The following is a 48997-nucleotide window of genomic DNA, read 5'->3' on the forward strand; positions in this document are numbered from 1 at the left end:
ACGAGTTCAACCGCCGCTGGTGCCTGGAGGCGGGCGCGCTGATCGTGCTGATGTCCGACCGCCAGGCCTCGCCCGGCAAGCACAGCTTCGACGCGGGCTGCGCCTGGGGCTACCTGGCGCTGGAGGCCCATGCCATGGGCCTGGCCACGCACGCCATGGGCGGCTTCTCGGCCGAGGCCGCACGCGAGGTGCTGCGCCTGCCCGAGCACCTGGAGCCCGAGGTGGTGATCGCCGTGGGCTGGCGCGGCGATGCAGCCGCCCTGCCCGACGATCTGCGCGAGCGCGAGGTGCCCACGCCGCGCAAGCCGCTGGCTGAAGTGCTGAGCGCCGGCCCCGTGGCCACGGGCGGCTGACGGCGGGTTCCAAGTCCTACGCCGCTTTGCGGGGATGCCCCGGATGGCCGCTCCAGGCCCCGGGGCTACACTGGCCCACAGGCCTGCGGCGCAGCAGGCGTCCATGACCCAAGGAGTTGCCATGACACCATCCTCCAGCCCCAACCTCGACAAGCTGCGCAACATCGTCCAGAAGTTCGGCGCCAGCTCCTTCACCACGGACCAGGTGGCCAGCGAATACGACGACGCCCCGGCCACGGCGGAAAGCATCGAGCAGTTCGACGCCCTGCTGCAGCGCCATGCAGCCGTGCTGGGCATCCATTCCGTCCCCGGCAGCGGCGGCCAGGGCCACGGCGCCACCGTCTGGCAGCCGGCCTGAGCACCGAAACCACGCAGGGCACTGCGCCGCTACACTCGCTGCGGCCGGCACTTTGCCGGCGCGCGGTTTCCTTTTGATGTCCTCACTCTCCCCCCATACCTGGCTGCAGCTGTCCGTGGCAGCCAGTGCCTTGCTGGTGCTCGCCTCCATCGGCTGGGTCTGGCACGGCACGCGCGCCCTGCCCGCGGATTCGCGCGATGGCCGCAGCGCCCGGCGCATGGCGGCCCTGTTCGCCCTGGGCGCCCTGGCCTGGCTGGCCTACGGCCTGTACACGGGCTATGCCGCGCTGTGGAAGGCAGACGCGCTGATGCTGTTCGCCCAGCAAGGCGCGCTGCTGCGCCTGCCGCTGCTGATCGGCGGACTGGCCTGGGTGGCCGCGCTGCTGGTCACGCGCGTGCTGCGCATGCTGGGCCGGGCCGGATCGGCATGAGCCGGCGCAGACCCCCCCGGCGCTGAGCGCTCAGGGCGCCGCCACCTCCTTGGGCAGCACATAGGCACGCACGCTGTCGCCAGCCTTGGTGCCAGTCGAACCATGACCACCCGCCACCACCACCAGGTACTGGCGCTGGTCCGTGCCCAGGTAGGTCATGGGCGTGGCCTGGCCGCCTGCGGGCAGGCGGTCCTGCCAGAGCTGGCGGCCGCTGTCCACGTCGTAGGCGCGTACATAGTTGTCCAGAGCCCCCGAGTAGAAGGCCACGCCGCCAGCGGTCACCACCGGGCCGCCAATGCCGGGCACGCCCATGCGAAAGCCCAGCGGCAGCGGGCTCAGGTCACGCGGCGTGCCGTTGCGGCGCTGCCAGACGATCTGGCCCGTGCGCAGGTCGGCACCCGCCACAAAGCCCCAGGGCGGCGCCTGGCAGGGAATGCCCAGCGGCGAGACAAAGGGCTTGAGCCGCACCGCAAACGGTGCGCCGAAGTTTTCGTTGAGCGCGGGCAGGCCGTCCTTGGGCGGGCCGCCATCCTGCACCAGCAGCGAGGTATCGTCCGCACGCGGCACCAGGGTGGAGACGAAGGCCAGCCGCGTGGGCGTGGCAAACACCACCTGCCGGCGCGGGTCCACGGCCACGCCACCCCAGTTGAAGACGCCGAAGTTGCCCGGATAGATCAGCGAGCCCTGCTCCGAGGGCGGCGTGAAGCGCCCCTCGTAGCGCAGGCGGCGAAAGGCCAGCCGGCACCACAGTTGCTCGAAGGGGCTGGCGCCCCACATGTCGCGCTCGGTGAGGGCCGGGGGGTTGAAGCTCAGCTGCGAATGCGGCTGCGTGGGCGCCGTGCGGTCGCCGCGTGCCGCGCCCTGCGGCGCAGCCACCTCGGTAACGGGCAGCAGCGGCTGGCCCGTGCGCCGGTCCAGCACGAACAGCTCGCCCTGCTTGGTGGGCTGCACCAGGGCGGGCACGCTGTGGCCGCCGATCTCCAGGTCGATCAGGCTGGGCTGCGAGGGTACGTCGTAGTCCCAGAGATCGTGGTGCACGGTCTGGAACACCCAGCGCACGGCGCCCGTGGCGATGTCCAGCGCCACCACGGAGGACGAATACCGCTCGGCCTCGGCACTGCGCCGCCCGCCCCATTGGTCGGGCGGCGCATTGCCCATGGGCACGAAGACGAGGCCCAGCGTCTCGTCCACGCTGGAGATGGACCAGCTGTTGGGCGAGCTGGGCACATAGGTCTGTCCTTCGGGCAGCGGCGTGCTGGTCGCTGGCCGCCCCGGGTCCCAGGCCCACAGCAGCGCGCCCGAGCGGATATCGAAGGCGCGGATCACGCCCGAGGGCTCGCGCGTGGAATGGTTGTCCAGCACCGTGCCGCCCACGATGATGCGGTCGCGCGCCACCACCACCGGCGAGGTCGAGTAGTACGAGCCCGGCTTGCGCTCGGGCATGCCCTGCCAGAGGTCGATCTGGCCCTGGCCGCCCGCCACGTTGCCGCAGGTCTGGCCGTCGGCGGGATTGAGGGCGACCACCTTGCCGTCGGCCGTGGCCATGAACAGCTTGGCGGTACAGCGGCCATCATCGGAGGAAGGAGCCGGGGAGACCGAGGAAGCCGGATCAGCCTGTACCGCCTGTGCCGCCTGTGCGCCGGCCTTCCTTGCAGCCGGCGCCACCGCCGAATGCGTCTGCCCTGCCGCCGCATCGAACTGCGCGGCCGCCTGCGCCGACTGGTAGGACAGGCCCCGGCAGGTCAGGTGCTGCAGCGCCAGCCCCTTGGGCATGGGCAGGTCGCGCCGCCACAGCTGCTTGCCCGTGGTGGCATCGAGCGCAATCACCGACTGGTGGGGCGTGCACAAGAACAGGCGCTCGCCGATCTTCAGCGGCGTGACCTCGAACGTGGTTTCTTCGGGATCGCCGGGCTTGCCGCGCACATCGCCCGTGCGGAACTCCCAGGCCAATTGCAGCAGCCGCACGTTGTGCGGGCCGATCTGGCGCAGCGGCGAATAGCGCTGGCCCGCTCCGGTGCGGCCGTAGGCATGCCATTCGCCATCGGGCACGGCATCGGTGGCATCGCCCTGCAGCACCGGCGGGCTGCGCAGGCCGCCGGCCTCGGAGGCCACCATGGACATGTTCTGCACGGCCGTGACCTGGCCGTCGGCAGGCAGGTCCGACGCAGCGGCGGCCGCCCCCGCAAACTGGCCCTGGGTTTCATGGGCATCGCGCTGGCGCCCGAAGGACAGGCCCGCAAGAATGGCCGTGCCCAGCACCACCAGCGCCAGCGCCGCATGGGCCGGGGCCAGGCCCCGGTTCTGGCCCATGTCGGGCTCATGGCGCAGCGCACGCACCGACCAGGGCAGCACCAGCAGCAGGCCCATCAACCAGGGCAGCCCCAGGCGCACCGCCAGCGGCCACCAGTCCAGCCCTATCTCCCAGACCGCCCACAGCGCGGTGCCCAGCAGCCACAGCGCAAACAGCCACAGCGCCATGGCCGAACGGCGCGCCACGCCCCACCCCACCACCAGCAGCAGCAGGCCGGCGATCACGTAGTAGCCGCTGCCGCCGGCCAGCAGGAGCTGGGCGCCGCCCCAGGACAGCCAGGCCCCGGCTGCCCACAGCAGCAAGGCCATCAACCAACGCCACACCGTCATGCTGCCTCCCTTGATGTCAGCCCGCAGACTCGATGCGCAAAGCCTAGCCCTGCATGCGGGCGCCGCATGCAGGACGAATTCGACTCAGCAAGCGTGCAACGAGAAGGAGGAAGGAAAGGAGGGGCAGGAAGGAGAAAGAACGCGGCGGCGGGCGCGGCGTTGGGCCAGCCTCAGCGGCGTGCGCTCGCAGCCCACAACTGGCGCAGCTGCTGCAGCTCGGCATCGAAGCGCTCCTGGATGCGGCGCTTTTCCTGGTCCTGCTGCTGGACGAAGCGCTGCTGCTCCTCCTGCGAGGCCGTGTTCTCGTCGAGCTGGCGGCGCAGCGATGCCGGCGCCTTGGCGGGGTCTTTCCTGTAGAACTCCATCTCGGCATTCAGGGCCGTGCGCCGCGTCTGCAGTTCCTGCTGGCGCTGGCGCGCCACGGAGATGACCTGATCGACCTGGGAGATGGCCTCGGCACGCTCGGCATCGTGGGCGGCCTGGTTGGGGTAGCGCGTGATCAACGCCTTGTCGCGCGAGCGCTCCTCGCGCATGCGGCGCTGCTCTGCCTGGTCGCGGCGGCGCTGGGCGTCCAGCTCGGCACGTTCGTTGTCGGTCAGCGTGGGGCCCACGCGGCGCAGCTCCACGCCGGAGTTGCCCAGCACGCGCTGGTCGCGGTCCACGCATTCGGCAATCGGGCGGTCGGCCGTCAGGCGGCGGCCACGGGCGTCGGTGCATGAATAGATGCCCGGCCCCAGGGGCATATCCTGGGCGGGCACGGCGCAGCCCAGCGTGGCCAAGCCCATGGCACACAGCAAGGATCGTGCATGCATCGCCCGCTTCATCAACCGCTCACCCCTTGTCGTTGACTCCATAACGCTGGCGGTAGGCCAGCACGCGCTCATGGTGGCCGCTGCCTGCGCTGCCACCTTGAATCTCAAGATAAAGCAATAAGTCTGCCAGTTTTGCAATAGTGCAGACCTGCATGCCCAGCTGGTTGCGCACGTACTGCACGGCGCTGTGGGGCACGTCCTGGCCATTTTCCGTGGCCATTTCCTGGCGGTCCAGCGCGATGGCCACGGCATGCGGCGTGGCACCGGCGGCGCGGATGATGGCGATGGACTCGCGCGCGGCCGTGCCGGCGCTCATCACGTCGTCCACGATCAGCACGCGGCCCTTGAGCGGCGCGCCCACCAGGGTGCCACCCTCGCCGTGGTCCTTGGCTTCCTTGCGGTTGTACGCAAAGGGCTTGTTGATGCCCATGCGGGCCAGCTCCACCGCCACGGTGGCCGCCAGCGGGATGCCCTTGTAGGCCGGGCCGAAGATCATGTCGAACTCGATGCCGCTGGCCGCGATGGCTTTTGCATAGAATTCGGCGAGACGGCCCATCTTGCCGCCGTCATCGAACAGGCCGGCATTGAAGAAGTACGGGCTCATGCGCCCGGCCTTGGTCTTGAACTCGCCGAAACGCAGCACCCCTGCGTCAACGGCGAATTGCACAAATTCCTGCGCCAGACGGCCTGCGTCCTCGGCCTGCAGATTACTCACCACCATGGATTCATCCTTGTTCAAATTGACCAGCCTCAACCTCAACGGCATCCGCTCGGCCTCGACCAAGGGCGTCGAAGCCTGGATCGAGGCCACTGCGCCGGATTGTATTTGCGTGCAGGAAATCAAGGCCCAGGCCGCCGACATGACCGGACGCTTCGAGCTGCTGGCCGGCCTGCGCGGCCACTTCCACTACGCCGAGAAAAAGGGCTACTCGGGCGTGGGCGTCTACAGCCGCCACGAGCCCAGCGACGTCGTGGTCGGCTTCGGCTCGCACGAATTCGACGCCGAGGGCCGCTACGTGGAGGCGCGCTTCGACACGCCATCGCGCAAGCTGTCCATCATCAGCGCCTACTTTCCCAGCGGCAGCTCCGGCGAACTGCGCCAGACGGCCAAGTTCCGCTTCCTGGCCGAAATGCATGCCCACCTGATGCGCATGAAGGGCGAACGCGAGTTCATCCTCTGCGGCGACATCAACATCGCCCACCAGCAGATCGACCTCAAGAACTGGCGCAGCAACCAGAAAAACAGCGGTTTCACGCCCGAGGAACGCGAGTGGATGACAAAATTGTTGAACAAAACTGAGCCGACTGGCGGCCTGGTGGACGTTTATCGCCTGCTCCAGCCCGACACCACCGACACCTGCTACACATGGTGGAGCAACCGCGGCCAGGCCTACGCCAACAACGTGGGATGGCGCCTGGACTACCACCTGGCCACCCCCGCTACCGCCGCGCTGGCCCGCACCGAGAACATCTACAAGGATGTGAAGTTCTCGGACCATGCGCCGGTGACCATCGGCTACGACATGAAGCTGTGAGCGCAAGGAGCGGCTCGCGCCGCCCCTTGTCCCTTGTGCCCCACGCAGCACCTCACTCCAGCGCCTTGCCCATGTCCTCCACCACCTTCTTGGCGTCGCCGAAGACCATCATGGTCTTGTCCATGTAGAACAGCTCGTTGTCCAGGCCCGCATAGCCGGCCGCCATGGAGCGCTTGTTCACGATCACCGTCTTGGCCTTGTAGGCCTCCAGGATGGGCATGCCGTAGATGGGGCTGCCCTTGACGTGCGCGGCGGGGTTCACCACGTCGTTGGCGCCCAGGATGATGGCCACGTCGGCCTGGCCGAACTCGCTGTTGATGTCCTCCATCTCGAAGACCTGGTCGTAGGGGACCTCGGCCTCGGCCAGCAGCACGTTCATGTGGCCGGGCATGCGGCCGGCCACCGGGTGGATGGCGTACTTCACCGTCACGCCCCGTTCGGTGAGCTTGTCGGCCAGCTCCTTGACCGCGTGCTGGGCACGCGCCACGGCCAGGCCGTAGCCGGGCACGATGACCACGGTCTCGGCATTGCCCAGGACGAAGGCCGCATCGTCGGCGCTGCCGCTTTTCACGTTGCGCTGCTGCTGGGAGCCTGCGGCCGCGCTGGTGGCCTCGCCGCCGAAGCCGCCCAGTATCACGCTGAAGAACGAGCGGTTCATGGCCTTGCACATGATGTAGCTCAGGATGGCGCCCGAGCTGCCCACCAGCGAACCCGCAATGATCAGCATGCTGTTGTTCAGCGAGAAGCCGATGCCCGCCGCCGCCCAGCCCGAGTAGCTGTTGAGCATGGACACGACCACCGGCATGTCCGCGCCGCCAATCGGAATGATCAGCAGCACGCCCAGCAGCAGTCCCAGGGCGATGACCAGCACGATGTCCATCCAGCTTTGGCTGTGCCAGAAGCCGAAGACGAAGAAGGCCGCTGCCAGCCCCAGCACGGCGTTGAGCGCATGCTGGCCCTTGAACTGCACGGGCGCACCCTGGAACAGGCGGAACTTGTACTTGCCGCTGAGCTTGCCGAAGGCGATCACCGAGCCCGTGAAGGTCACGGCGCCGATGAAGGCGCCCAGCGCCAGTTCCACGCGGTTGCCGCCCGGAATGGCGCCACCCTTGGCCGTGATGGCAAAGGCCCAGGGCTCGGCCACGGCGGCCACGGCGATGAACACCGCCGCCAGGCCGATCATGCTGTGCATGAAGGCCACCAGCTCGGGCATCTTGGTCATCTCCACGCGCTGGGCCATGACCGCACCGGCCGTGCCGCCGACCAGCAGGCCCAGCAGCACCCAGCCCAGGCCCAATGCATTGCCGCCGGCCAGCTGCACGATGAGCGCTGCCGTGGTCAGCACGGCGATCACCATGCCGGCCATGCCGAACAGGTTGCCCCGTATGGACGTGGTGGGATGCGACAGCCCCTTGAGCGCCTGGATGAAGCAGACGCTGGCCACCAGGTAGAGCAATGTGACGAGGTTCATGCTCATGACTGGCCCTCCGCCTTGGCATCCTTGCCGTCCTTGGCCGGAGCGCTCTTGCGCTCTTTCTTGCGGAACATCTCCAGCATGCGCCGCGTGACCAGGAAGCCGCCGAACACGTTGACCGCGGCCAGCGCCACGGCCAGCACGCCCATGGTCTTGCCCAGGCCCGTTTCCGTGAGCGCCGCCGCCAGCATGGCGCCGACGATGACGATGGCCGAGATGGCATTGGTCACCGCCATCAGCGGCGTGTGCAGCGCGGGCGTGACGGTCCACACCACGTGGTAGCCCACGTAGATGGCCAGCACGAAGATGATGAGATGGATGATGGTGGGGGATACGGCTTCCATGTCATTTCCTCCGCTGTGCTGCAAGCTGGCCTTCATGGGCCATCAGGCACGCGGCCACGATGTCGTCCTCCATGTCCACATGCAGGGCGCCATCCTTGTTGATGATGAGCTTGAGAAAATCGAGCACATTGCGTGCATACAGGGCCGAGGCATCGGCCGCCACCATGGCGGGCAGGTTGGTCAGGCCCACGATGGTCACGCCATGCGTGACCACGGTCATGCCGGCCTGGGTCAGCGGGCAGTTGCCGCCACGCTCGGCCGCCAGGTCCACGATGACGGCGCCTGGCTTCATGGCCTGCACCATCTCGGCCGTGACCAGCACGGGCGCGGGCCGGCCCGGGATCAGCGCCGTGGTGATGACCACGTCGGCCTGGGCCACGCGCTTGGCGACCTCGGCCTTTTGCCGGTCCAGCCAGCTTTGCGGCATGGGGCGGGCGTAGCCGCCCACGCCTTCGGCGGCCTCCTTTTCCTCGGCGGTCTCGTAGGGCACGTCGATGAACTTGCCGCCCAGGGATTCGACCTGCTCACGCACGCTGGGCCGCACATCGCTGGCCTCGATCACGGCGCCCAGGCGCTTGGCCGTGGCAATGGCCTGCAGGCCGGCCACGCCCACGCCCAGCACCACGACGCGCGCGGCCTTCACCGTGCCGGCCGCCGTCATCAGCATGGGAAAGAAGCGCTGGTACTGGTTGGCCGCAATCATCACGGCCTTGTAGCCGGCGATATTGGCCTGGCTGGACAGCACGTCCATGCTCTGCGCACGCGTGGTGCGCGGAGCCGCCTCCAGCGCATAGGCCGTGATGCCCGCATCGGCCAGGCGCTGCAGGCCTGCGGGCTGGAAGGGGTCCAGCATGCCGACCAGCGTTGCGCCCTTGCGGACCAGGGGCAGCTCATCCTCCGAAGGAATGCGCACCTTGAGCACAAGATCGGCGCCCAGGGCGCCTGCCGCATCGACGATCTCGGCGCCCGCTGCCTCGTACAAGGCATCGGGCACGCTGGCCGCCACTCCCGCTCCCGACTGCACGCGCAGCACATGGCCTTGCGCACGCAGCTTCTTGACGGTCTCGGGGGTCGCGGCCACCCGGGTTTCTCCTGCCATGGTCTCGGCAGGCACGCCAATCAACATACCGGTTCTCCCTCGCGTGATGCCGGTACCCGCCCTGCGCTGCATTGCGCAGGCGGCGGCCCGGCCCATCCTCGAAAAAATCCTTGCGCGCCTGCATGACGGCAGGCTGGCTTGGCGGCACGGCTAGCTTGTATCACGGCCGCGTGGCGGCAGCCACGGGGTCTGCCCGCGAGGATGTCGCCTGTCCGTCACAAGACGCCGGATTGCCGCGAAATGACAGCCACATTAAATGATCGCCATCCACGTCCTGGCGCACCGCTGCCGTGTCCCAATGCACCTTTGAGCGACTGCAGCGGCGCAGCCGCGCAGTGCGAAGGAAGGCACCATGGGACTCTTGCAAAGACTGTTCGGACAACACACGCGCGGCGGCCATCACGGCGGCAATATCGGCGTCCATATCGGCGGGCATCACGCTGGCGGCGCATACCCGCCTGCGGCCGTGGCGGCGGTCTGCCCCGGCTGCCATGCATCGATTGCCTCCAGCTCGCGCTTTTGCCCGCAGTGCGGCGGCGCGGTGCTGCCGCAGGCCTGCAGGAGCTGCAACGCCAGCCATCCGGCCGGCGCGCGGTTCTGCGGGCAATGCGGCCAGCCGACCACCTGACGGCGCAAGCGGGGGAGGCCCTGCGCTGCCATCAGGGGAAGGAGCGGGAATAATGGGCGCTTTCGCCAGAAGCACCCACGCCGCCCATGCTCCAGTACCACACCATCCCCGTCACCGCCTTCCAGCAGAACTGCTCGCTGGTCTGGTGCGACCAGACCATGGAAGCCGCCGTCATCGACCCGGGCGGCGACCTGGAGCAGATCGGCTGGGAGATAGATCGCCTGGGCCTGGCGCTCAAGGCCATCTGGCTCACGCACGCCCACATAGACCACGCGGGCGGCACGCGCGAGCTGGCCGATGCACAGCAGCTGCCCATCATCGGCCCCCATCCCGGAGACCAGTTCTGGATCGATGCCCTGCCCCAGCAGGGCGCCATGTTCGGCTTCCCGCATTCGGACCCCTTCACGCCCACGCGCTGGCTGCACGATGGCGACACGGTGAGCATCGGCCAGGAAACGCTGCAGGTGCGCCACTGCCCCGGCCATACGCCCGGCCACGTGGTGTTCCATGCGCCGCAGATCGACCGCGCCTTCGTGGGCGACGTGCTGTTCGCGGGCAGCATCGGCCGCACCGACTTTCCCCAGGGCAACCACCAGCAGCTGATCGACAGCATCGTCCAGCGCCTGTGGCCCATGGGCGACCAGACCGTGTTCATCCCGGGCCACGGCCCCGAAAGCAGCTTCGGCCGCGAGCGCAAGAGCAACCCCTACGTGGGCGGGACCTGAGTCTGCAGCTGCCTCAGCCCAGCACCTCGATCCACCGATAGCCCAGACGCACGCTGCCGCCCGCCTGCAGCTTGCGCAGCTCCTCGTTCACGCGCTGGCGCGAGGCGCCCACCACATGCGACAGATCTCCCTGCGATATGCGCAGCAGGGTGCGGCCGCCGGGCAGGGGCTGGCCGTTCTCTGCCGCCAGCACCTGCAAGGTGGCCCAGACCCGGGCATGCAGCGTGTCCTCCGAACTGATGAAGATGGTGTCCAGCAGCCCGTTCACGCGCAGGCTCAGCAGGCGCGCCACAGCCAGGCATGCGGGCGCATCGCGCTCCAGGAAGTCCAGCAGCGGCTGGCGCGGCAGGACCAGCACCTCGACATCGCCATCGGCCACCAGGTCCACGGGCACGGGCGCATTGCCCAGCACCGAGCTGATGCCGGTGATCTCCCCGGCCTCCAGCCAGCGCGTCATGCGCTCGGTGCCGCCCACGGTGAAGGCCACGACACGAAAGCGCCCTGACAGCAGCACCAGCGCATGGTCGGCCGCATCGCCGCGCTTTTGCACGAACTGTCCATCGCGGTAGCGGCGCCTGGAGCCTATGGCCCGCAGCCCGCGTGCCGATGCGGCCGGCAATTCGGCCAGCAGGTCCACGCGATAGCGCTCGCTGCGCGCCTGCGCCAAAGAGGTGTTGGGGGAACCGAGCTTGGTGTTCACCCGATCATTGTCCCTTTCGCGGCAATTGGCGCATAGCACCGTCCTTGTAATCGGCCCCATACCCACACGTATGGAGCCCGCCCCATGATCCGCACCACGCTCGCCCTGGTATTCGCCTTCGTGTTCGCCCTGCTCTCGACCCAGGCAGCCCTTGCACAGACGCCCACGCTGCGCATCCAGGACTACCCCGGCATCGGCAACTTCCTGGTGCGCGTGGCCAACGCACGGGGACTGTGCGAGAAGCACGGCATACGCTGCGAACTGCGCCCCATCCCGCAGGCGCCGCTGGCGCTGCAGACCTTGCTGGCCGGTGACCTCGAAGTGGCGTTTACGCCGCCCGAGGTGCTGCTTCAGGCGGTCAACAAGGGCGCCGACCTCAAGGTGATCGGCAGCGGCGCCAGCGCACCGACGTTCTTCCTCATGGCCTCGTCGGCCCTGCCCATGGCGCATGCCGCCCAGGGCTATCCCGCCGTGATGCAGGACTTCAAGGGCCGGCGCATCGGCGTGACGGCGCGCGGCAGCGCGGCCGAATTCCAGCTCGTGAGCCTGCTGCAGGGCGCCGGCATGAAGGCGGACGACGTCACCATCGTCGCCGTGGGATCGCCCAACACCGCCTTTCCGGCGATTGCGCAAAGGCAGGTCGATGGCCTGATGCTGTTCTCGCCCATGGACGGCTTTTGCGAGGTCAGCCAGGCCTGCCGCATCGTCGTCGATCCGCGCAGGGGCCAGGGTCCGGCCGATGTGGTGGACACCAACGGCGCCGGCGTGCTGCAGGTGGTGCGCGCCGACTTCCTGCGCAAGAACGCCCAGGCCGTGGAGGGCTTGCGCCGCGCCATGAACGAGGCGGCCGACTATGCCCGCGAACCGGCCCATTTCGATGCATTGCTCAAAGTCGCGCAGGACAGCTTCCGCATCAACACGACCGGCGGCGAACGGATCCTGGAAGTGGCGCTGCGCAACGCCATTCCTTCCATGCAGTTTGCGGTGGACACCAAGGCCCTGCAGCATGCCGCGCGCTACCTGCAGCGCACGGGGCAGATCAGCCGGCTGATCGACACCGCGCCCCTGCTGGCGCAGTGAAGGGGGCGCTCGCCATGACTTCCAATGGATCGCAACTGCCGCCGCAGGCCATTGCCGCCGACGGCCTGCACCTGAGCTTCGACGGCCGCACGCAGGTGCTGGACAACATTGCGCTGCAGGTGGCCGAGGGCGAATTCGTCTCGCTGGTCGGGCCCAGCGGCTGCGGCAAGACCAGCCTGCTCAACCTCTGCGCAGGCCTGGTGGCCCACACCGGCGCCGGCACGCTGCGCGTGCTGGGCGAGGCACCGCGCCTGGGCAGTTCCCGCGTGGGCTACATGCTGGCGCGCGACAGCCTGCTGCCCTGGTGCACGGCGCTGGAGAACGCCGCCTTCGGCGCGCGCGTGCGCGGCGTCGGCACGGCCGACAGCACGGAGCGCGCACTGCGCATGCTGCAGGAGGTGGGCCTGGCCGACCATGCGCAGGCCCTGCCCAAGGCCTTGTCCCACGGCATGCGCCAGCGCACGGCGCTGGCGCGCACCTTTGCGCTGGACGCGCAGCTGCTGCTGATGGACGAGCCCTTCGGCGCCCTGGACGCGCAGACCAAGCTGCAGCTGCAGGACCTGCTGCTGCGCCTGTGCCAGCAGCACCGCCACAGCGTGCTGTTCGTGACCCACGACCTGGCCGAGGCCGTGGCCGTCTCCGACCGCGTGGTGGTGATGTCCTCGCGCCCGGGCCGCATCATCGCCGACCTGCCCATAGACCTGCCGCGCCCGCGCTCCATCCGCGACCTGCAGAAGTCGCCGCGCTTCCATGAACTCTATGCGGCCCTGTGGTCGCAGCTCGAATCGGGATGGGTGCACCATGAAGGCTGACCGTCTGCAATGGCTGGCGCTGCATGCGCTGTTCATCTGTCTCGTGCTGGGACTGGCCGAATGGGCCGCCGCGCGCCGCTGGCTGGACCCCACCTTCTTCGGCCAGCCCAGCGGCGTGGCCGCCTATCTCTGGAACCATGCGGGCACGGCCCGGTTCTGGTCCGACCTGGGCTGGACGCTGGCGGCCGTGGCCTGCTCCTTCGTGCTGGGCAGCGTGGCCGCCTTCGCCACGGGGCTGGCCTTCGTGCGCTGGCCGGCCATCGAGCGCTTTGCCGAGCCCTACTTCAACGCGCTGAACGTGATGCCGCGCATCGCGCTGGCGCCGCTGTTCATCCTGTGGTTCGGGCTGGGGCTGGGCAGCAAGATCGCCGTGGGCTGCTCGCTGACCTTCTTCATCGTGCTGTCGGCCACGGTGGCAGGCATGCGGGGCGTCAGCCAGGACCACGTCACGCTGTGCCGCACCCTGGGCGCCAGCGCCGCCACCACCTTCTTCGAGGTCACGCTGCCCGGCGCCGTCCCGGTGATCTTCTCGGGCCTGCGCCTGGGATTGATCTATGCCCTGCTGGGCGTGGTGGGCACCGAGATCATCGCCAGCGAAAAGGGCCTGGGCCAGACCCTGGCCTACCTGGGCTCCACCTTCGACATCAATGGCGTCATGGCGCTGCTGCTGGTGCTGGCCCTGCTGGGCGTGGGCATGGTGCGCTTCATGTCCTGGGCCGAGAGGCGGCTGCTGCACTGGCAGTGAGCCCGCCAGCCCTCTCTCTCCACCTTCCTTCCTCTTCCTCCCCTTCCATCCGTTCCTCCAAGGAGTACCCCATGGCCAATGCCGCCCCCATGCAGCTGATCGACATCGACGCCCGCTACCACCACATCCGCCCCGTGCCGCGCATGCCCAACTTCGCGGCCTGGATCGAGGGCGTGGACCTGACCCGGCCCCTGTCCCCCGAGGTGCAGGCGGAACTGCGACAGGCCCTGTACGACTTCGAGGTCATCTTCTTCCGGCCACAGGCCATCACGGCCGAGCAGCATGTGGCGCTGGCGCAGGTGTTCGGCCCGCTGTCCAAGGGCTCGTACTTCGAGCGCAAGAGCGGCATGCCCGACGTGGAGATGATCATCTCCGACAAGGACCGCCCGCCCGCCATAGACAACTGGCACACCGACATCAGCTGGAAGCAGCAGCCGCCGCTGGGCACCGTGATCCAGATCGTGACCACGCCGCCGGCCGGCGGCAACACCTGCTGGACCAGCACCAGCAAGGCCTATGACTGGCTCTCGCCCGGCATGCAGCAGTACCTGGAAGGCCTGCAGGCGGTCCATACCTGGGAGGAATCGGGCTTCCGGGAATACCTGGGCCGCAAGGGCGAGGAGGCGCTGTTCGAGGCACTGCGCCAATTCAAGCCCGTGACGCATCCCGTGGTGCGCACCAACCCCGATTCAGGCCGCAAGTGCATCTTCGTCAATGCCGATTTCACGCGCCACATCACGGGCGTGGACCGGCACGAGGCGCGCGGCGTGCTCGCCTTCCTGCTGGACTGGCTGAAGAAGCCGGAGTTCATGGTGCATCATCAATGGGACGCGGGCGGCATCGCCATCTGGGACAACCGCAGCACGCAGCACTATGCTGTGGCCGACTACTGGCCCCACTACCGCGTGAACCAGCGCGTCACCTTCGATACCCCTTCCACCCAATGACAACGAGACACGGAGACAGCTTCATGAGCACGCAAGAGCACCTGCAGTTCTATATCGACGGCCAATGGGTTCCCCCGGCCGTGCCGCGCACGCTGGATGTGATCAATCCGTCCACCGAGGAGGTGGCGGCCCGCATCAGCATGGGCTCGGCCGCCGATGTCGATGCAGCCGTGGCCGCCGCACGCCGCGCGTTCGACGGCTTCTCGCAGACCACGCGCGACGAGCGGCTGGCCCTGCTGGACAAGGTGCTGGCGGTCTACATGCGCCGCATCGACGAGGTGGCGCAGACCATCTCGCTGGAGATGGGCGCGCCGCTGTGGCTGTCGCGCGCGGCCCAGGCCACGGTGGGCGCGGGGCACCTGAAGCAGACCCTGCAGGTGCTCAGGGACTTCGAGTTCGAGAGCGTGCGCGGCACCACCGGCATCGTGCATGAGCCCGTGGGCGTGGTGGGCATGATCACGCCCTGGAACTGGCCCATCAACCAGATCATGTGCAAGGTGGCACCGGCCCTGGCGGCGGGCTGCACCATGGTGCTCAAGCCCTCGGAGATCGCGCCGCTGAACGCCATCCTGGTGGCCGAGATCCTGCACGAAGCGGGCGTGCCGGCCGGCGTGTTCAACCTGGTCAACGGCGACGGCCCCTCGGTGGGCGAGGCCATGTCCGTGCACCCCGGCATCGACATGATGACCTTCACCGGCTCCACCCGCGCGGGCATTGCCGTGGCCAAGGCCTCGGCCGATACCGTCAAGCGCGTGACCCAGGAGCTGGGCGGCAAGTCGGCCAACATCGTGCTGAACGACGCAGACATTGAAAAGGCCGTGACCCAGGGCGTGAACGCCTGCTTCACCAACTCCGGCCAGAGCTGCAACGCGCCCACGCGCATGTTCGTGCCGCGCGCCCTGCATGCGCGCGCAGTGGCCGCGGCCAAGGCCGCTGCCGAAGGCATGAAGGTGGGCGATGCACTGGCCGACACGGGCGCCATGCACATGGGCCCCGTGGTCAGCGAGGCGCAGTTCCGCAAGATCCAGGGCCTGATCGAGGCCGGCATCGCCGAAGGCGCCACCCTGGTGGCCGGCGGCACGGGCCGCCCCGAGGGCCTTGCGCGCGGCTACTTCGTGCGGCCCACGGTGTTTGCCGACGTGCGCAACGACATGACCATTGCACGCGAGGAGATCTTCGGCCCCGTGCTGGTCATCCTGCCCTACGACACGGAGGAGGAGGCCATCGCCCAGGCCAACGACACGCCCTACGGCCTGTCGGGCTATGTGCAGTCCGGCAGCCTGGAGCGCGCGCGCCGCGTGGCCTCGCGCCTGCGCACCGGCATGGTCCACCTCAATGGGGCGGGACCGGACTTCGGCGCGCCGTTCGGCGGCTACAAGCAGTCAGGCACGGGCCGGGAATGGGGCGAGCATGGCTTCAAGGAGTACCTTGAAGTCAAGGCCGTCATGGGCTACCAACCAAAGCAAAAAGCCGCCGCCTGAAGGCGGCTGCCTACCCGCGCCGTGCGGCCTCGTAGAGGCCTTCCACGCGCGGGATGTTGCGCTCCAGCTCGCGGATGCGCTCGGGGCCTGCGGGGTGGGTGGACAGGAATTCCAGGCCGCCACGGTCGCCCGTGGCCTGGCCCATCTTGCGCCACAGCGAGACCGAGGCCTGGGGGTTGTAGCCGGCGCGCGCGGCCAGTTCCAGGCCCACGAGGTCGGCCTCGCTCTCGTCGCCCCGGCTGAATTTCAGCGACAGCAGCTGGCCGCCCAGGCGGGCCGCCGCATTGCCCAGGTCGCCCAGGCCCAGCAATTGGGCGCCCAGCGAAATGCCGATGCTGGTGGCCTGGTTCTTGGCCAGTTGCTCGCGCGAGTGCTCGCGCAGCGCATGGGCCATTTCGTGGCCCATGATCATGGCGATCTCGTCGTCGGTCAGCTGCAGCTGGTCGATGATGCCGGTGTAGAAGGCGATCTTGCCGCCCGGCATGCAAAAGGCATTGATCTCCTTGCTGCCGATCAGATTCACCTCCCAGCGCCAGGCATTGGCACGCGGGTTCCATTGGGCGGTGTAGGGGATCAGCCGCCGGGCAATGGCGCGCAGCCGCTGCAGCTGCGGGTTGCTGTCGCCAGCCAGTGCGCCCTGGGCGCGGGCCTTGGCCAGCAGTTGCTGGTACTGGTCGGTGGCGGCGCCTTCCAGCGTCTCGGCCGGCACCAGCTTGCGCAGGCCCGAGGCACCGCCCACCTGCACCTGTGCCGCCACCGGCGCCGTGGCCAGGCCCATGGCCGCCGCGCTGCCGGCCAGCAAGAAACCGCGACGCGCGCGCCAGGGCGCGCAGGCACAGCCCCAGGCGGACGGGGCACAGGATTCGGAAGAGAGATGGGATGGCTGCTGCATGCCGCCAAGTCTAGCGGCCATGCATGCCTGCAACATGCGGAGAACAGCGCATCGTGAAGAGCGGCGCCGGCCTACAAAGAGTCACGCCATCTGCGCGGCCATCACGGCCCGCTGCGAGCGCATCTCGGCGCCGATCACCAGCATCAGCCCCGCCAGCACGGCCAGCAGCCCCAGCCACGATTGCAGCGGCTGCCGCTCGCCCACGACCCACACCGCCAGCACGAAGGCCGCCACGGGCTCGATCAGGCTCAGCGTCACGCCCGTGGGGCCGGAGATGCTGCGCAGCCCGATGGAAAACAGCATGTGCGCCAGGCCCGACACCACCACGCCCAGGTAGACCACCACCAGCACGGCCGCCAGGCTCCACTGCGGCAGGCCGCTTTGCACCAGCGCAATCGGCACCGCCATGCAGGCCGCCCCGGTGAACACATAGAAATTCACCACGCGCGGCGACAGGTGGGTGACCAGGCGCTTGTTGATCAGCGCATAGCCCGCGTACGACAGCCCCGCCAGCAGGCACAGGGCCAGGCCGCTCCAGGACAGCGTGGCGCCGCCCCGGGCCATCACCATGGCCGCGCCTCCCGCCACGCTCACCAGCGTGCCGGCCCACCACAGGGCCGACAGGGGCGCGCGCAGCACCAGCGCCTGCATCAGCCCGGCCCAGATGGGGCCGCTGCCAATGGCCACGGCCGTGCCCACGGCCACGCCCGTGAGCGTCACGCCCTCGTAGAAGAAGATGCTGTAGCCGCCGATTCCCATGGAAGCCAGCAGAAACCAGGCCGGGCGCAGTCCCAGGTGCACCGGGTTGGGCAGCAGCGGCTGGACGGGTGCCCCGCCCTGCACGGCCCGCCCGCGCAGCCTCCAATGGGAAACCGCCAGCAGCACGCCCAGAAACAGGCTGGAAACCGCCAGCTGCGCGGCGCCCACCCAGAACGGCGACAGCCCGCCTGCGCCCAGGCTTTGCGCCGTACCCGTCGTGCCCCAGAGCACGGCGGCCACCGAAACGAAGGCGATGCCGACGGCAGAGGAAGAAGCGGAAGAATTGCGAACCATGGCGCCATGTTGCGCCGGGCGCGGCCGGGCATTTGTCGAGAAACGCTCGTAGTCCGGAGACTGTGGACGGGCTAGCCGCGCAGCTGCCGCGCCGTCACGCCCCGGTCGCGCCGCAGCGCATAGGCCAGCGCGCTGGCCGAGGCATAGCCGCATCGCAGCGCCGTGGCCTCCAGCGGCAGGCCCCGCGCCAGCCCGCGCTCGGCCGCATCCAGGCGCAGGCCGCGCAGCCAGGCCTGGGGCGGCTGGCCCGCCAGCTCCACGAAGCGTGCGTGAAAGCGCTGGGCGCTCATATGGCACAGGGCGGCCAGTCGGGCCGTGGGCCAGTCCTCGTGCAATGCGGCCTGTACGCTCGTGGTCAGTTGCTGCAGGTCCAGCCCCCGGCGCGCCAGCAGGCCGGGCGCCTGCAGCACCTGGGCCAGCTGCTCTGTGGCCGGGCCTTCCGACTCCCGGCCGCGCAGGGCGGGCGGCACGGAAAAGCGCCGCATCCGGTCCAGCCCCGGGCCGCTGGGCGCATCGATGACGAACACGCGCGAGCGCGGCGCCGCCAGGTAGCCGTGGTCCACGCCGGCGGGGATGAGCATGCCGCTGACGGCGTCCACAAAGGCGCTGCGCCCGCCCACCTCCAGCTCCATGCGGCCCTGCAGCGCATAGAGGATTTGCGCATGGCCGTGGGCATGGGCCTGGTGCTCGCCGCTGTAGCTGCGCACCGAGCTGTGCGGCGCGAAGGCGGTATCGGTGGCATCGGCCGCGCCGTCTTGCGCGGCGGCATCGCTGTGGAGGGAAGAGAGGGTGTAGGCCATGGCGGCATCCTGTGCCCGCGATGGTAGCGCGCGCCAGTCCGCGCCACCATGGGCCCGATAATGGCCGCAGCCTGCCGCAGCCCAACATGACCGAGCCGTCCACCACCACCTCCTCCGCCCCTTCCACCCCCACTGAAGCGCCCCGCCGCAGTTGGGCCCAGACCCTGCGCGTCTATGCCGAGCCGGCCAGCCTGCGCATGCTGGCCCTGGGTTTTTCGGCAGGCCTTCCGCTGCTGCTGGTGCTGGGCACGTTGTCGTTCTGGCTGCGCGAGGCCGGCGTGGACCGCACCACCATCGGCTACCTGAGTTGGGTGGGCCTGGCCTATGCCTTCAAGTGGGTCTGGTCGCCGCTGGTGGACCGCATGCCGCTGCCGCTGCTCACGCGCTGGCTGGGGCGGCGGCGCGGCTGGCTGCTGTTCGCGCAGATGCTCATCGTCGCCGGGCTGTGCGGCATGGCGTTCAATGATCCGCGCGTCTCGCTCACGCCGCTGGTGTGGTGCGCGCTGGCCGTGGCCTTCGGCTCGGCCACGCAGGACATTGCGCTGGATGCCTACCGCATCGAATCGGCCGATACCGAGCGCCAGGCCGCGCTGGCCGCCACCTACCAGACCGGCTACCGGCTGGCCATGATCTGGGCCGGCGCCGGCGTGCTGTGGCTGGCCGCCCGCGCCGAGGTGGCGGGTACGGCGGGCTACCAGAGCGGCGCCTGGCAGGTGGCCTACCTGGCCATGGCCGCCTCCATGGCCGTGGGCATGCTGACCGTGCTGCTCTCGCCGGAACCGGTGCCGCGCCCGCTGGCGCCTGCCCGCAACGCGGCCGAGTGGCTGCGCGGCGCGCTGGTCGAGCCCTTCGCCGACTTCCTGGGCCGCTACCGCTGGCAGGCGCTGCTGGTGCTGGGCCTGATCGCCATCTACCGCATCAGCGACGTGGTCATGGGCATCATGGCCAACCCCTTCTACGTGGACATGGGTTTCACCAAGGACGAGGTGGCCGCCGTGACCAAGGTGTACGGCGTGATCATGACGCTGGCGGGCGCCTTCCTGGGCGGGGCGCTGGCCATGCGCTGGGGCGTGATGCGCGTGCTGATGCTGGGCGCCGCGCTGTCGGCCGCCACCAACCTGCTGTTCGCCTGGCTGGCCACGCGCGGCCATGACGTGAATGCGCTGGTCTGGGTGGTGAGCGCGGACAACCTGGCCGGCGGCATCGCCTCGGCGGCCTTCATCGCCTACCTGTCAGGGCTGACCAATGTGCAGTACTCGGCCACGCAGTACGCGCTGTTCAGCTCCATGATGCTGCTGGCGCCCAAGTGGCTGGCCGGCTTCTCGGGCGCCTTTGTCGATGCGCATGGCTACGTGAGCTTCTTCCAGGCCACGGCCCTGCTGGGCCTGCCCGTGCTGGTGCTGATCGCGCTGGCCTCGCGCATACATGCGGTGCGGCCCGCGCAACGCGGCAGTTGAGCGGCTGGCCGCAGGCTGCGCTGTTTTACCGAACTTTACGCAAGCGACAAGCGCGGCTGACGGGGGGCTGCGAGCATCGTCGCAACACGACGCCAGGCCCCAGCATGAATACACTGCCCTCCATGAGTACGCACCATCTTCTGATGATCGAAGACGACACCCGCCTCGCGCAGATGGTGGGTGACTACCTGGGCAACAACGGCCTGCAGGTCACGCACATGGGCGACGCCCGCAGCGGCCTGGAGCAGCTGCAGCCCGCCGACGGCGTGCCGGGCGCCGACCTGCCCGACCTCGTCATCCTCGACCTCATGCTGCCCGACATGGACGGCCTGGAGGTCTGCCGGCGCATCCGCGCCCTGCCCGGCGCCGCAGCGCAGGTGCCGGTGCTGATGCTCACGGCCAAGGGAGACCCCATGGACCGCATCATCGGCCTGGAGATCGGCGCCGACGACTACCTGCCCAAGCCCTTCGAGCCGCGCGAGCTGCTGGCGCGCATTCGCGCCATCCTGCGCCGGCGCGGCGGCGGCGGCGAGGGCTCGGCCGCAGGCCAGCCGACCACGGCACTGCGCTTCGGCAGCCTGGAGATCGACCGCGACGCGCGCAGCGTCACCGTGGCGGGCCAGCCCTGCGAGCTGACCTCCTACCAGTTCGACCTGCTGGTCACGCTGGCCGAGCGCGCGGGCCGCGTGCTCACGCGCGACCAGATCATGGAGGCCGTGCGAGGCCGCGAGCTGGAGGCCTTCGACCGCTCCATCGACGTGCACATGGGCCGCATCCGCGCCGCCATCGAGGCCGACCCCAAGGCGCCCAAGCGCATCCTGACCGTGCGCGGCGTGGGCTACGTCTTCGCCAAGCAACAAGACTGACCGCTGCATGAAGCTGCTGTCCCTCTTCTCCCAGCGCCTGTACCTGCGCATCTGGCTGGCCGTGGTCGGTGGCGTGGCCGTGCTCACGCTGACGGTGGCCTGGGCATGGCAGATCGCGGCCGAGCAGAACGCGCAGAACGTGCAAAGCGCCAGCTCGCCGCCCTCGCGCGACGTGGCCATGCGCGATGCGGACGGCAAGGTCATCGCCCAGGGCCGCGCGCGGCGCCTGCCCGGCCCGCCCGAGGAGGGCCTGCGCTTCGAGATCGAAGGCACGGACGGCCAGACCTACATGCTGCACATGGCGCCGCGCCCGCCGCGCGGCGACCGCCCGCCGCACGACGGCGCAGCCGCCTTCTGGCTGCGCCCGCCCTTCGGCTTCCTTTGGCTGCTGGGCCTGGTGGGCGTGGCCGTGGCCGTGGGCGTGTTCCCCATCATCCGCCGCCTGCTCAAGCGGCTGGAGAACCTGCAGCGCGGCGTCAAGCGCTTTGGCGAGGGCGACCTGTCGGTGCGCGTGCCCGAGCACGGCAGCGACGAGGTGGCCGACCTGGCCCACCAGTTCAACGCCGCCGCCGCGCGCATCGAGACCCTGGTGACCTCGCACAAATCGCTGCTGGCCAATGCCTCGCACGAGCTGCGCTCGCCGCTGACGCGCATCCGCATGGGCCTGGAATTCATGGGCGACGACCCAGCCAGCGCCCGCGCGCGCGCCGAGATCCAGCGCAACATCAGCGAGCTGGACCAGTTGGTGGACGAGATCCTGCTGGCCAGCCGGCTGGAGACCTATGAGGGCGACGTGGGCACGATCGAGCCCGTGGACCTGATCGGCCTGGCCGCCGAGGAATGCGCACGCGTGGATGCCGACCTGGACCTGCAGTCCACCGACGCGTTGGAAGTGCCCGGCATCTCCAAGCTGCTGCGCCGTGCCGTGCGCAACCTGCTGGAGAACGCGCGCCGCTACAGCCAGGGCGCCATCACGCTGGAGCTGGCGCGCCAGGACGCCATGGCCGAGATCCGCGTCTGCGACCACGGCCCCGGCGTGGCGCCGGCCCACCGCGAGCGCATCTTCGAGAAGTTCTTCCGCCTGCCCGGCGCCAGCGAGCGCTCGGGCGGCGTGGGCCTGGGCCTGGCCCTGGTGCGCTCCATCGCCCAGCGCCACGGCGGCAGCGTGCACTGCGAAGGCCGCGCCGACGGCCAGCCGGGCGCCTGCTTCGTGCTGCGGCTGCCGCTGGCCTGAGCTGCCGCCTGCGGCTCAGCCGCGCCGGTGCTGCCACTCCACACGTTCCACCAGATCCCTGAGCAGGTCGAAATGCCAGCGGGTGCGCTTGAGCAGGCGGCCGTAGCGCGAGCGGGGGAAGCGGTAGGCGCCATCGGCCAGTTCGATGGCGCAGGACGCCAGGTGCCACTGCTGCTCGAACGCCTGGTGGCTCTCCGGCGGGTGGGCGCGCATGCGGCGTATGTGCGCCAGCGCCAGCTCCACCGCGCATTCCACGTCGAACTGGCGGGCCTTGCGGTCGGGCTTTTTGCCACAGACCTCGGCCAGGGTGACCAGCCTCCCCTCGATGACGACCAGACAGACATGCATGGCCTGCCATGCGCTGGGCCAGTCCGAAGGCTTTGCGGCTTGCGACCGCTTGGGCAACGGCTGCGCCTGCACTGCCGCGCCGGCAGTGTTTTTGCGGGATGTCATGGGGTCAGCCCTCCTGATAGAGAAGAGGGCTGGAAGGGGCAAGCGCAGCGCTGGGGCTGGCAAGGATGGGGAGGGTCATGGTCTGTTTTCCTACGAGATCACAGAAAACCACCGGTTGAGTTTCTACGCACAACAGGTGGGCGTGGTGGTTAGAAACACGTCCGTAGCCGTGCGAGCGTCCTTGCGGATAGCCCCCACCACGCCCGAAACCATGCGGACAGGCGCAAGCAAATGCGCCAATCCGACGAGATAAGGCATGACAAAGCCCCGCTTTAAGGTGGGGGCTGCAACCTCACGGAAGGTGTTTCTACGCACCGGGCCTTTCGGCTTGCGGGCAGTTTAACGGGGCCAGGGCGGGCCGGCCAGCCGAGCCCTCAATCCCGGCCCAGGTGCTCGCACAGGAAGTCGATGAACACGCGGGTCTTGCGCGGCAGGTGGCTGCTGTCGGGAAAGACCACGCTGATGGGCTGGGGCGGCAGGGCGTGGTCCGGCAGCACGCGCTGCAGCACGCCGCCGGCCAGGTCGTCCTCCACGAACCACGCAGGCAGCACCGCCACACCCAGCGAGGACCGGGCCAGGGCGCGGATGGCGGTGGAGGAGTTGGATTGGTGGGCCGCCCGGCCCACCACGTCCACGCCCTGGCCGCCGGCCGTGCGCAGCGTCCAGGCCGTGGGATGGGCGAGGTTGCTGTTGGCAATCCAGGGCAGGTCTGCCAGGTCCTCGGGCCGGCGCACGGGATGGCTGCGCAGGAAGGCGGGCGAGGCCACCAGCACGATGTCGTAGCCGGCCAGCCTGCGGCTTTTGAAGCTGGAGTCCGCCAGGTGGCCCAGGCGCACGACCAGGTCCAGCTTTTCGGCCACCAGGTCGCTCAGTGAAGAGTTGACGTCATAGGCCACCGAGATGCCCGGGTAGCGCTCCAGGAAGGCCGGGATCAGCGGAAGAATGTACTTCTCCCCGTATTCGCTGGTGGTGCTGATGCGCAGCCGGCCCGCGATGCGGTTGCCGCTGTGCATGGCGTTGTCGAAGGCGCTGCCCACGTCGCGGACGATGCCCTTGAACTCGTCGTAGAACTCCCGCCCGGTTTCCGTCAGGGCGATGCTGCGGGTGTTGCGCACCAGCAGGGCCACCGACAGCGCCTCTTCCAGCGATTTCACGTGCAGGCTGGCCATGGCCTTGCTGATGCCCAGGAAGTCCGCCGCCCTGGTGTACGAGCCGAAATCCACCACGGCCAGAAACGTCTGCGCGCGGTGGAGCAGCGTGTGCATGGCCGTGCTTGTGGGGGTCATTGTTCAATCCAGTCAAACAAAGAGTCCAGCATAGCCCCATCGACGTGGCCGCCCGCGCTCTTTAGTCTTGCCCCTCCTGAAAGCGCAAGATGACATACCGATACCGCCTGGCCACCGTTTTCCTGATGGGTTTTTTCGTCGACTGCATCAACATCTTCATGCCCGCCGTCGCGCTGCCCACGATTGCGGCCGAGTTCCATGTGGGCATCTCGGCCGGGGCCTGGGTGGCCAATGCCTACATGCTGGGATTGACGCTGGCCATTCCCCTCGCCCCCTGGCTGGCCGACCGCTGGGGCGCGCGCGGGCTGATGGCGGGCTCCATGCTGGCCTTCGCCCTGGCCGCCTGGGCCTGCGGCGAGGCGGGCAGCTTCGGCCAGCTGGTGGGCTGGCGCTTCATCCAGGGTATGGCGGGCGGGCTGGTGATCCCAGTGGGCCAGGCCCTGGCCTTCAACCGGTTCCAGGGGCCGGAGCGCGCGCGTGTCTCCACGCTGGTCATGGCCGTGGCGCTGATTGCACCGGCCCTCTCGCCCTGGCTGGGCGGGCTGATCGTGGACCACGGCTCCTGGCGCTGGGTGTTCCATTCCAATATTGCGCTGGCCCTGGCCGCCGCAGGCCTGGCCTGGCTGTGGGTGCGCGATGCACCGGCCACGGCCCGGCAGCGGCCCGACCTCAAAGGCCTGGTGCTGGTCAGCGCCGCGCTGGGCGCCTGGCTGCTGGGCATGTCGCTCTATGGCGCAGGCCAAGGCTCGGGCCAGGGCCTGGCGCTGGCCTGGCTGGGCATGGCGGCGGGCCTGGCCTTCACGGTGCTGTATGCCATCCATGCCCGCAAGACGGCCCACCCCATTGTGGAACTGCAACTGCTCAAAAGCCCGCGCCTGCGCATGTCGGTGGCCGTCTACCACGCCATTCCCGGCGTGTTCACGGGCGTGAACCTGCTCAACATCTTCTACCTGCAGGACATGCTGCACCTGAGCGCGCAGGCCACAGGCCGATTCATGATGGTCTACGCCGGCGGCGCCCTGGTGTCCATGCTGGTGGGCGGCCGGCTGTACAACCGCGCGGGCGCACGGCCCCTGTTCATCGCCAGCATGGTGCTGCACAGCCTGGGCATTGCGGCGCTGGCCGCCGTGGCGGCCCCTGCCGACCCCTGGCTGCTGGTGGCCGCCTACGGCCTGATGGGCCTGGGCGGCGGCCTGGGTGCCAATACCGCGCAGACGACGGCCCTGCTGGACTTCGATGGCCGGCAGACGCAGCAGGCCAGCGTGATCTGGAACCTCAACCGGCAGATGGCCTTCAGCGTGGGCGCTGCGTTTTTCCTGATGGTTTTCAACATGCTCGCCACCCGCCTGGACGCAGGCCGGGCCTATCACATGACGTTTCTGATCGCGTCGCTGGCAGGGCTTGTGCCCCTGCTGCACCTGCGATCGCTGCACACCCCCGAGGACCACCATGCAAGACAACAAGCCCATCGACCGTGACATTGACATCGGCATCGCCGAACGCAGTATCCACCAGGTGCACGCGCTGATCCACACCGTCTTCACCCAACCAGCGGGCGCACAGGAGGCGCTGCAGGCGCTGATGCCGCAGTTCAGCCCGGAGTTCAGCATGGTGACCACCACGGGCAGACTCGTCGGCCTGGACGATGTGGAACAGATGTTCCGGCGCGCGGCCGGCCAGCGGCCAGGGCTGGAGATATGCGTCTGCGACATGCAGCCCGTATGGCGGGACGCGGCCGGCCTGGCCATGCGCTATCTGGAAACCCATCGCCTGGACGGCGTGCAGACCTCGCGCCGATCAGTCGTGATCCTCAAACGTGCGGGCCAAGGGGTGCTGTGGCACTACCTGCATGAGACGGCAATGGGCTGATGGCCCAGTCCGCGCTCGCCGCTCAGCCCCGCAGGTAGCGGTCGGCGATGCTGCCGGGCACGTAGAGGCCGCGCTCCAGATAGAAGTCCAGCTTCTTGCGGTCGGGGGCGCGCAGCTTGATCAGCGGCACGGGCGCCTGTTCGGCGCGCGAGAACATCAGGCGGATCTTGAGCGGGGTGCGGCCCCAGTTACCCTGCACGTGCAGGAAGAAGGGTCCGTCCTCGGCCTTGGCCAGCCGCAGCCGGTAGCTGCCGCCGGCGCGCAGCACGCGCTGCATGGCCAGGTGCATGCTCAGGTAGGCGGGCATGTCGATGCCCTGGCGCAGTTGCTCGTATTCGCCGGCCTGCTGGAGCTGGGCGATATAGGCCTCGCCCGTCTGCGGCAGGACCTGCTCCACGTATTCCTTGTGCAGGGCCGCGATGAAGGCGCTGCCCGGGGGCGCGGCCATGAGCCAGTTCTCGACCACGGGCACCTGCGGGTCGCGGGTGTAGCGCTCCAGGTAGTAGGCGACGAGATCGGCGCCGCTGCGTTGCTGCTGCTCCAGCAGCCAGTCCAGCGGCTCGGTGAGGATGGTGCTGGCGTCCAGCCAGATGCCGCCGTGGCGGTGCAGCAATTCCAGGCGCAGCCAGTCCGAGCGCTTGGCCACGGGCAGCTGCTGCAGGTTGCCGGGCAGTTGCGGCACGTATTGCGGCAGTTGCGCGTCGTTGAGGATGCGCAGGCTGTAGCCGGGGTTCAGGCGGGCCCAGTTGTCGAAGCAGCGCTGTATGAGCAGCGGCACCGAGTCGCCATTCCAGTAGGCCCAGATGATGCGGGGAATGGGCGTGGAGACCGGCACGGGCGCCGCAGGCCCGATGTCATGGCTGCGGAAGTCGGGCGCGGGGCCCTGCTCCAGGCGGCGTGCGAAGGTGGCGTAGAAGCGGCGCATGCCGGCCGCCAGCCATAGCTCGCCCCGGGTTTTCAGTTTCAGGCCGCTCATGCAGGGGCTCCCGGTGTTCCCAGCTGCTGCGCGCGGCGCTCCCAGCTGCGCAGCTTCCATGCGCGCAGACACCAGCCGCGCCGCAGATAGGCCTGGCGCAGGGCGTGCAGGGACAGCGGGGAGATGCGGCCGAAGTCCGCCAGGAACTGCTGCGCCAGCGCCTGCCGCTGCGCGGGCGGCATGTCCCGCTGCCGGTCGAGAAAGCGCAGGGCGCCGATGAGGTTGCGCGCGGCCTGGTGCGCCCAGGCGAAGTGCAGGCGCCCGTCGTTGCGCAGCGCATCATCCTGCAGGGCTTGCACGGCCTGCGCCAGGGGCCACAGGGCGGCGGACTGGTCTGCGGCCTTGGCCGGCGTCATGGACGCGAGGATGGAGTTGGCACGCTGCCGGTAGGCCACCCAGGGCTGGGGGTGGTAGTAGAAGCTGCTGCAGCGCAGCGCCATCTGCGGCATGGTCATCATGTCTTCGAAATAGCGGCCTGCAGGAAAGCGCAGGCCCGCATCCCACAGGCTGCGGCGCGAGATCTTGGACCAGGCATGCAGCTGGCCCGTGCGCAGCAGGCCGGCCAGCAGGGCGCCCCGGTCCTGTGAGCATTGCAGCGTGGGGCCCTGGAAGCTGTGCCGGTGCGCCTCGCCGCGCAGGCGGTGCTTGAGGCGCGGGGCCTCGCGCCAGACGGAGAAGTCGCAGAGCACGGCATCGGGCGCATGTTGTTTCACGATGGCCGACAGCCCGGCAATCGCGCCGGGCAGCAGCTTGTCGTCGGAGTCCAGGAACCACAGGTAGTCGCCCGTGGCCGCATCGATCATGGTGTTGCGCGCCGCGCTCAGGCCGGCGTTGCGCTCGTGCTGCATGAGCTGCAGGCGGCCGGGCCAGCGCTGGTCCAGCTGCTGCATCAGGGCCCAGGAGCCATCGGTGGAGCAGTCGTCCAGCACCAGCACCTGCACGCCGGCATCGGCCTGGTCCATGACGGACTGCAGGCATTCCTCCAGGTAGGGCAGCACGTTGTAGACGGGCACCAGGATGCTGAGCCAGGTCACGGACGCTCCCCCTGCAGCAGGCGGGCGAACAGGTCTTCGTACTGGCCGGTCATGCGCTGCAGGCTGTAGTGCGAAAGGGCTTCCTGCCGCGCGGTGGCGGCCATGCGCACGGCGGCCTCGTCATCCTGCAGCGCCTGCTGCAGGGCGTCGGCCAGCGATTCAGGGTCGGCGTGCGCGGCCAGCAGGCCGTTGTCGCCGGGCCGCACCACTTCCTGCACGCCCACCACGCGGCTGCCCACCACCACGCAGCCCGCCGCCATGCCCTCCAGCAGGGACAGGGGCATGCCCTCATAGTGCGTGGACAGCACGCAGACGCGGTGCGCGCGCAGCAGGCCGGGCACGTCGTTGCACATGCCGATGAATTGCACCTGGTCCTGCAGGTCCAGTTCGGCGCTGAGCCGCTGCGCCGCCTTCTGGGCGCGCGCCTTGCCGCCGCCGGCCAGGGTCAGCGTGGGCTTGAGGCCGCGCTGGCGCAGCACGGCCAGCGCGCGCAGCAAGGTGGCATGGTCCTTTTGCCGCGCAAAGCGCGCGGCCATGACGATGTCCGGCCGGCGCTGCAGCAAGGGGGGTGGCTCCTGCAGATAGGGCTCGGGCCGGATGCCGTTGCTGATGGCCATGAGCTTGGCTGCAGGAAATCCACGGTCCTGCAGGCTCTGTCGCACGCCCTCGGAGCAGCCGACGATGGCGGCCGTGCGCTCGGTCAGCCACAGGGCCTGCGACAGCCGCCAGCGCGTGTAGCGCTCGCGCGAGTTGTGTTCCACATGCACCAGGCAGGGCACGCCGGCCCACAGCGCGGCAAAGCGGCCCCAGAGGTGGTCGCTGAACCCATGGGCGACCACGATGTCCGGCCGGAAGTCCAGGCAGATGCGGCGCAGTTGCCAGACGGTGGCGGCATGGGACCAGCCGGCGACCACGTCGACATCGATGCCGCCGTCGCGCAGCTTCTGCACGCGTTCATCGGAGGTATTGCGCTTGCGCCGCAGCACCAGCCGGGCGTCGAAGCGGCCCGACGCGCGGTGCGCGGACACCAGGTCCACCGCCACCTGGGTGGCACCCGAGAAGCCGCCCGTCACGAAGTGCAGCACCCGGGGCCGGGCCGTGGTGGCGCGCTCCGTCACCGCACGGCTCCGCTGGCCCTTTCCAGGCCATGCAGCGATGACCACAGGGCCACCACGAGGAAGACGAAGAAGACGATGCCGCTGTTGTGCACGAAAAATTGCTGTGACATGCCGAACGCCAGGTACATGGCTGGCATCAGGCTGCCCAGGATACGCAGCAGCAGGGCCTCGCGCCAGGGGGTGCTGTCCGCAGGCCACAGCGCCATGCGCCGCCGCGAGGGCCAGAACAGCCACAGCAGCGAGATGAACAGCGCTGCCTGCAGCAGAACGCCCGGCACGCCGAGCTTGACCCAGATGTCCAGGAAGTCGTTGTGGATGAAGTTGTATTCGCGGATGGAGCGTCCATAGTCACCCGCGTCCACGCGCCGGTGCATCTCGTCCACATAGCCCTGCATGCCCCAGCCCAGCAGCGGCTTCTCGCCGATCATCTGCACGGCCAGCCGGTACTGCTCCAGCCGGGTGCCCAGCGAGGTGTCGGAGTTGCCGGCATGAAGGTAGTTGCTCACATCCAGGTAGACCTCGTCGACGCGCTCGCTGACGCGGGGTATGAAGGCCATCACGGTGGCCAGCGCCACCACGATTGCAGCGCAGCCCAGCAACAGGCGCCCGAAGTACTGCGGGCGGTACATGCGCACCAGCACCATCAGCATGAGGAACATCGGCAGCAGCGCCAGCCAGCCCCCCCGCGAGCCCGACAGCAGCGAAGCCAGCGCACCCATTGCAGCGGCCGCCAGCACCAGCAGGCGCCACAGCAGGGAGCGCTGGTGCCAGAAGGACATGGCATAGATGCACGAGAAGCAGCCCAGCAGCAAGGCCATGTTGCCCCACTGGATGGCATTGGTGTAGCCCGTGGCCCGCTCCATGCCCAGCACGCAGACCTGCCACAGGGCCATGAAGCCCGCGCCTGCGCTGCCCAGCGGTATGCCCCACAGGAAGATCCGCGCCGTGGGCGGGTAGCACATGGCGAACAGCAGGCTGACCGCGCCCAGGATGAATTTCACGGGGCGGTCGAACTGCCCGGTGCCCCCGTCCAGCACGGACAGGTGGTACCACATCACCGCCATGCCCATGAACAGTGCCACCAGCAGCCAGGTGCCAGGCGACTGCCTGTACCGGACCCAGCGGGGCAGAAAACACAGGGCGCCCAGGGCCATGAGGCCCGCGCCATAGGAATAGCCCGAACGCAGCCACAAGGCCAGTCCGGGCACCAGAACAGCGGCCAGGGTCGTGAGGAGCCCTGGCAGCTTCGACTTGTCAAATCTCATCAAGACCGCGACTTTCTGCCCCAAAATGCGGGCATTCCGCTTTCCATCCGCTATGAAAAAAATTCCTGCGGTCTTATTCAGGCTGCTCCATCGCTGGGCGGCCCCTTCCAAAATCGGCGCAGATTACACCATGCCCGCGCCCTTGCAGCTGCCCCCATCGCCCCCGGCAGCCGATGGTCTTGCAGCGGACATCCCGAAGACGATCTGGACGTACTGGAACCAGTCCGGCCTGGACCCTTTCGTCCAGCAGTGCGTGGACAGCTGGCGGCGGCAATGCCCGGATCACCAGGTCATCGTCGTGACACCAGAGAGCCTGGGCCAGTACGTGGCATGCGGCGACCTTCCTGCGGCGTTTGCCGAACTCCACCCCACCAAGCAATCGGACTGGCTGCGCCTGTATCTGGTGGCGCACCATGGCGGCTACTGGTTCGATGCCACCACGCTGCTGACCGCGCCGCTGGACTGGATGGGCGCCGGCGCAGGCGCCGCCGAGCTGACCGGCTTCTACCTTGAGGGCTTCACCAGGGACAGGCGCTACCCCGTGATCGAAAGCTGGTCATTCTGCGCTCCGGCCGGCTCGCGCTTTGTATCGGAATGGCAAAAGGAGTTTCACCAGGCGCTGATCGTGGAGGGCCCTGCGGCCTACCTGCAGCGCCTGCAGTCGCGGCCCGACGCCGCCGAGGTGCTGCAGGGCATTCCCGATCCAAATTACCTTCTGATCCATGTGACGGCCCAGCAGGTGATGCGCCGGCTGCCCGATGCCCGGCTCAAGCTGTTCAAGGCCGAGGACACCGCCTTCTTCTACCACCGCGCCCTGCGCTGGAAGTGGTACCTGCTCTACCCCCAGCTGTGCCTGGCGAAGGCGCCGCAGGTGGCGGCGCCCATCGTCAAGCTGCGCGGCGGGGAACGGCGCCATTTCACGGACATGCTGGCCTTGCACGGAGGTGCTGCGCCAGACAGCATCTGGAGCCGCGCGCTGTCGGCGCGCTGAGACACGCAAAGCGGGCCGAGGCCCGCTTTGCTCAATGCCCGCCTGCGAAGACTTCGCCGGCCTTCAGGCGGTACAGCGTGCCGCAGTAGGGGCACTTGGCTTCACCGGTGTGGGCCACGTCCAGGTAGACCTTGGGATGGCTGTTCCACAGCTTCATGTCGGCCTTGGGGCTGGGGCAGAACACGCCGCCCTGGGCGTTGAGGTCCTTGGCCGCCAGTTCGACGGTGGCATTCGTTGTCATGCTTGCTTATCTCTTTCGTGGGTATCTGTCATTTTCATCGCCGGGCCGCCCCAAGATGAAAAGCACCCCCTCGGGGGGCAGTGGACCTTGCAAAGCAAGGGTAGCGTGGGGGTCATTCTTCTCAGACCCGAGTCAGCCAATGGGCGTACTTGGGGTTGCGGCCGTTGACGATGTCAAAGAAGGCCTGCTGGATCTTTTCGGTCAGGGGGCCGCGGCTGCCCGCGCCGATCTCGATGCGGTCCACCTCGCGGATGGGCGTGACTTCGGCGGCCGTGCCGGTGAAGAAGACTTCATCGGCGATGTACAGCTCGTCGCGCGTGATGCGCTTTTGCACCACTTCCAGGCCGAGGTCCTTGCAGATGTGCATCACGGTGTTGCGCGTGATGCCGTTGAGCGCGCCGGCCGACAGGTCGGGCGTGTAGACCACGCCGTCCTTGATGACGAAGATGTTCTCGCCCGAGCCCTCGGAGACGAAGCCCGAGGCGTCCAGCAGGATGGCCTCGTCATAGCCGTCGTCGAGCGCCTCGGTGTTGGCCAGGATGGAGTTGGTGTAGTTGCTCACCGCCTTGGCCTGGCTCATGGTGATGTTCACATGGTGGCGCGTGAAGCTGGAGATCTTCACGCGGATGCCGCGCTGCATGCCTTCCTCGCCCAGGTAGGCGCCCCAGGCCCAGGCAGCCACCATCAGGTGGATGGTGTTGCCCTTGGGCGAGACGCCCAGCTTGCGGTCGCCGATCCAGGTCAGCGGGCGCAGGTAGCACGATTCCAGCTTGTTGGCACGCACGACCTCCACCTGGGCCTGGTTCACCGCTTCCTGGGTGAACGGGATCTGCATGCGCAGGATCTTGGCGCTGTTGAACAGTCGCTTGGTGTGGTCTTCCAGGCGGAAGATGGCCGGCCCCTGTTCGGTCTTGTAGGCCCGAACGCCCTCGAATGCGCCGCAGCCGTAGTGCAGCGTGTGGGTCAGCACGTGGATCTTGGCATCGCGCCAGTCCACCAGCTGTCCATCCATCCAGATCTTGCCGTCACGATCGGCCATCGAGGGAACAACGGGGCTCATAGAAACATCCTTGGGGGTATTGAACAGAACACCAACCCGCTATTTTAGGGCGCGGGGGCTGCCTCGGGGGCCGCCACCGTCTCGGGTCGCGGTTCGGGTTCGGGCGTGGGGCGCACCAGGGTCCACTTCACGAGCCGGCCATGCATGAACTCGCAGGTCACATGGGATTGCGTGCCGTCGGTCCAGCGGTAGATCTCGGGATGCTGGCCGTCTTCGGACAGGCGCTCGCCCAGGGAGCGCGTCATGGCCACCACGTGCATCAGCGAGACCTTGGGCTTGAGCTTGACGTTGAGCATCACGGCGCTGCCCACATAGCCCATGGGACGGTCCGAGGCCTTCTTCATGATGGACATCAGCCGCGTGAAATGCAGCAGCAGCCACATCATGATGCCGCCGCCCACGGCAACCACGCCCATCCAGCCATAGGACTGGTGCGCAGCCACCAGCAGTACGAGCAGACCCAGGGGAATCAGGATATTGCGCAAATTCATGGCGCCGATTGTCTTATGGAGGCACCGCAGGACCGCTGCGGACAGTGCGTATGCCCCCGCAATGCGCTCGGCAAGGCAGTGCCTCAGCCCATCCCTCGGACGATGTTCATGGCTTCGTCCACGCGCTCCACGGCATGCACGGTCAGGCCGGGGATGGCTTTCTTGGGCGCATTGGCCTTGGGCACCACGGCCATGGTGAAGCCGAGCTTGGCGGCTTCCTTCAGGCGCTCCTGGCCGCGCGGCGCGGGGCGCACTTCGCCGGCCAGGCCCACTTCGCCAAAGGCCAGGAATCCCTTGGGCAGGGCGCGGCCGCGCAGGCTGGAGGTGATGGACAGCATCACGGCCAGGTCGGCCGCAGGCTCGCTGATGCGCACGCCGCCCACGGCGTTGACGAAGACATCCTGGTCCGCGCAGGCCACGCCCGCATGGCGGCTGAGCACGGCCAGCAGCATGGCCAGCCGGTCCCGGTCCAGGCCCACGGACAGGCGCCGGGGCGCGGGGCCGCCCTGGTCGACCAGGGCCTGTATTTCCACCAGCATGGGCCGCGTGCCCTCCAGCGTGACCAGCACGCAGGAGCCCGGCACCGGCTCGCTGTGCTGGGACAGGAAGATGGCGCTGGGGTTGGTGACGCCCTTGAGGCCCTTCTCCGTCATGGCGAAGACGCCGATCTCGTTGACGGCACCAAAGCGGTTCTTGATGGCGCGCACGAGGCGGAAGTTGCTGTGCGTGTCGCCCTCGAAGTAGAGCACGGTGTCCACCATGTGCTCCAGCACGCGCGGGCCGGCCAGGGCGCCTTCCTTGGTCACATGGCCGACCAGGATCACGGTGATGCCCGTGGTCTTGGCCGCGCGCGTGAGGTGGGCCGCGCATTCGCGCACCTGAGCCACCGAGCCCGGCGCCGAGGACAGCTGGTCCGAGTACACGGTCTGAATGGAGTCGATGACGACCACGGCCGGCTGCGTGGCCTCCATGGTGGCGAGGATCTTCTCCAGCTGGATCTCGGCCAGCACATTGACCTGGCTGGCCTCCAGCCCCAGGCGGCGCGAGCGCAGCGCGACCTGGGCACCGCTTTCCTCGCCCGTGACATACAGCGTGGGCAAGCCCACGCGGTGCAGCGCATCCATGGCCTGCAGCAGCAGGGTGGACTTGCCGATGCCGGGGTCGCCACCAATCAGCACCACGCCGCCTTCGACAATGCCGCCGCCCAGCACGCGGTCCAGCTCCTCGATGCCGCTGGGCGTGCGCGCCACGTCCTGGGCCTCGATGGCCGACAGCGGCATCACGGCCTGGGCATTGGCCAGGCCCGCATAGCCCTGCGGCTGGCTGAGCCGGTTCTTGCCCGCGCCCGCAGGCTCGGCAACGGCCTCGATCAGCGAATTCCAGGCCCCGCAGGCCGGGCACTTGCCCAGCCAGCGCGGGCTGGAGCCGCCGCAGGCATTGCAGATGAACGTGGTTTTGTCTTTGGCCATGGGTTGGGCACTATACCGAGCGGTGGCTGCCGCCCCGCCCGCCTGCCTGTTGTCTAACGCAGTTGCGTGACAAAGAGATATCGGTTATAGTCGCCTTCTTCGCTGCACAAAATGCGGTGAAACGAAATTACTGCGGAATTACCGCGCGATGGAGCAGTCTGGTAGCTCGTTGGGCTCATAACCCAAAGGTCGGAGGTTCAAATCCTTCTCGCGCAACCACCACGAAAAAAGCCCACTTCGGTGGGCTTTTTTTCGTCTGTGCCTTTCTTGCTTTTCTCCACGCAGGTCAGCTGGGATCGTTCAGGTCTTCATGGTGGTCTGCCTGGCCCTGCTTCCAGTACGAGGCCACGCGCATGCGCTTGGGCGCGGCGCCCTTGGCCAGCAGCAGGCGCCGCAGCTCGGCCATGGCGCTGTGCTCGCCCGCCGCCCAGATATATCCGTCGTCGTCCTGGGGAAGCTCCAGCGCCTGCACGGCGTCGGCCAGCGATTCGACCCAGGCACAGTCCAGCTGGGCCGTGCTCTTCCACTGGCGGCGGTCGGCAGGGTTGCGCAGCTGCACGCGCACCACGGCGCGGCTGCCGGCGGGCAGCTCGGCCAGGCGCCGCTCGATGGCGGGCATGGCGGTCTCGTCGCCGAACAGCCAATGCCATGGCAGGTTGGCCGAGATCACCAGGCTGCCGCGCGGCCCGGCCAGGCCCACCCACTGGCCCAGGGGCGCGGTCAGCGCCCATTCAGTGGCGGGGCCTGCATCGTGCAGTGCGAAATCCATGATGAGGTTCTGGCGCGCAGCGTCGTAGCGCAGCGGCGTGTAGTCGCGCAAGGTGGGGCGCTCGTCCTCCACGAAGGTGGGGCGGCCATCGAGCAGCACGGGAAGCGCGGGCAGTTCGCGCCCGGCCTGGGGCAGGATGAGCTTGACGTGGTCGTCAAAGCCCGAGCTGACGAAGTCCTCCAGTTCGGGTCCGCCCAGGGTCAGGCGCACAAAGCCGGGGCTGGGCTGCTCGCGCGAGAGCAATTGCACATGGCGGGCGCGGAAGGGATGGCGGACACGGTGGACGACGGGGGCAGGCGCCACGGCAGAGTTGGCTGGATTGGGCAAGTTCATTGGCGAAACGGCCTGTGACGGCCTAGAATGTTGATTTAGTCCACCAATTCTCTGTCATCCGTTGACTTTGTCAACATATTTCCACAAGACCCTGCCATGAATGCCTCCCTGCCCGCCGATATCTTCGAGGCCATGCACGAGCTGCTGCACCTGTTCCGCTCGCGCATGCGCGAGGACATGGAGTCCATGGAGCCCGGGCTGACGCCCAACGAGGTGCGCGTGCTGATGTACGTGGGCCGGCACCCGGGCCGCACGCAAAGGGATCTGGTCGACCACAGCCACATGGACAAGGCCCAGCTCGCGCGCATGCTGGCGCAGCTGCAGGAGCAGGGATGGCTGGACCGCGAACCGGACGCCCGCGACCGCCGCGTGCGCTGCCTGAGCCTCAGCCTCCAGGGGCAGGCCCTGTTCGACCGGCTGCGCCAGTCGCGCCAGGCGCTGGCGGCGCGGCTGCTCAAGGATTGGGAGCCTGCCGCGCAACAGCAGATGATGGCGCTGCTGGAGCGGGCCAGGGACAGCGTCCAGGCCGCGCCCTGATCAATCGACGGCCTTGTTCACGCGCGGCGCGACGGCGCACATGAGTTCATAGCCCAGCGTGCCTGCGGCCTCGGCCACCTCGTCGATGGGCAGCACGGCGCCGTTGCCGGCGCGGCCCCACAGCGTGACTTCGCTGCCCATGCCGGCATCGGGCACGGGCGTCAGGTCCACGGCCAGCATGTCCATGCTCACGCGGCCCAGGGTGCGGGTGCGCACGCCGTTCACCAGCACGGGCGTGCCCGTGCCGCAGTGGCGTGGATAGCCGTCGGCATAGCCGCAGGCCACGGTGCCCAGGCGCAGGGGGCCGTCGGCCGTGAAGCGCGATCCATAGCCCACGCTCTGCCCCGCAGCCAGCTGCTGCACGCCGATGATGCGCGAGCTCAGCGTCTGCGTGGGCTGCAGGCCCCAGTGGGCCGCCGTGTGCTGCGGATAGTCGGGGGAGCTGCCGTACAGCACGATGCCGGGCCGCACCCAGTCGCAGCGCACCTGGGCATCGTCGCCATGGCGCAGCGTGGCGGCACTGTTGCCCACGCTGCGCTCGCCGGGCAGGTCGCACGTGGCGTCGTGAAAGCGCTGCAGCTGCGCGGAGATGCCCGACTGGCCAGCGCCTGCGTCGGCATCGCTGAAGTGGGTCATGAACGAGATTTCCTCCACCTGGGGCAAGGCATTGAGCCGGGCCCAGGCCGCGCGAAAGCGCTCGGGCGTGAAGCCCAGGCGGTTCATGCCGGAGTTCATCTTGAGGAAGACGCGGTGGCCGTTCTGCGTCTTGTGCGCGGCCAGCCAGTCGATCTGGGCGTCGCAATGCACGGCATGCCAGATGGACAGGCGCGAGCAAAGCTCCAGGTCGCGCGGCTCGAACACGCCCTCCAGCAGCAGGATGGGGCCGCGCCAGCCCAGCTGGCGCACGCGCTCGGCCTCGGCCAGGTCCAGCATGGCGAAGCCGTCGGCGCCGCGCAGGGCCTCGAACACGTTTTCGATACCGTGGCCATAGGCGTTGGCTTTGACCACGGCCCACAATTTGGCATCGGGGACCGCTTGCCGCACCCGCTCCAGATTGTGGCGAAGCGCGGCGGAATGGATGGTGGCAAGAATGGGACGCGGCATGGTTTTCACTCAGTCAGAAGCTTGGGATTCTGGCACTGCCGGCCAAAGGCCGCGTGATATAACCGCCAGTCACTTGCCACGGGGCCCTTATTTAACCGGTCAGCAGCCCTGCGGCTGACCCCATCTGCCTATCCATGAAGCGCGGTTTCTACACCATCATGTCAGCGCAGTTCTTCAGCTCGCTGGCAGACAACGCCCTGTTCGTGACCGCCGTGGAACTGCTGCGCACCAATGGCGCCCCCGAGTGGCAGCGCGCCGCCCTGGTGCCCATGTTCGCGCTGTTCTACGTGATCCTGGCCCCCTTCGTCGGCGCTTTTGCCGACGCCCTGCCCAAGGGGCGGGTGATGTTCATCAGCAATGCGATCAAGATCGTGGGCTGCCTGATGATGCTGTTCGGCAACCATCCGCTGATCGCCTACGCCGTGGTCGGCCTGGGCGCAGCGGCCTACTCGCCCGCCAAGTACGGCATCCTCACCGAGCTGCTGCCCGCCTCCCAGCTGGTCAAGGCCAATGGCTGGATCGAGGGGCTGACCATCACCTCCATCATCCTGGGCGTGCTCGTGGGCGGGCAGTTGCTGAGCCCGGGCATCTCGACCCATCTGCTGGACTTCGACCTGCCGCTGCTGGACACGGGCGTGGACACTGCGGCCGAGGCGGCGATTGCCGTGCTGGTCGGCGTCTATGCGCTGGCCGCCTGGTTCAACCTGCGCATTCCGCTGACCGACACCATCCTGCGCCCGCTGCGCCAGGACCCTAGCAAGAGCCTGCTGGCCAACACCCTGGCCCTGCTGCCCGACTTCTGGACCTGCAGCCAGCGGCTGTGGGGGGACAAGCTGGGCCAGATCTCGCTGTCCACGACCACGCTGTTCTGGGGCGTGTCGGGCAATCTGCGCTACATCGTGCTGGCCTGGGGCGCGGCGGCCCTGGGCTACGGCACCTCCCAGGCATCGGCCCTGGTGGGCGTGGTGGCCATCGGCACGGCGGCAGGCGCCATCCTCGCATCCATGCGCATGCGGCTGGACAATGCCACGCGCGTCATTCCGCTGGGCATCACCATGGGCCTGCTGGTGATCGCCATGATCTTCATCCACAGCGTGTGGGTGGCCATTCCCTTCCTGATCCTGCTGGGCGGCCTGGGCGGCTTCCTGGTCGTGCCCATGAATGCGCTGCTGCAGCACCGCGGCCACAACCTCATGGGCGCGGGCCGCTCGATTGCCGTGCAGAACTTCAACGAGCAGGCCTGCATCCTGGCGCTGGGCGCCTTCTATGCGCTGTCCACCAAGTTCGGGCTGTCGGCCTTTGGTGCCATCACGGTGTTCGGCCTGGTGGTGGCCGGCATCATGTGGCTGATCGGACGCTGGCACAGGAACAACCTGCGCCAGCATCCCGAGGAAGTCGAGCGCCTGCTGGCGATTGCCCGCAAGGATTGCCACTAGCCTGCCCTTGTCCCCACGGCGTCCGGAGCAGGCCTTGCCTGCCCGGGCGTTTTTCATTGCCCCATGCATAGCCCGCTGCCCGTTCTCGCCCTGCTGTTCAACACCCTGGTCTGGGGCCTGGCCTGGTGGCCGTTCCGCGCCATGCACGAGGCTGGCCTGCATCCGCTGTGGGCCACGGCGCTGATGTATGCCCTGGTGCTGGCGGGGCTGGTGGCGCTGCGCCCGGCCAGCCTGCGCCAGGCGCTGCAGTACCCGGCCCTGATCCTGCTGGGCGCCTGCGCGGGCAGCAACAACATCGCCTTCAACTGGGCCGTGACCATTGGCGACGTGGTGCGCGTGGTGCTGCTGTTCTATCTGATGCCCGCATGGTCGGTGCTGCTGGCCTGGAGGCTCCTGGGCGAGCGGCCCACGCCTGCTGCGCTGACGCGGCTGCTGCTGGCCTTCGGCGGGGTGGCGCTGGTGCTCGTGCCCGAGGGCACATTCAGCGGCGGCTCGCCCGGGCTGCTGCGCGGCCTGTCGCTGGCCGACGGCCTGGCACTGTTCGGCGGCTTCACCTTCGCGCTGACCAACGTGCTGCTGCGCCGCCTGCAGGCCGTGCCGGCGCAGGCGCGCATGCTGGCCATGTTCAGCGGCTGCATGGCGATGGGCCTGTTCAGCGCCTTTGCAGGCAGCAGCGTGGGCCTGGTGCCGCCGCTGCCGGCTCCGCAGGCCGGCTGGATGCTGATCGCCGCCGGCCTGGCCGTGCTGCTGATGCTGGGCAACTGGGCGCTGCAGTTCGGCGCCGCGCGCCTGCCGGCCGGCGTGACGGCCGTGGTCATGCTGGCCGAAGTGGTGTTCGCCAGCGTCTCCTCGGTGCTGATTGCAGGCGAGGTGCTGACGCCTCGCACGCTGCTGGGCGGCGCCTGCATCATCGCGGCCGCGCTGCTGTCTGCGCTGGCGCATGCACGACGGCGTGGGGCTTGACGCCCTGCCCGCACCAACGCTGCGCAATCAGCCCGTGAGCTGCCCGGCCAGCAGCAGGTAGCCCGGCAGCCAGCCTGTGAGCACGCCCTGCGCAATGCACAGCGCGCCCGTCATGCGGCCGATGTTGCGGCCCAGGGCCAGCAGCATGAAGAACATGGCCCACAGCACGGCCCAGGCCGCCCAGTTGGCGGCCATCCACCAGTCGATGGCAGTGCGGGCGCCGATCAGCGAATCGATGGCCACCGGCACGGCCGTGATCGCCACGAAGAGGCTGAACCAGCCCAGGCCCCGGCCATCGGCCCCCGTGAAGCGGTTGATGGCCACCCACAGGTAGGTGAAGGCGAACAGCAGGGTGAGCGCGCCGGTCTTGACAGAGGCCGCATCAGGCTCGGGCCCGAAGGCCGAGGCCAGGCCGATGATCAGCGAGACCAGGCCCGCGAACACGTTGATGACCCAGATCTCCCGGTCGGCAATGCGCCCCAGCATCCACAGGCCATTCAGGCACAGCACGGCGCCCACGTAGAACAACGACAAACCCAGCCACATCGCAAGTCTCCTTTGCTTTTTTGCTTTGAAGTGCCTTGCGCGCCCTTGCCAGACCACGGGAACGAGCGCGCACGGCAAGGCGCCGCCGCCCCGTGGCCGGGTGCAGCGGCGTCCGTGAAACAGTTCATCCCCGGGCCCGCCCCTGGTGGGCATCTGCGTGCTGGCGGAAGGGTCCGCTGCAGAGATGCCGCCTGTGATCCAGGGCGGGTTCACCGGCGCGGCCCTTGCCGGGCACGCGGCGGTGGAGTGTGCCGGCAGGCGGTGCTGCCGGTCTTTGGCGTCGGTCCTTGGTGCCGGTCCTTGGTACCTCAGGCCGCCTGCGTCTGCAGGCGACGGCGGGCGCGTTCCAGCTGCTGCGCCACCTGGCGCGGGTTCATGCCGTACATGTCGGCAAAGCCGGCTTCGGTGGTCTGGCCGCTGGCCTCGAAGGCGCGCAGCAGAGCTTCGTCGCGTGCAGAACGCGCATCGGCTTCGGCCAGGGCCTCGGCCACCAGGGCGTTGGTGGCCTCGTCACGGCCCTGCACGCGCGCCGCATAGTCGTCGCGGGACAGGCCCGAGGCCTCGTAGGCGGCGATGATGCGGTTGCGCAGCTTGGGCGCCAGGTCCTCGGGCGAGCGGTGCTGGCGGCGGCGAAAGACCTCGATCAGCGCATGGTGCACATGCTCGGGCGCCATGGGCTCGACCGATTGGCCCTGCAGGTCATGGCGCGCCTGGCCGCTGGCCACCACGGTGAGGTAGCGGCTCGAGCGTGTGTGCTGGGACAGGGCCAGCTTGAGCTGGTCGCGGTCGATGGCTTCGGGATGGGCGGCCAGCAGGTCCTCGAAGATGCCGCGCTTGAGCGGCAGGGGCTGCTCGCCGAACAGGTTCGGATGCCATTGGGCCAGTTGCGCCAGCAGCGGGTGCTGGGTGCGCACAGGCCTGGATGCGGGAGCCTCGGCACTGCCGGCCGCGCCGGTTGCGGCGTCGGCGACGGGCTCGGAGGCCTTGCCCTTGTTGCGGCCACGTCCGCCGCGGCGCGAGCGCTTGCGGCCCTGGCCATCGGCGCTGGCGGCAGCCTGCGGCACGGTGCCGGCAGCGGCGTCCGCCGGCAGCGCGGCGTTCTGTTCTTGCGGTTCAGACACGGATTCAGTCATGGCGGAGCACATGGGCTTGGAGAAAACGAAACCCCGCATCATGCCAGCATTGCAAAGGCTTGCGCGGGCATAGTCCCCACGGCGTCGCGCATGCGGCACAGATGCGCGGGTGTTGCCCGGGTGGCATCAGGCCGGCAGGGCCTCGTCCAGCACCTCGATCCAGTGGCGCACCGGCACGTCCGTTCCGTTTTGCAGGTGGACGATGCAGCCCATGTTGGCCGAGAGGATGGCGGCGGGCCGCTGGGCATCGAAGCCTTCGGTCAGCGCACCGATCTTGCGGTCGCGCAGCTGGTGCGAGAGTTCGGGCTGCAGCACCGAGTAGGTTCCCGCCGAGCCGCAGCACAGGTGCGACTCGGTGCGCGCCACGCGCAGCTCGAAGCCCAGCCTGGCCAGATGGGTTTCCACGCCGCCGCGCAGCTTTTGCCCGTGCTGCAGCGTGCAGGGCGGGTGGTAGGCCATGGGCGCGGCCGGTGCGCGCACCCTGCCCTGCAGGCGCTCGGCCAGCTCGGGCAGGAGCTCAGGCAGCAGCTCGCTCAGGTCGCGCGTGAGGGCGTTGATGCGGGCTGCCTTGTCCGCGTACTGCGCATCGTCCTTGAGCAGGTGGCCGTATTCCTTGACGGTGACGCCGCAGCCCGAGGCATTCATGACAATGGCCTCCACCGCGCCGCTGTCCACCTGGGGCCACCAGGCGTCGATGTTGGCGCGCATCTGCGCCTTGCCGCCTTCCTGGTCGTTGAGGTGGAATTTCACGGCACCGCAGCAGCCGGCGTTGGGAGCGATCACGGTCTGTATGCCGGCCGCATCCAGCACGCGCGCCGTGGCGTAGTTGATGCGCGGCATCATCGCGGGCTGCACGCAGCCGGCCAGCAGCAGCACCTTGCGCGCATGCTCGCGCACGGGCCAGCGGCCCGCGTCCTGCGGCTGGGGCACTTTCTCGGCCAGGACTTCGGGCAGCAGGCCGCGCACGGCCTGGCCCAGCTTCAGGGCCGGGGCGAACAGCGGCGAGTTCAGCCCCTCCTTGAGCGCCCAGCGCCTGGCGCGCTCGCCGAAGGGGCGCGGCACCTGTTCCTCGACGATCTTGCGGCCTATGTCCACCAGGTGGCCGTACTGCACGCCGCTGGGGCAGGTACTTTCGCAGTTGCGGCAGGTCAGGCAGCGGTCCAGGTGCTGCTGGGTGGCGCGCGTGGGGGTCTCGCCCTCCAGCACCTGCTTGATCAGGTAGATGCGGCCACGCGGCCCGTCCAGCTCGTCGCCCAGCAATTGGTAGGTCGGGCAGGTGGCCGTGCAAAAGCCGCAGTGCACGCACTTGCGCAAAATGGCTTCGGCCTCCTGGCACTCGGGCTTGGCGCGGTACTGGGGTGCGAGTTGGGTCTGCATGGTGGGGCTCTTGTTGTACGGGTATCGGGGAACGGTCAGGCACGGCAGCCGGACACGGCGGTCATGCGCGAGGCGCGGCCCGCCGGCCCAGCAGCAGGGGCAACCGCGCACGGTCGGCCCACAGCGGCGGCAGGGACAGCAGGCACAGCACCACGGCCAGCGGCACGACGAAGACGAAGCCCAGGTGCCTGAAACCCAGCGCGCCCGCAATGCCGCCCAGCAGGAACATGGACAGCAGCCCTGCGAACAGCCGCAGCCGCACATGGTTGGCGTGGACCCGGTGCTCGGGCGGGCTGCCATGGCGATTCCAGTAGAGGGCTCGACCCAGCTCCATGCCCAGGTCGGTGATCACGCCCGTCATGTGCGTGGTGCGGATCTGCGAGGACGACATCTTGGTCACCGTGGCGTTCTGCAATCCCATGATGAAGGACAGCAGCAGCACGGCCAGCGGCACGGCGAACGGCGTGGGCCAGGCCAGCATGGCCGCGCCCAGCACGCCGAAGAGCAGCATCAGCGCGGCTTCCAGCAGCAGCGGCAGCGCATAGCTGCTGCGCAGCCGGTGGTGGCGCGCCCAGTTGACCAGCAGCGACGTCGCGGCCGCGCCGCACAGAAAGGCCAGCAGCGCGCCGCAGGCACTGAGCACCAGCGCCGTATTGCCCAGCACCAGGTTGTCGGCCAGCAGCGAGACAAAGCCCGTCATGTGCGAGGTATAGGAGTGCACCAGCAAAAAGCCGCCCGCATTCACCGCACCCGCGTTGAAGGCCAGCAACAGGCCCAGTGTGCGGTTGCTGGCCACCGTGCGGTGCCGGTCCGTGAGCAGGTGCAGGTGGTGGCGCATGCGCATGGGCGGAGCCAGGCGTTGGCCCGGCCTACCAGGCGGCGGCCAGCCGGCCGCGGTTGAAGATGCCCGCAGGATCGAAGGCCTGCTTGAGCCGTGCATGCAGCGCGGCCGTGGCATCGGCCGCCTGGGCGTCGAAATCGGGTTCGGCGCCGGGCTGGTCTGCGGCCTCGGCGCGGAACAAGGTGGCCGATCCGCCCGCTGCTTTTGCCAGCGTGCGCAGCGCATGGCCCAGCGCACGCGGCGCCTGTACCCAGCGCAATGCGCCGTGCCATTCGATCAGGGGCCCCGTGCAGCCGTCAGGCAGCGCAAGCACCGGCGCCGTCTGCGGCACGGACAGGCGCCACAGCGCATGGCCCGGTGCGCGTGCGGTGAACCAGGGCAGCTGGTGCTCCCGGCAGGCCTGCCAGTCGGCCGCAGCGCTGTGCATGCGCTCGCCCCCCAGGCGCCCGCAGGCCGCCTGCACGGCGGCACGCGCACCACGCAGGCGCAGGTACAGCACGCCCTGGGCCGCGCTGTCTTCCTGCAGCCAGCAGCTGGCATTGAGCGGCAGCGGCTGGCCGCCCCAGGCATTGAGCCAGTCCAGCGCCTGCTGCTGCGTGCATTCGAAGCGCAGCGTGGCCTCGGCAGGCGCCACGGGCAGCACCTTGAGGCTGACCTCGGTGATCAGGCCCAGCGTGCCCCAGGAGCCCGCCATCAGCCGCGAGACGTCGTAGCCCGCCACGTTCTTCATGACTTGGCCGCCATAGCGCAGCAGCTCGCCCTGGCCGTTGATCATCTCCAGCCCCAGCATGAAGTCGCGCACGGCACCCACGCTGGCGCGCGAGGGGCCCGACAGGCCGGAGGCCACCATACCGCCCACGGTGGCGCGGCCATCCGCTCCCTCGAAATGCGGAGGCTCGAAGGCCAGGCACTGGCCCTGTGCGGCCAGCAGGGCCTCGACCTCGGCCAGCGGCGTGCCGGCGCGTACGGTCACGACCAGCTCGCTGGGCTCATAGCTGACCACGCCGGCCAGCGCCCGCGTGTCCAGCAGTTCGCCCTGCAGGGCCAGTCCGTGGAAATCCTTGGTGCCGCCGCCACGTATGCGCAGCGGCGTGGCGTCGGCCGCCGCGGCGCGCACGCGCTCGGCGATCTGGATGAGTTGGCTTTGGGCTGAATCCATGGCCTGCATCGTAGCGGCTGGGCCCTTTTTCGCCTCGGTGCGGGCCCGTGAATTTTTTGAACGGCGCGCTTGAAGTTCTGCGGGCGGCGCAAAACAGCAGGGACGAAAAGGCAAAGGCGCAAGTCGAATCAGCCGCCTGCGGCCTTCATCGTGCCGGCTCGAAAGGATGGACCTGGATGTCGGCGTCGGGAAAGGAGGCCACCAGCTTCAGCTCGCCGCCCAGGGCCTTGACGTACTCGCGCAGCGTGCTCACGTACATGTCCTCGCGGCGCTCCAGCTTGGAGACGGCAGCCTGCTCCACGCTCATGGCCCTGGCCACTTCGACCTGGGTCACGTTGCGGGCCTTGCGCAGCTCCTGCAACTGCATTTCCACAAGCATGGCCTCGGCCCGTGCCGCAGCACGGGACTGTGCCTCGGGCGACATGCCGGCGCGCAGTTCGTTGAATTTCCTAGCCATGGATCTGTCCTTCTCTTTTCAGGGTCTCGATGTGCGTGTCGTACAAGCGGTCGGCGATGGGTACATGCACCTCATACCAGCGGCCATCGCCCGTCTTGTCGCCGCCGATCAGCAAGATGGCACAGCGGCGCGGATCGAATGCGTACAGCAGCCGATAGGGCCGGCCTTCGTGCTGCACGCGAAGCTCGCGCATGTGCGGGTGCCTTGAACGCTCGATGCCGGACGTATGGGGATATCCGAGATTCGGCCCTCTTGCCTCCAGCAACCGAACCGATGCATCGATGGACTCCTGCTCGGCCTGCGTCAGATCGGCCCACCAGATGCCAAGCTCGTCGGTGTACTCCACCTCCCAGGGTTGGGTCATTATTCCCTCCAGAATATATTCCGTCAATGGAATATAGGCCAAAGATCCGTCTTATAACGGAGCTCACCATAAGGCGGTTGGCGTGCAGCAGGCCTCCTGATTTCCTCAGCCGCTGAAGAGCGTTTGCGGCGCGGCAATGAAAAAAGGCCCCGGTGCAAGCACCGAGGCCAATCCGCAATGAACTCCCTGGAAACCGATCAGCGGTAGTACGCCACCTCGCCGTGCGTGGTGATGTCCAGGCCCTGGCGCTCGGACTCTTCGCTGACGCGCAGGCCGACGACCAGGTCGCAGATCTTGTAGGAGATGCCAGCCACCACGCCAGACCAGACGATGGTCAGCAGCACGCTCTTGACCTGCACCCACACTTGATGGCCCATGTTGAAGTCTGCGGGCTCGATGCCGCCCAGGCTGGAGGCGCAGAACACGCCGGTCAGGATGGCACCCAGGATGCCGCCCACACCGTGCACGCCGAACACGTCGCAGACGTCATCGACCTTGAGCAGCTTCTTGAGGCCGGACACACCCCACAGGCAGACGGGACCGGCGATCAGGCCCATGACGATGGCGCCCATGGGGCCCACGAGGCCGGCCGCCGGGGTGATGACCACCAGGCCGCCCACGGCGCCCGAGGCAGCACCCAGCATCGAGGCCTTGCCCTTGTGCAGGGCTTCAGCGGCCAGCCAGGAGATGGTGGCGGCGCCCGTGGCGACGATGGTGTTGATGAAGGCCAGGCCGGCGATGCCGTTGGCAGCACCTGCCGAGCCGGCGTTGAAGCCGAACCAGCCCACCCACAGCAGCGAGGCACCGACCATGGTCAGCGTCAGGCTGTGCGGAGGCAGGGCCTCACGGCCGAAGCCGATGCGCTTGCCCAGCATGTAGGAACCCACCAGTCCGGCGATACCGGCGTTGATGTGCACCACGGTGCCGCCTGCGAAGTCCAGCGCGCCGTCCTTGCCCAGCAGGCCGCCGCCCCAGACCATGTGGGCCATGGGGATGTAGCTGAAGGTGAACCACAGCACCGAGAACAGGATCACGGCAGAGAACTTGATGCGCTCGGCGAAGGCGCCGACGATCAGGGCCACGGTGATGGCGGCGAACGTGGACTGGAAGGCCACGAACACGTACTCGGGAATGGTCGGCAGTGCACCGGCCAGCGTGTCGGGCGCAATGCCCTTGAGGAAGATCTTGCCGAAGCCGCCGAAGAAGTTGCCTTCGCCCGCAAAGGTCAGCGAGTAGCCGTAGACGGCCCACAGCAGCGTGATCAGCGAGAAGATCACGAACACCTGGCAGAGCACGGACAGCATGTTCTTGGTGCGCACCAGGCCGCCGTAGAACAGTGCCAGGCCCGGGATCACCATCAGGATCACCAGCATGGTCGAGGTCAGCATCCAGGCCGTGTCACCGGCGCTGAGCGCGGGGGCCGGCGCCTCGGCTGCGGCCGCGGCGGCGGGGGCTGCTGCAGCGGCCGCATCGGCAACGGCTGCAGCGGCGGCGGGCTCCTGTGCCAGGGCAGCGGCGCCTGCGGCCAGCAGGCCCAGCCCCAGGCCCATGGAAAGAAGTCGTTTGGTCATGGCAGTCTTTCGGGAAACGTGGGGTTGAAACTCACAGTGCGCTGTCGCCGGTCTCGCCGGTACGGATGCGGACGGCCTGCTCGATGGGCAGCACGAAGATCTTGCCGTCACCGATCTTGCCGGTGCGCGCAGCGGCCTCGATGGCATCGATCACCTGGTCCACCAGTGCGTCGGGCACGGCGGCCTCCAGGCGCAGCTTGGGCAGGAAATCGACCACGTATTCCGCGCCGCGGTACAGCTCGGTATGGCCCTTTTGGCGGCCGAAGCCCTTGACTTCGGTCACGGTGATGCCCTGCACGCCGATGTCGGAGAGCGCCTCGCGCACCTCGTCCAGCTTGAAGGGCTTGATGATGGCGGTCACCAGTTTCATGATGCTTAGCTCCTCAGGTCCGGTTACAGGGTCTTGGTCAGCGTCACGATCAGGCGGGCCTTGTTGACGTCACCAAAGTAAGACTTCTTGTTCGCACCCGTGACGGCCGCGCCCAGCGACACGCCGTCGCCGAAATCGTAGGCACCGCCCACGCTGTAGTCCATATAGTTGGGCACGCCCAGGCCCTTGATGTCGCTGGCAAAGCGCGTGAAGCCCAGCGAGGCCTTCACGGTCACCTTGGGCATGACTTCCTTGCTGAAGCCCAGCCACAGGTAGCCGGTATTGCGGCCCGACAGGCCCGAGCCGGCTTTCTCGCCCGCCCAGCCGAAGTAGTCCTTGGATACGGTGTGCGAATACTTGGCCGTGAACGGGCCGTACGTGGCCGCGCCATACAGCTCGGTGGTGTTGCCGCTGGAGTTGCCCGAGTACAGGTATTGCAGGGCACCGAAGTCCAGGTCCACCTCGCCGGCCTTGAACTTGTAGCCACCGTAGAAGTCGGTTTCCAGGGAGTTGCCCGGCAGCCAGTCCACGCTGGAGTTCCAGTTGCCGATGTACCAGCCGCTGTCGCCGAAGGTGTAGTCGAAGCCGCCTTGCAGGGCAGGCTTGACGGCCTTGTTGCGTCCCGTGTCCTGGTCCTGTCCGCGGAACTTGTAGTTCGTCGTCAGGGACACATTGGCCGTGAGCTGGGCGTGGGCCCAGAGCGGAGCGATGGCGACACAGGCGATGGCGAGCGACTTGAGGCTGGCACGGGACATGGGATCCTCCGGTTTGAAAAATTTCGTGACAACCGGGTTAAGCACGGACCGTGCCAGTCTTTTCTGCTGGATGGGGCGCCTTCCGGCCCACCAATGCAGCACCGCAGCATCCTCCCGTGCACCGGCTTTGTGCAGAAGTTCTGCACCGTTACGGTGATAGCGGTCGCTCACATGGCATCTCACCAAAAATGCACCAAAAAAGTGCAAATGATCTCATGCCCAGTACAGCACATTCCCAGGTCGCCTGCCACAGCACATGATCAGCCAAGTCTGGATTACCTGATTTTGGAACATGCCTGATTGGATAGCCTGCCATTCAAATACATGCCTGTATCCAAGATGGGAAATTGCTTACATTTACAGGATGTATCTGACCCTGCATTTGATTGCCCTATAGCCATCGGCTTGTCTATGATCCCCGCTCACCAAGAGACGGGAGGCCGCCCCCAGGGCGGTTCATACAATGACACGCCGAGTCACCATCCATACGCCATTGGGCGATGAGCTGCATTTCCGTGAATTGCGCGGCCAGGAAAACATCAGCCAGCTCTTCAGCCTCGATGT

Annotated in this window: 52 protein-coding genes and 1 tRNA gene; 21 read left to right on the forward strand and 32 right to left on the reverse strand. The window is 68.4% G+C overall.

From position 1 onward, the window contains the following. The 3 genes from PO605_RS22205 to PO605_RS22215 form a co-directional block, all read left to right on the forward strand. Nucleotides 1-353, forward strand: a 353-nt coding sequence (locus PO605_RS22205; protein ID WP_272206886.1) for a nitroreductase family protein, incomplete at its 5' end; no start/stop codon positions are given. 121 nt (nucleotides 354-474) lie between these two features. After that, nucleotides 475-711, forward strand: coding sequence for a hypothetical protein (locus tag PO605_RS22210; protein WP_016448557.1), 237 nt, complete (start codon nucleotides 475-477; stop codon nucleotides 709-711). Nucleotides 712-787: 76 nt separating this feature from the next. After that, on the forward strand, nucleotides 788-1141 hold the full coding sequence (locus tag PO605_RS22215) for a hypothetical protein (RefSeq protein ID WP_016448558.1): 354 nt from the start codon (nucleotides 788-790) through the stop codon (nucleotides 1139-1141). 30 nt (nucleotides 1142-1171) lie between these two features. Here the strand turns inward: PO605_RS22215 and PO605_RS22220 are convergent, their stop codons facing one another. The 3 genes from PO605_RS22220 to pyrE form a co-directional block, all read right to left on the reverse strand. Beyond that, on the reverse strand, nucleotides 1172-3781 hold the full coding sequence (locus PO605_RS22220) for a membrane-bound PQQ-dependent dehydrogenase, glucose/quinate/shikimate family (RefSeq protein ID WP_047468550.1): 2610 nt from the start codon (nucleotides 3779-3781) through the stop codon (nucleotides 1172-1174). Between the two features lie 170 nt (nucleotides 3782-3951). Beyond that, nucleotides 3952-4605 (reverse strand): DUF4124 domain-containing protein, encoded by a 654-nt coding sequence (locus PO605_RS22225; RefSeq protein WP_197065093.1) that lies wholly within the window; start codon nucleotides 4603-4605, stop codon nucleotides 3952-3954. A gap of 7 nt (nucleotides 4606-4612) precedes the next feature. After that, the gene (gene pyrE / locus PO605_RS22230; RefSeq protein ID WP_026062245.1) at nucleotides 4613-5314 is read right to left on the reverse strand and encodes an orotate phosphoribosyltransferase; all 702 of its coding nucleotides are present in this window, start codon (nucleotides 5312-5314) and stop codon (nucleotides 4613-4615) included. Nucleotides 5315-5324: 10 nt separating this feature from the next. Between pyrE and PO605_RS22235 the strand changes: the two genes are divergently transcribed. Next, the gene (locus PO605_RS22235) at nucleotides 5325-6128 is read left to right on the forward strand and encodes an exodeoxyribonuclease III (protein WP_016448562.1); all 804 of its coding nucleotides are present in this window, start codon (nucleotides 5325-5327) and stop codon (nucleotides 6126-6128) included. A 52-nt stretch (nucleotides 6129-6180) separates the two neighbouring features. Here the strand turns inward: PO605_RS22235 and PO605_RS22240 are convergent, their stop codons facing one another. Genes PO605_RS22240 through PO605_RS22250 form a run of 3 tightly spaced genes read right to left on the reverse strand, consistent with a single transcriptional unit; the run spans nucleotide 6181 to nucleotide 9072 of the window. Then, nucleotides 6181-7605: an NAD(P)(+) transhydrogenase (Re/Si-specific) subunit beta gene (locus PO605_RS22240; protein WP_012202277.1), complete on the reverse strand. Its 1425-nt coding sequence runs from the start codon at nucleotides 7603-7605 to the stop codon at nucleotides 6181-6183. Then, on the reverse strand, nucleotides 7602-7946 hold the full coding sequence (locus PO605_RS22245; protein WP_012202276.1) for an NAD(P) transhydrogenase subunit alpha: 345 nt from the start codon (nucleotides 7944-7946) through the stop codon (nucleotides 7602-7604). Before PO605_RS22245 ends, PO605_RS22240 begins: the two co-directional genes overlap by 4 nt. Before the next feature lies 1 nt (nucleotide 7947). Continuing rightward, nucleotides 7948-9072 (reverse strand): Re/Si-specific NAD(P)(+) transhydrogenase subunit alpha, encoded by a 1125-nt coding sequence (locus tag PO605_RS22250; protein ID WP_047468543.1) that lies wholly within the window; start codon nucleotides 9070-9072, stop codon nucleotides 7948-7950. 325 nt (nucleotides 9073-9397) lie between these two features. Between PO605_RS22250 and PO605_RS22255 the strand changes: the two genes are divergently transcribed. Both PO605_RS22255 and PO605_RS22260 read left to right on the forward strand, forming a co-directional pair. Then, the gene (locus PO605_RS22255; protein WP_082001461.1) at nucleotides 9398-9673 is read left to right on the forward strand and encodes a zinc ribbon domain-containing protein; all 276 of its coding nucleotides are present in this window, start codon (nucleotides 9398-9400) and stop codon (nucleotides 9671-9673) included. A gap of 86 nt (nucleotides 9674-9759) precedes the next feature. Next, a complete protein-coding gene (locus tag PO605_RS22260) occupies nucleotides 9760-10398 on the forward strand; it encodes an MBL fold metallo-hydrolase (RefSeq protein WP_034365678.1) in 639 nt (212 codons plus the stop codon). Between the two features lie 13 nt (nucleotides 10399-10411). On the opposite strand, the gene PO605_RS22265 is transcribed toward PO605_RS22260, so the two are convergent. Then, nucleotides 10412-11098 (reverse strand): Crp/Fnr family transcriptional regulator, encoded by a 687-nt coding sequence (locus PO605_RS22265; RefSeq protein WP_013800207.1) that lies wholly within the window; start codon nucleotides 11096-11098, stop codon nucleotides 10412-10414. An 84-nt stretch (nucleotides 11099-11182) separates the two neighbouring features. Here PO605_RS22265 and PO605_RS22270 point away from each other — a divergent pair, with 84 nt between their 5' ends. The 5 genes from PO605_RS22270 (at nucleotide 11183) to PO605_RS22290 (ending at nucleotide 16163) form a co-directional block, all read left to right on the forward strand. Next, nucleotides 11183-12178, forward strand: a complete 996-nt coding sequence (locus PO605_RS22270) for an ABC transporter substrate-binding protein (RefSeq protein ID WP_272206887.1) — start codon at nucleotides 11183-11185, stop codon at nucleotides 12176-12178. A 14-nt stretch (nucleotides 12179-12192) separates the two neighbouring features. Next, the gene (locus PO605_RS22275) at nucleotides 12193-12990 is read left to right on the forward strand and encodes an ABC transporter ATP-binding protein (protein WP_016448569.1); all 798 of its coding nucleotides are present in this window, start codon (nucleotides 12193-12195) and stop codon (nucleotides 12988-12990) included. Beyond that, nucleotides 12980-13735, forward strand: coding sequence for an ABC transporter permease (locus tag PO605_RS22280; protein WP_013800204.1), 756 nt, complete (start codon nucleotides 12980-12982; stop codon nucleotides 13733-13735). Before PO605_RS22275 ends, PO605_RS22280 begins: the two co-directional genes overlap by 11 nt. A 71-nt stretch (nucleotides 13736-13806) precedes the next feature. Then, nucleotides 13807-14682: a TauD/TfdA dioxygenase family protein gene (locus PO605_RS22285; RefSeq protein ID WP_016448570.1), complete on the forward strand. Its 876-nt coding sequence runs from the start codon at nucleotides 13807-13809 to the stop codon at nucleotides 14680-14682. 23 nt (nucleotides 14683-14705) lie between these two features. Next, nucleotides 14706-16163, forward strand: coding sequence for an aldehyde dehydrogenase family protein (locus tag PO605_RS22290; RefSeq protein ID WP_047468532.1), 1458 nt, complete (start codon nucleotides 14706-14708; stop codon nucleotides 16161-16163). A 10-nt stretch (nucleotides 16164-16173) separates the two neighbouring features. Here PO605_RS22290 and PO605_RS22295 read toward each other — a convergent pair whose 3' ends face one another. From PO605_RS22295 to PO605_RS22305, 3 genes are all read right to left on the reverse strand, one after another. Then, nucleotides 16174-17076 carry a M48 family metallopeptidase gene (locus PO605_RS22295; protein ID WP_047468565.1) on the reverse strand — a complete coding sequence of 301 codons (903 nt, stop codon included), beginning with the start codon at nucleotides 17074-17076 and terminating at the stop codon, nucleotides 16174-16176. A 60-nt stretch (nucleotides 17077-17136) separates the two neighbouring features. Further along, on the reverse strand, nucleotides 17137-18108 hold the full coding sequence (locus PO605_RS22300) for a DMT family transporter (RefSeq protein WP_047468562.1): 972 nt from the start codon (nucleotides 18106-18108) through the stop codon (nucleotides 17137-17139). A gap of 71 nt (nucleotides 18109-18179) precedes the next feature. Next, nucleotides 18180-18908, reverse strand: a complete 729-nt coding sequence (locus PO605_RS22305) for a helix-turn-helix domain-containing protein (protein WP_047326943.1) — start codon at nucleotides 18906-18908, stop codon at nucleotides 18180-18182. A gap of 86 nt (nucleotides 18909-18994) precedes the next feature. Between PO605_RS22305 and PO605_RS22310 the strand changes: the two genes are divergently transcribed. From PO605_RS22310 to PO605_RS22320, 3 genes are all read left to right on the forward strand, one after another. Further along, the gene (locus PO605_RS22310) at nucleotides 18995-20365 is read left to right on the forward strand and encodes an AmpG family muropeptide MFS transporter (RefSeq protein WP_442855521.1); all 1371 of its coding nucleotides are present in this window, start codon (nucleotides 18995-18997) and stop codon (nucleotides 20363-20365) included. 104 nt (nucleotides 20366-20469) lie between these two features. Continuing rightward, nucleotides 20470-21231, forward strand: coding sequence for a response regulator transcription factor (locus tag PO605_RS22315; protein ID WP_272206888.1), 762 nt, complete (start codon nucleotides 20470-20472; stop codon nucleotides 21229-21231). Between the two features lie 7 nt (nucleotides 21232-21238). Then, a complete protein-coding gene (locus tag PO605_RS22320) occupies nucleotides 21239-22465 on the forward strand; it encodes an ATP-binding protein (RefSeq protein ID WP_016453614.1) in 1227 nt (408 codons plus the stop codon). 15 nt (nucleotides 22466-22480) lie between these two features. On the opposite strand, the gene PO605_RS22325 is transcribed toward PO605_RS22320, so the two are convergent. Then, the gene (locus PO605_RS22325; protein ID WP_272206889.1) at nucleotides 22481-22918 is read right to left on the reverse strand and encodes a hypothetical protein; all 438 of its coding nucleotides are present in this window, start codon (nucleotides 22916-22918) and stop codon (nucleotides 22481-22483) included. A gap of 374 nt (nucleotides 22919-23292) precedes the next feature. Continuing rightward, on the reverse strand, nucleotides 23293-24204 hold the full coding sequence (locus PO605_RS22330) for a LysR family transcriptional regulator (RefSeq protein WP_047468101.1): 912 nt from the start codon (nucleotides 24202-24204) through the stop codon (nucleotides 23293-23295). An 89-nt stretch (nucleotides 24205-24293) separates the two neighbouring features. Here PO605_RS22330 and PO605_RS22335 point away from each other — a divergent pair, with 89 nt between their 5' ends. Continuing rightward, nucleotides 24294-25682, forward strand: a complete 1389-nt coding sequence (locus tag PO605_RS22335) for an MFS transporter (protein WP_272206890.1) — start codon at nucleotides 24294-24296, stop codon at nucleotides 25680-25682. Continuing rightward, nucleotides 25654-26073, forward strand: coding sequence for a hypothetical protein (locus PO605_RS22340; RefSeq protein WP_047468096.1), 420 nt, complete (start codon nucleotides 25654-25656; stop codon nucleotides 26071-26073). Before PO605_RS22335 ends, PO605_RS22340 begins: the two co-directional genes overlap by 29 nt. A gap of 22 nt (nucleotides 26074-26095) precedes the next feature. Here PO605_RS22340 and PO605_RS22345 read toward each other — a convergent pair whose 3' ends face one another. Genes PO605_RS22345 through PO605_RS22360 form a run of 4 tightly spaced genes read right to left on the reverse strand, consistent with a single transcriptional unit; the run spans nucleotide 26096 to nucleotide 30466 of the window. Continuing rightward, nucleotides 26096-27049, reverse strand: a complete 954-nt coding sequence (locus PO605_RS22345; protein ID WP_047468093.1) for a glycosyltransferase family 32 protein — start codon at nucleotides 27047-27049, stop codon at nucleotides 26096-26098. Further along, nucleotides 27046-28083 carry a glycosyltransferase family 2 protein gene (locus PO605_RS22350; RefSeq protein ID WP_047468090.1) on the reverse strand — a complete coding sequence of 346 codons (1038 nt, stop codon included), beginning with the start codon at nucleotides 28081-28083 and terminating at the stop codon, nucleotides 27046-27048. Before PO605_RS22350 ends, PO605_RS22345 begins: the two co-directional genes overlap by 4 nt. Next, nucleotides 28080-29201: a glycosyltransferase gene (locus PO605_RS22355; protein WP_047468087.1), complete on the reverse strand. Its 1122-nt coding sequence runs from the start codon at nucleotides 29199-29201 to the stop codon at nucleotides 28080-28082. Before PO605_RS22355 ends, PO605_RS22350 begins: the two co-directional genes overlap by 4 nt. After that, a complete protein-coding gene (locus PO605_RS22360; RefSeq protein WP_047468084.1) occupies nucleotides 29198-30466 on the reverse strand; it encodes an O-antigen ligase family protein in 1269 nt (422 codons plus the stop codon). Before PO605_RS22360 ends, PO605_RS22355 begins: the two co-directional genes overlap by 4 nt. A 130-nt stretch (nucleotides 30467-30596) precedes the next feature. Here PO605_RS22360 and PO605_RS22365 point away from each other — a divergent pair, with 130 nt between their 5' ends. After that, nucleotides 30597-31457 (forward strand): capsular polysaccharide synthesis protein, encoded by an 861-nt coding sequence (locus tag PO605_RS22365; RefSeq protein WP_047468081.1) that lies wholly within the window; start codon nucleotides 30597-30599, stop codon nucleotides 31455-31457. Nucleotides 31458-31488: 31 nt separating this feature from the next. On the opposite strand, the gene PO605_RS22370 is transcribed toward PO605_RS22365, so the two are convergent. From PO605_RS22370 to radA, 4 genes are all read right to left on the reverse strand, one after another. After that, complete coding sequence (locus PO605_RS22370; protein ID WP_012202256.1) at nucleotides 31489-31698, reverse strand: zinc-finger domain-containing protein; 210 nt, start codon at nucleotides 31696-31698, stop codon at nucleotides 31489-31491. Nucleotides 31699-31819: 121 nt separating this feature from the next. Further along, nucleotides 31820-32758, reverse strand: coding sequence for a branched-chain amino acid transaminase (locus PO605_RS22375; RefSeq protein WP_016453623.1), 939 nt, complete (start codon nucleotides 32756-32758; stop codon nucleotides 31820-31822). Nucleotides 32759-32802: 44 nt separating this feature from the next. Next, a complete protein-coding gene (locus tag PO605_RS22380; protein ID WP_047468078.1) occupies nucleotides 32803-33249 on the reverse strand; it encodes a hypothetical protein in 447 nt (148 codons plus the stop codon). 83 nt (nucleotides 33250-33332) lie between these two features. After that, the gene (gene radA / locus PO605_RS22385; protein ID WP_016448587.1) at nucleotides 33333-34718 is read right to left on the reverse strand and encodes a DNA repair protein RadA; all 1386 of its coding nucleotides are present in this window, start codon (nucleotides 34716-34718) and stop codon (nucleotides 33333-33335) included. A 142-nt stretch (nucleotides 34719-34860) separates the two neighbouring features. On the opposite strand from radA, the gene PO605_RS22390 reads away from it, so the two are divergent. After that, nucleotides 34861-34937: transfer RNA gene (locus PO605_RS22390), tRNA-Met, on the forward strand. A gap of 67 nt (nucleotides 34938-35004) precedes the next feature. Here the strand turns inward: PO605_RS22390 and PO605_RS22395 are convergent. Then, nucleotides 35005-35820 carry a siderophore-interacting protein gene (locus tag PO605_RS22395; protein ID WP_016448588.1) on the reverse strand — a complete coding sequence of 272 codons (816 nt, stop codon included), beginning with the start codon at nucleotides 35818-35820 and terminating at the stop codon, nucleotides 35005-35007. 96 nt (nucleotides 35821-35916) lie between these two features. On the opposite strand from PO605_RS22395, the gene PO605_RS22400 reads away from it, so the two are divergent. After that, nucleotides 35917-36357, forward strand: coding sequence for a MarR family winged helix-turn-helix transcriptional regulator (locus tag PO605_RS22400; RefSeq protein ID WP_047468074.1), 441 nt, complete (start codon nucleotides 35917-35919; stop codon nucleotides 36355-36357). Here PO605_RS22400 and alr read toward each other — a convergent pair whose 3' ends face one another. After that, on the reverse strand, nucleotides 36358-37461 hold the full coding sequence (gene alr / locus PO605_RS22405) for an alanine racemase (protein WP_047468072.1): 1104 nt from the start codon (nucleotides 37459-37461) through the stop codon (nucleotides 36358-36360). Between the two features lie 134 nt (nucleotides 37462-37595). Here alr and lplT point away from each other — a divergent pair, with 134 nt between their 5' ends. Both lplT and PO605_RS22415 read left to right on the forward strand, forming a co-directional pair. Beyond that, on the forward strand, nucleotides 37596-38897 hold the full coding sequence (gene lplT / locus PO605_RS22410) for a lysophospholipid transporter LplT (RefSeq protein ID WP_016448591.1): 1302 nt from the start codon (nucleotides 37596-37598) through the stop codon (nucleotides 38895-38897). A 63-nt stretch (nucleotides 38898-38960) separates the two neighbouring features. Next, nucleotides 38961-39860: a DMT family transporter gene (locus tag PO605_RS22415; RefSeq protein WP_016448592.1), complete on the forward strand. Its 900-nt coding sequence runs from the start codon at nucleotides 38961-38963 to the stop codon at nucleotides 39858-39860. Between the two features lie 27 nt (nucleotides 39861-39887). Here PO605_RS22415 and PO605_RS22420 read toward each other — a convergent pair whose 3' ends face one another. From PO605_RS22420 to PO605_RS22465, 10 genes are all read right to left on the reverse strand, one after another. Then, on the reverse strand, nucleotides 39888-40406 hold the full coding sequence (locus PO605_RS22420; RefSeq protein WP_017407488.1) for an AmiS/UreI family transporter: 519 nt from the start codon (nucleotides 40404-40406) through the stop codon (nucleotides 39888-39890). 308 nt (nucleotides 40407-40714) lie between these two features. Continuing rightward, nucleotides 40715-41581 carry a ProQ/FinO family protein gene (locus PO605_RS22425; protein ID WP_016448594.1) on the reverse strand — a complete coding sequence of 289 codons (867 nt, stop codon included), beginning with the start codon at nucleotides 41579-41581 and terminating at the stop codon, nucleotides 40715-40717. A gap of 84 nt (nucleotides 41582-41665) precedes the next feature. Then, nucleotides 41666-42916: a glycolate oxidase subunit GlcF gene (glcF, locus tag PO605_RS22430; protein ID WP_272206891.1), complete on the reverse strand. Its 1251-nt coding sequence runs from the start codon at nucleotides 42914-42916 to the stop codon at nucleotides 41666-41668. Between the two features lie 61 nt (nucleotides 42917-42977). Continuing rightward, a complete protein-coding gene (locus PO605_RS22435; RefSeq protein ID WP_012202244.1) occupies nucleotides 42978-43760 on the reverse strand; it encodes a YoaK family protein in 783 nt (260 codons plus the stop codon). Between the two features lie 25 nt (nucleotides 43761-43785). After that, entirely contained in the window at nucleotides 43786-44925 is a 1140-nt protein-coding gene (gene glcE / locus PO605_RS22440; RefSeq protein ID WP_016453629.1) for a glycolate oxidase subunit GlcE, read from the reverse strand. 136 nt (nucleotides 44926-45061) lie between these two features. Further along, nucleotides 45062-45373 carry a helix-turn-helix domain-containing protein gene (locus tag PO605_RS22445; RefSeq protein ID WP_016448598.1) on the reverse strand — a complete coding sequence of 104 codons (312 nt, stop codon included), beginning with the start codon at nucleotides 45371-45373 and terminating at the stop codon, nucleotides 45062-45064. After that, nucleotides 45366-45737: a type II toxin-antitoxin system RelE/ParE family toxin gene (locus PO605_RS22450; protein ID WP_047468107.1), complete on the reverse strand. Its 372-nt coding sequence runs from the start codon at nucleotides 45735-45737 to the stop codon at nucleotides 45366-45368. The genes PO605_RS22445 and PO605_RS22450 overlap by 8 nt, the downstream gene beginning before the upstream one ends. Before the next feature lie 197 nt (nucleotides 45738-45934). Next, nucleotides 45935-47308: an ammonium transporter gene (gene amt, locus PO605_RS22455; RefSeq protein WP_212646706.1), complete on the reverse strand. Its 1374-nt coding sequence runs from the start codon at nucleotides 47306-47308 to the stop codon at nucleotides 45935-45937. A gap of 31 nt (nucleotides 47309-47339) precedes the next feature. Further along, on the reverse strand, nucleotides 47340-47678 hold the full coding sequence (locus PO605_RS22460; RefSeq protein ID WP_012202241.1) for a P-II family nitrogen regulator: 339 nt from the start codon (nucleotides 47676-47678) through the stop codon (nucleotides 47340-47342). 23 nt (nucleotides 47679-47701) lie between these two features. After that, nucleotides 47702-48433: a TorF family putative porin gene (locus PO605_RS22465; protein WP_016448601.1), complete on the reverse strand. Its 732-nt coding sequence runs from the start codon at nucleotides 48431-48433 to the stop codon at nucleotides 47702-47704. Between the last annotated feature and the right edge of the window lie 564 nt (nucleotides 48434-48997).

The organism is Delftia sp. DT-2, assembly GCF_028401915.1.
In the GTDB taxonomy this organism is placed as follows: Bacteria; Pseudomonadota; Gammaproteobacteria; order Burkholderiales; family Burkholderiaceae_C; genus Comamonas; species Comamonas tsuruhatensis.

Coding starts and splice junctions, on each gene's coding strand:
- PO605_RS22285 (WP_016448570.1), top strand. CDS start 13,807: ATGGCCAATGCCGCCCCCATGCAGCTGATCGACATCGACGCCCGCTAC.
- PO605_RS22280 (WP_013800204.1), top strand. CDS start 12,980: ATGAAGGCTGACCGTCTGCAATGGCTGGCGCTGCATGCGCTGTTCATC.
- alr (WP_047468072.1), bottom strand. CDS start 37,461: ATGCCGCGTCCCATTCTTGCCACCATCCATTCCGCCGCGCTTCGCCAC.
- amt (WP_212646706.1), bottom strand. CDS start 47,308: ATGACCAAACGACTTCTTTCCATGGGCCTGGGGCTGGGCCTGCTGGCC.
- PO605_RS22370 (WP_012202256.1), bottom strand. CDS start 31,698: ATGACAACGAATGCCACCGTCGAACTGGCGGCCAAGGACCTCAACGCC.
- PO605_RS22270 (WP_272206887.1), top strand. CDS start 11,183: ATGATCCGCACCACGCTCGCCCTGGTATTCGCCTTCGTGTTCGCCCTG.
- PO605_RS22315 (WP_272206888.1), top strand. CDS start 20,470: ATGAATACACTGCCCTCCATGAGTACGCACCATCTTCTGATGATCGAA.
- pyrE (WP_026062245.1), bottom strand. CDS start 5,314: ATGGTGGTGAGTAATCTGCAGGCCGAGGACGCAGGCCGTCTGGCGCAG.
- PO605_RS22260 (WP_034365678.1), top strand. CDS start 9,760: ATGCTCCAGTACCACACCATCCCCGTCACCGCCTTCCAGCAGAACTGC.
- PO605_RS22400 (WP_047468074.1), top strand. CDS start 35,917: ATGAATGCCTCCCTGCCCGCCGATATCTTCGAGGCCATGCACGAGCTG.
- PO605_RS22210 (WP_016448557.1), top strand. CDS start 475: ATGACACCATCCTCCAGCCCCAACCTCGACAAGCTGCGCAACATCGTC.
- PO605_RS22255 (WP_082001461.1), top strand. CDS start 9,398: ATGGGACTCTTGCAAAGACTGTTCGGACAACACACGCGCGGCGGCCAT.
- glcF (WP_272206891.1), bottom strand. CDS start 42,916: ATGCAGACCCAACTCGCACCCCAGTACCGCGCCAAGCCCGAGTGCCAG.
- PO605_RS22465 (WP_016448601.1), bottom strand. CDS start 48,433: ATGTCCCGTGCCAGCCTCAAGTCGCTCGCCATCGCCTGTGTCGCCATC.
- PO605_RS22325 (WP_272206889.1), bottom strand. CDS start 22,918: ATGACATCCCGCAAAAACACTGCCGGCGCGGCAGTGCAGGCGCAGCCG.
- glcE (WP_016453629.1), bottom strand. CDS start 44,925: ATGCAGGCCATGGATTCAGCCCAAAGCCAACTCATCCAGATCGCCGAG.
- PO605_RS22320 (WP_016453614.1), top strand. CDS start 21,239: ATGAAGCTGCTGTCCCTCTTCTCCCAGCGCCTGTACCTGCGCATCTGG.
- PO605_RS22345 (WP_047468093.1), bottom strand. CDS start 27,049: ATGAGCGGCCTGAAACTGAAAACCCGGGGCGAGCTATGGCTGGCGGCC.
- PO605_RS22310 (WP_442855521.1), top strand. CDS start 18,995: ATGACCGAGCCGTCCACCACCACCTCCTCCGCCCCTTCCACCCCCACT.
- PO605_RS22220 (WP_047468550.1), bottom strand. CDS start 3,781: ATGACGGTGTGGCGTTGGTTGATGGCCTTGCTGCTGTGGGCAGCCGGG.
- PO605_RS22415 (WP_016448592.1), top strand. CDS start 38,961: ATGCATAGCCCGCTGCCCGTTCTCGCCCTGCTGTTCAACACCCTGGTC.
- PO605_RS22340 (WP_047468096.1), top strand. CDS start 25,654: ATGCAAGACAACAAGCCCATCGACCGTGACATTGACATCGGCATCGCC.
- PO605_RS22425 (WP_016448594.1), bottom strand. CDS start 41,581: ATGATGCGGGGTTTCGTTTTCTCCAAGCCCATGTGCTCCGCCATGACT.
- PO605_RS22365 (WP_047468081.1), top strand. CDS start 30,597: ATGCCCGCGCCCTTGCAGCTGCCCCCATCGCCCCCGGCAGCCGATGGT.
- PO605_RS22245 (WP_012202276.1), bottom strand. CDS start 7,946: ATGGAAGCCGTATCCCCCACCATCATCCATCTCATCATCTTCGTGCTG.
- PO605_RS22445 (WP_016448598.1), bottom strand. CDS start 45,373: ATGGCTAGGAAATTCAACGAACTGCGCGCCGGCATGTCGCCCGAGGCA.
- PO605_RS22420 (WP_017407488.1), bottom strand. CDS start 40,406: ATGTGGCTGGGTTTGTCGTTGTTCTACGTGGGCGCCGTGCTGTGCCTG.
- PO605_RS22305 (WP_047326943.1), bottom strand. CDS start 18,908: ATGGCCTACACCCTCTCTTCCCTCCACAGCGATGCCGCCGCGCAAGAC.
- PO605_RS22450 (WP_047468107.1), bottom strand. CDS start 45,737: ATGACCCAACCCTGGGAGGTGGAGTACACCGACGAGCTTGGCATCTGG.
- PO605_RS22290 (WP_047468532.1), top strand. CDS start 14,706: ATGAGCACGCAAGAGCACCTGCAGTTCTATATCGACGGCCAATGGGTT.
- PO605_RS22240 (WP_012202277.1), bottom strand. CDS start 7,605: ATGAGCATGAACCTCGTCACATTGCTCTACCTGGTGGCCAGCGTCTGC.
- lplT (WP_016448591.1), top strand. CDS start 37,596: ATGAAGCGCGGTTTCTACACCATCATGTCAGCGCAGTTCTTCAGCTCG.
- PO605_RS22375 (WP_016453623.1), bottom strand. CDS start 32,758: ATGAGCCCCGTTGTTCCCTCGATGGCCGATCGTGACGGCAAGATCTGG.
- PO605_RS22275 (WP_016448569.1), top strand. CDS start 12,193: ATGACTTCCAATGGATCGCAACTGCCGCCGCAGGCCATTGCCGCCGAC.
- PO605_RS22435 (WP_012202244.1), bottom strand. CDS start 43,760: ATGCGCATGCGCCACCACCTGCACCTGCTCACGGACCGGCACCGCACG.
- radA (WP_016448587.1), bottom strand. CDS start 34,718: ATGGCCAAAGACAAAACCACGTTCATCTGCAATGCCTGCGGCGGCTCC.
- PO605_RS22225 (WP_197065093.1), bottom strand. CDS start 4,605: ATGAAGCGGGCGATGCATGCACGATCCTTGCTGTGTGCCATGGGCTTG.
- PO605_RS22460 (WP_012202241.1), bottom strand. CDS start 47,678: ATGAAACTGGTGACCGCCATCATCAAGCCCTTCAAGCTGGACGAGGTG.
- PO605_RS22330 (WP_047468101.1), bottom strand. CDS start 24,204: ATGACCCCCACAAGCACGGCCATGCACACGCTGCTCCACCGCGCGCAG.
- PO605_RS22250 (WP_047468543.1), bottom strand. CDS start 9,072: ATGTTGATTGGCGTGCCTGCCGAGACCATGGCAGGAGAAACCCGGGTG.
- PO605_RS22335 (WP_272206890.1), top strand. CDS start 24,294: ATGACATACCGATACCGCCTGGCCACCGTTTTCCTGATGGGTTTTTTC.
- PO605_RS22360 (WP_047468084.1), bottom strand. CDS start 30,466: ATGAGATTTGACAAGTCGAAGCTGCCAGGGCTCCTCACGACCCTGGCC.
- PO605_RS22215 (WP_016448558.1), top strand. CDS start 788: ATGTCCTCACTCTCCCCCCATACCTGGCTGCAGCTGTCCGTGGCAGCC.
- PO605_RS22395 (WP_016448588.1), bottom strand. CDS start 35,820: ATGAACTTGCCCAATCCAGCCAACTCTGCCGTGGCGCCTGCCCCCGTC.
- PO605_RS22295 (WP_047468565.1), bottom strand. CDS start 17,076: ATGGCCGCTAGACTTGGCGGCATGCAGCAGCCATCCCATCTCTCTTCC.
- PO605_RS22300 (WP_047468562.1), bottom strand. CDS start 18,108: ATGGTTCGCAATTCTTCCGCTTCTTCCTCTGCCGTCGGCATCGCCTTC.
- PO605_RS22380 (WP_047468078.1), bottom strand. CDS start 33,249: ATGAATTTGCGCAATATCCTGATTCCCCTGGGTCTGCTCGTACTGCTG.